The sequence below is a fragment of the Flavobacterium piscisymbiosum genome (assembly GCF_020905295.1).
In the GTDB taxonomy this organism is placed as follows: domain Bacteria; phylum Bacteroidota; class Bacteroidia; order Flavobacteriales; family Flavobacteriaceae; genus Flavobacterium; species Flavobacterium piscisymbiosum.
Genome location: NZ_JAJJMM010000001.1, coordinates 2,536,941 through 2,594,611, shown reverse-complemented (window position 1 = coordinate 2,594,611; position 57,671 = coordinate 2,536,941). Strand labels below are relative to the sequence as shown.

Here is a 57,671-nt window from a genome sequence, read left to right as displayed (position 1 = left end):
TTAAACTTTGAAAACAGTTCTTCGGAAGAACGAACATGTTCATAATCGTAACGATCCCCACCTCGTAATATCTTACCTGTATAAATGTCAGTGTAAAGTGCTAATCCATCTCCACCTCTGATTAAGGCTTCCTTTTGCATTGCTGCTTTGGTTTTAGTAAAAATTAAATCGATCGCTAAACGGCTATAAGGTCGGTTAGGGTCTATTATGGATTCTATCATTTAGGTTATTATCTTATGGACAGGTTTTGATTTGCTAAAATATAATAATTATTTCTTTATATTAAAGGAGGTAATTAACATAATTAAAAGATTTATTCGTAATAAGAACTAGGGCATCATCAATTATTTAAACTCTAAATAATGTTTGATCATTTATTATTACTATCAAGGTCAAATCTCTTAATTAAATACGATTTTGAATTGTCCTTTGAATAAACTAGTCCACGAATCGGCACTATAATTCAAAAAAAGCAGCCATTCTCATAGTGAGATCTTCATTTTTAAATAATTTAGGAAAGATGTCGCTCTGAGGTTTAATTATAAAATTACCGTACTAGTATACAATCTCAAACTGCCGATTTCTCAAAGACAATATCGTACTAAGTTTTGGATGCACTCCCTGAATTGCTGATTTAATTGTTCTGCTGGCAGCTTCCTGTCTGAGTTCTGCTGCAGCAAATTTAAGGCTATAAAGTTTTTTAAGTAAGGAGAAAGCATTCTCAAACCTGTTTCACAGTGCAGACTCTCAACGCACCGCTAATAAGTTTTATTAGGCACCTATTCATTATCAACAACTTTAACAGTTACTGCTCCTACCAAATCTCCATCAGCAGTAATAAGCTGGGAAAATAATCAATTTCATTTATCCTTAAAAGGCCCTCAAGTATAATCCATTCTGGAAGAAGACCTTCAAAGAAAGGCGGAAAACAAGAAAAAGAATATCTTCTATGCCCGAAAAGCATAGTAAGCAAAACAGACTCCCGCCTATAAGTATTATCATATGTAAAACCCATATCTCCCATTTGCTCCTTCAGAAAGAATTTTTGCTCTTATGTCATGTACATATACCACTGCTTTTCTCATAACTTACTCATTTAATGACTAATAATTTTAATTTCGAAATTTAAACTTTTAGCATAGCTGGTTTTTCATAAGATGCATTCAAAATATTAAAATAAAGAGTATAGAATAAAGTCACAAACTATATTACGCAAAAACAACTTTACTATCTTTTAAACTATTAAAACTTTATCTGCTTTAAACCAGTGATGTTCATCTCGTTGAATATATCCCAGCTGATTAGTTACCAAATGTGTACTTCCAATTACAAAATTCTTAGTATTATAATGACTGTGTCCATAAATCCAGTATGATAATTTTGACCGTTCAATAAGTTCTGAAAGCTCAACAGCAAAGGCTTCATTCAAGGGACTATTTTCATACATTTTTGGATATTCTTTAAAAGATGGAACGTGATGAGTCGTGACAACAATTTTCTTAGAATCTCCGCCTTCTAAAGCTTTAGTAATGAAATCTACACTCTCAAAATAAAGTTTGTTATACTCATCGGCTGAAAACCTTTCCCCATCATATTTAATAATATGAAAATCATTAAGTCCGCTTTCAATATTCGATCGGGAAACCGGCCTAATATGGGACCCGAGAGTGGAGAAAACCAGTTTTAGATTATCATATTCTACAACATAATTATTTAGAAGGATCACATTATTTCTAATCTTTTCATAAAAAGTTCTTGTTTTAAGAAGAGCATCAAAATAGTAATATTCATGATTTTCAGGAATCCAATATGTCATTTGGAAATTATCGGATAAGAAATCAAAAAAATCCTGATGTTTATCCATGAGCGTAAAAGGTACAATATCCCCAGCCAGAATTAAGATATCTCCGTTTGGAATTAAGGGATTTTCTCTCATAAATTCTTTGTTTTTAATAAACTCCAGATGCAGATCTGAAGCATATTGAATTCTGTTTATCTCCATATTTTTATTTCTTAAAGAACCAAGACTCCCAAAAAGAAAGCCAGTTACTCTATATATTGTTATTAAAAAAATGATTCATTCAGATACTATTCTCACGAAGAGTTTCCTCAATCTTTACACTGTCGTACAAAAATATATCTCCCAATTTAGTATATGGAAGCACTCCCGTCTGCCGGTATTTTATAATAGTATTATTAGACAGTCCAAATATCTTTTTTAAATCCTCATTTCTGTAATAAGCAGGTCTCAAGGTTTTCCCTTTACTGATTTTTGAATCGATCACTTCCAGTTTTAACATTAAAGGATCTATAATATTTTTAATCTCCATTATAAAAGCCTGTCTCTTTTCTTTCTTTGTCATAATTGAATTGTTTGTTAATGTTATAATTTTTTTCATCCCAGCTTACCAGTTCTCAAGTTTTCTTTTCCGCTCCATCAATATCCCAATCAAGTCATCTAAAAATTTCATCTGTTTCTCTTTATAAGTATAACCTTTACACTCAGAAAACTGTCTGCTTATTCTAGTTATTTTTTTCTGAACTCCTTCATTATCTCTATATGTAAAATTTTCACTTAAAAATTCCTGAATACTGATTCGATTTTTTTTCACATCAGATGGATCAAAAAATAACAGACCTTCATCCATCAGGATATAAAAAAGAATTGCAAGCTCACTTTTACTAAAGAAGAAAAAATTGCCTTACGAAAACAACTCATCTGTTTTAAAAACACAGCATTGATAGTCGAAAAAGGTTTTTTAACCCCGGAAGCTATCGACAATTGTACCGTTCCTGTAATGGTAGATATGGAAATGGCAGAAGTTGTAAAAGAGAAAAACTGTTATTGTAATAAAGATCTAACGGAAGAAGAATTACGATCTATGGTAAAAACCATAAACGGCAGAGAGACTATTTGGGGTGGTGAAGGTTGCAATATAGATGACAAAAGCTATAAATCACTAACTCTTCAACTTAATGCAATGTTTCGTAAATACAACATTAACGAATGTATCCAAAAAAATGCATTTTTAGCAATGAAAAGCGTAGAAACAGGATTTTTTCAAACAGGTTCTAGCATATTCAAAGTATTAAATATCATTAAACTAAATATTACTTCTAATCAGAAAAACAAACTAAGGTTTCATTTATAATACTTAAAAACTCGTTTAAGTTGATTGTTTATTTAACAGATAACAAAAAAGACAAAAAGCTAACCAAAAGCATTTTACAACAAAACAAATCCTGCCTATTCTTTCAATAGCTTTATTTATCTCTTTAAAGTAAATTATACTAAAAATAAAAATGAGCAACATTTCTAATTTTTCTATTAATTACAGGCAATAAACCTCTTTTTAAAAATGTTAACAAAACCATAAAATGATTATTTTTTCAATAATCCAAGACGTTTTACACCATCTTGACTGCTACATTTAAAAACGTTTTATTTACACTTAAAAAAACATCATTTATTATCTATAGATACCTGAGCAAAGGATTATGGAAATAAAAACAAACAAACAATATTTTACTTATTTCGATTTTAAAGTAACAAACTTTAATCATTTATATATCATTAACTTAATATTTAACATAATTTTATTGCTAAACATTAAAATTTTACAACCAAAAAAGACAAACATTTACACTTTTAACTAAAACTGTTACATCAGCTATTTTTTCTTGTTAAATTTATCTTATATTTGACCGATTTTTAATCTTTAGGTTAAACTCATTTATATGTTCTAATAGTAAATTTAACAGTTCAAAATTTGAAAAAAACTACCCCAAATTTTTCTTCTTATTTATCGTTTTTCCTTTTATTTTTTATTAGCAGTGTTAGTTTTGCCAATAACAATGATACTATTATTGGCTTAAAGAAAGACACTTCACTACTAAAGGTTCTTTCACAAAAAGAATCAGATAATATAACCCGTTTTTCACCTCACAAAAATGCCGAAAGCGAGTTTACCAATTTTTTTCTTACCCAAAATTATCCGGTAAGTCAGGAAACCAGTGATGACTTAAATACCGCAATTGCTACTTTTGAGGAAATAAAAAAAAATAATAATCTTACTGATTTATTAGAGCCTAAAAAACTTTCGATGCTGCCTTTAGGCGTATCCAAAACAATTGGAGGAATTCAATATATTCTGGGTATAAGTAGTGCAAGGTTTACACCACAATACACAGAATTAACTGCATTTGTAAAAATCATTCTTCCGCAATTTGATTCTACAGGAAAAGCCAAAGAGTTGTTTTTTGGTGCTAAAAATATTAAGCTTTCGCATAAAGGTGGTCTCGTTGGCGATACTAATCTTGTACTACTGGGCGATGTTCCGATAAAGATAAATGGCGAGAATTTATTGTTGGTCCTGAAAGGCGGATTGAATATGCAAACTGGCTTAATTACAAACAAAACATACGTTACTATAGACTGCAAAGGATTTAAGGAATTGGGGATTCAGGCCGATGTAGTATTTTCAAGAAATCTTTTAGAACCTGTTGATGAGAACTATGAAGTAATTAAATCTCCAAAAAGAGTCGAGGCTTCTTTTAAAGCAATTGTAACCAACTGGAACGACATTTTAGCAGAAATTACCTTGCCTGCTTTTCAATTGACCGATTATGATGGAACGTGTTTTGAGTTAAATAAAGCCGTTATCGATTTTAGCGACCTTCACAATTCGACCGATATTATTTGGCCAAAAGATTATCAAAAAGACTATTTAGTTCCCGGTAATGAAAATTTATGGAGAGGATTATATGTAAATTCTTTAAAAATAGTTTTACCTCCCCAATTTAAAGAAAAGGGAACCAGTAACCGAATAAAATTCCAGGCGACTAATTTGCTGATAGACCGAATGGGTGTTTCAGGTAATTTCTCGGCAGAAAACATTCTGGATTTAGGAAAAGGGAGCGCTTCAGGCTGGCAATTTTCTGTAAGCCATATCGAAATGGGATTCAGAGCCAATTCATTAGTCTACGCAAGATTTGATGGAGACATTGTGTTACCAGTTTCCGACCCATCCAAACAATGTAAGCCCAATACAAGAAGCGAACTTGGTTACAAAGCCATAATTAATCCATTAGATAATGAATACCTCTTAAAAGCAGAGATAAAAAGTGACATCTGTTTTCAGGTATTTAAGGCCAATGCGAAAATCGAGAAAAACTCTTATGTAGAGCTAAAAGTAAAAGAAGGCGTTTTTCTGCCTAAAGCCGTACTTTATGGCAGCCTTGCTATAAACGGAAGCAATAAGCCAACTGCAGATGCATCTGAAACTAATGCCTCTGAAGATACAGATAAAAAAGAGGCTGTCGCTTTTAAAGGAATAACTTTTCAAAATCTTCAATTACAAACTGTAGTACCTTACTTTAAAGCGGATTATTTTGGATATAAAAATACTGACGAAACTGATCCGGAATCTTCAAAGGTTTCTAATTTTCCTATAACGATACACGAAATTGCTATTATTGCAGATGATGTATCGGCTTCCTTAAAGATAGATATTTCTGTTAATTTGATGAAAGATCAATTTAACGGAAGGACTAAATTTAATATTGTTGGAAAGTTTGCAAGAGATCAGGGGATTCAGAAATGGAAATTTGATCATCTTAAATTTGAAGAAGTCAAAATTGCCGCCGATTTAGGAGGAATGAAATTGAAAGGGAGCATCACCTTAATGGATAATGATCCTGTTTATGGCAACGGATTTAAAGGAATGCTGGGAGCTGATTTTACAGGAGGAATATCTGTAGAAGCAAATGCTATTTTTGGCTCTACCACTTTTAGGTACTGGTATGTTGATGCCATGGTTGATAATCTGAATATTCCGGCGGGAGCAATAACTTTTAAAGGTTTTGGGGGCGGTGCTTATTACAGAATGAAAAAAGAAGGCTACAGTAATAGGTTTGTCGCTTCAGGTTCTAACTATGTTCCGGATGCAGATTCAGGTCTTGGGGTTAAGGCCATAATAAAATTTGCAGGAACCGCTACTGCTGATGCTTTTTGGGGAGGCGCCGGTTTTGAAATCGCTTTTAATAATAACTCAGGAATCAACAGAATTAGTATTTATGGTGAAGGTCATGTTATGCAGCCTTTTGAAATTCCCGGAGCAGCAGAATTAACAGGAGCTTTAAAAGCAGTTGCTGAAAATGAATCTCTACTTTCTAAAGTCGCTCTTGAAGCATTAAAAACTTCTGATTTATCAAAAGCGGCTGAACAGCTCTATCCAAACGATGTGAAAAATTCTATGGGAATCAATGCATTTGCTGCTATAGAATTTGATTTTAGAGCAAAAACTTTACACGGTTCTTTTGACTTATATATTGATACTCCGGGAGGTTTTATAAAAGGCCGTGCATCAGGCAACAGAGCGGGATGGGCAGTTCTTCATTTTGGGCCGGACAAATGGTACATTCGTATGGGAACGCCAACAGATCGTTTAGGCATAAAACTGGCAATAGGATCTATAGAAGTAGAAGCCGGCGGATATTTTATGTTAGGTGATGATATCCCGGCAAGCCCTCCTCCACCTTCAATTGTAGCCCAATTATTGGGGGTAGATGCTTCGAAATTAGATTATATGCGAAATGAAAATACTATTTCAGCAGGAAAAGGATTTGCTTTTGGTTCTGATTTCAGCATTAAAACCGGAAATTTAAACTTTTTGATATTCTATGCTAATTTTCAAGCCGGTTTTGGATTTGATATAATGGTGAAAGATTATGGTGAGGCCGAATGTAAAGGCTCCGGGCAAATTGGTATAAATGGATGGTACGCTAATGGCCAATCCTACGCGTACTTGCAGGGAGAGTTGGGTATTAACATAAAGCTACTGTTCGTAAGAAAAAAAATATCGATTATAAAAGGCGGAGGAGCTGTTTTATTACAGGCCAAATTGCCAAATCCCGTATGGATTCGGGGTTATATGGCCGGAAATTTTAGTCTTCTCGGAGGCGCAGTAAAAGGTAGTTTTAGGTTTAAATTACAGTTTGGAAAAGAATGTGAATTTATAAATGCAGATCCTTTGGCAGGATTGAAATCTATTGCAGATATAACGCCTTCAAACGGAACGAAAGATGTAGATGTTTTTGCCATTCCTCAAGTTGGATTTAACATGCCTGTAGATAAAAATTTCACACTTGAAGATGATAGCGGAACAAAAACGTATCGACTTAAACTGGAAGAATATACAATAAAAAAGGGAGACATCTCTGTTATTGGTACAACAAGCTGGAATAAAACGGCTGATTTATTAAGTTTTAATTCTTCCGAAGTCCTTCCTCAAAACTCAGATTTGACACTAACAGTAAAGGTAAGTTTTCAGGAATTAGTAAATGGTACATGGAAAACAATTTATGATCAGGGGCAAATTGCTATGGAGACCGAAGTGAGAAATTTTAGTACCGGACCAGCTCCAAACAACATTCCTGTAAACAATATTGCGTATTGTTATCCGGTTTTTGATCAAAAATATGTGTATCAAAATGAAAGCAAAGAAGCATACGTTGTTCTAAAACAAGGGCAAGCCTACTTATTTGAATTAAAACCTGAACAATCTCAGAAAGCTTTTTATAAAACCGGAAACAAAACGGTTAACAGTTCTATTCGATATAATACAGATTTGAAAAAGGTAATTATTGATTTGCCGGTTTTAGAAACCACTAAACCCTATAATTTATCATTAATGACTTTAGAAACCAAAAAAGACGCTAATGGTAATTTAACCGAAAGTTATCAGACGCAAAATTTAGCCAATGATAATAATATTGAATTAAAAAATAATGAACTGAAAGGGATAGTAACCGGTGGTGAATCAGTTGAATTATTACAATACAATTTCAATACAAGCCAATACAAATCATTTCAGGAAAAGATGATTGCAAAAAAGCCAAGAAACACTTATGTTGAAATCATTTATTCCGATGTTCATGCGCTTCATGCTGAAAACAGTTCATCAGAACCATTTGATGAATTAGAAATCGTAGGCAGTTTAATGACACAAAACAAACCTTTGATAAGTGTAGAAGCTGTTTTGGATGATGCTTATTATAAAAATAAAATCTATCCATTAGTTTATCAGGGATATCCACTGGAATCCGATTTTAAATTGAGCCGCGATGTATCAATAACAGGTCTTCCTCCCGTGAGAGGCGTTGAATTATTGACGTGGTATGAGGATTTTTTAATAAACAATCCAAGCAGTTCCTATTTAAAAGACAGACTGCCTTATAGATATAATCTGCCGTATTATTATAGAACTGATTTTGTTGATATTCAATATAAAATCGTAAGCAAATATGTCGATTCCGGCAATCAGTCAATGATTCAGAAATACAATTATATCATCAACTCAAAGTTCCCTATGATTCCCGACGGAACTTATAATATTAAATTAAACTATACTCTTCCGGGCGGACAGCAAGGAGCGAGTTCAGGTTCAATTTTTACATTCAACAAATCAAATTAGCATGAAGCTTCAATATATAATAGCATTTCTTTTTTTTGGATTTAACATTACGCATTCACAAGAAAACAACGTAAGCAAAAAAGAAGAAATAAAAAACGAACCCGCAATACAAGTTATAGTACGAGTACAAAAAGATAAAATTTTACTGCGTTGGGGACCAAGTGATGCCCTTACCTGGAAAAAACTGAACAAATATGGATATCTGTTGGAACGTTATACAGTAACCCGCGATAATAAAACATTAGCAACTCCTGAAAAAAAGGTTTTAGCACAAACTTTAAAACCGGAACCAATTGAAAACTGGGAAAAAACTATCGAAGAAAACGATAATGCAGCTATTATTGCCCAGGCTCTGTATGGTGAAAGCTTTAATGTATCTGGTGTAAACCAATTAGAATCGATCGTTAATATATCCGAGGAAAACGAACAGCGTTTCACATTTGCCCTCTTTGCAGCCGACAAAGATTTTGAAATGGCTAAAAAAGCAGCTCTAGGTTTTGAAGACAAAACGGTACAAAAAAACGAAAAATACATGTATAGAGTTTCTGCGAATGTACCTAAAGAAGAATCAGTTATAAAATATGGAGGTGTGTTTACGGGACTAAACGATTATCAGGATTTACCAAAACCAATGGATTTTACAGCTCATTTTACCGATAAAAGCACGATGTTAAGCTGGAACTTTAAAATATTGGCGCACGCTTACGGAAGTTATTATATAGAACGTTCTCAGGATAAACTACATTTTGAAAGAATCAATAAAGAGCCTTATACAAGTATGAATCAGCAAAACGAGAATAACAGTCGTATTTTTTATGTTGATTCTATTGTCAATAATAAATCCTATAGTTATCGCATTCAGGGAATATCTGCTTTTGGAGAATTAGGTCCCTATTCTGAAATAATTTCAGGTACAGGAAAGTCGATATTAAAATTTGTACCTCATCTTACCGTAAAAAACTTTAAAGATGACAAAACCGTAACATTAAGCTGGGAATTTGATGAAGCAGGCAATTCTGAAATCACCGGTTTTGAACTTAATCGTTCTGATACAGATGATGGAAAATACCTGCCTGTAGTAAAAAATATTGCTCCAAAAAGCAGAAGCGTAATGTACAACAAATTAGCCTCTACCAATTATTTTACCATCACGGCAATAGGCAAGCAAGGTAGTAATAGAACCTCGTTTCCAATGCTGGTGCAACCTGTAGATTCTATACCTCCGGTAAAACCAATAAATTTAAAAGGAGCAATTGATTCTCTTGGAATAGTAAAAATAACCTGGGATGCTAATAAAGAAAAAGATTTATTAGGGTATCGAATTTATAAAGGAAACAATCCTAACGAAGAGTTTAGCCAAATAACAGTAAGTCCTCTGGAAAACAATATGTATCAGGATACTGTAATTATTAAAAGTTTAAACAGTAAAGTATATTATAAAATTATTGCAGTAGACTCTCATTATAATATGTCTCCGTTTTCTGAGGTATTAATTCTAAAAAAACCGGATGTCATCCCTCCTTCTTCACCCATATTTACTAATTATGAAATAAAAGACGGTGCAGTTTATCTCGAATGGATTAATAGCCAAAGTGAGGATGTGGCCTCCCACCAGCTTTATCGCAAAGAAAATGAACAAAGCGATTGGCAGCTAATTGCTGACATTAAAGACAAAAAAGAATCCTATAAAGATGAAAACATAGTCGAAGGAAGCAAGTACCGTTATGCCATATATGCCAAGGACGAAAGTAATTTAGTTTCTAACCCTACTCCACAAGTTGCTTTTTTGGTTCCAAAAGCCTCTGTAATGCCAGCTGTAAAAGGATTTTATGCACAAGCGAATACCTCTGCAAATAGTATCGATTTATCATGGGAATACAAAGTTCCTGAAGTAGATAGTTTTGAAATTTATAAAGCTACAGCCGATGAACCACTTCAATTAATGCAAATGGTTTCCGGGCAAACCCGAAAATTATCTGATCCCACAATTACTATCAACACAAATTATAAATACGCTATAAGAGCTTTGTTTATCGATGGAAGAATGTCTAAAATGGTATTTTTTACGGTAAAATTCTAATCATAACTTTTTTTTATACCCCAAACAATATGAAAAAAATTACTCTATTATTCTTGCTCTTTTACAGCATTGCTTCTTTTGCACAAGAACCACTTATGCTGGATATTGATAGAATTTTTCCTGATACTGGTAATGCATACGTGCTTATTACAACTAATTCAAATGCAACTTTGTATCAACAATTTGGTGCAATTAGTAATTATGGACAGATTTTTTCGGTAACTGCAGCGAGTTTCCCTTTAAAGATAGTCTGGCAACCGGGTTATGCAAGGTCAGGATGCCAACCAATAACCAGGACTTATACTTATGAACAATATACTAATGGAGAAACTTTTACAGGAGGTTGTGCTCCGGAATATTTTTACTTAAGATCACCACATGTCAGAAAAACTCCAATCGAGATAGGAGTATGTGAAACTATCAATTTTCAACCTGGTACTCAGCCTGTTTACAGTTTAGATGGTGTTTCAAATTGGCAGCCAGTTGTTGGGGACAATTTTAATCTGACAGCTAAACTAGGGAAAGATTTTAGAGGATATGTAAGATTTAGATATAATCTCGATTCCAGATATGCAAATCCTAAAGTAACAATGGTATCAAAACCAATTACGTATAATGTTTTTGGATGTGCTCCTAAGATAGATACAAGTGTACCACCTGTTGCAAAGGGAGAATCGTGTAATGGTATGGATGACGGAGAAGTTACCTTTACTTTTGACAGAGCATTAGAAGCCGCATTTAATGAAAGATTTCTTTTTACCTACAGTCCTGTAGGAGTTAACATACCTGTATCTATCTCTTCTGACAAGCCCGGAGTAGAGATGGTATCCCCCCTAAAATATAAAATAAAAGGGATTAAGGTAGGAACATATACTTTTAGATATCAAACTGTAAAAGAAACAGCCCCGTCTGATAACCCTGACCCTACAAAATATGTTGATGGTCCAGATTTCGCAATAGCTGTAGCGACAAAATTAACATCTAATGCTACGCCGATACATCCAAAATGTAATGGCAAAAAAGGAGGAATTCAAATCACTGCTGATGGAGGTACTGGCGCTCATTTTTACAACCTGAATGGTGAAACAGAAGTAGTAAACGGAGCTACTGTTCTTAAAAAATACCCACTATCAAGTTTAACAGGCAAAGAATTTAATAGTGGAAACTACAGAGTAATAGTCTTGGACGCAAACAATTGTCAGTCAGCTCCTCAGGATATAGAAATATTTCAGCCTCCCACTGCAATTACCATTAGCGGATCTGTAAATAATGTAACAGCTCCCGGTGCAAAAAACGGAAAAATAATACTCGATGTACCATTAGCAGGAACTCCAGCTTATACTCTTGTTTGCACAAATGGCAGCGAGACCATACCTATTGATCAATTAGGAGCTCTTGCACCTGGAACTTATGTTGTAACAAGTCAGAATGCTTTAACTTGTGACAATGTCTCTAAAACCTTTTTGGTAAGAGAAGAAATAAACTACGATGTGACTTCAGCCAATTTAAGCTGCTTTGGCGCAAATGACGGGAGTATCACATTGAATATAAAAGGCGGGTCAGGAAACTATACTGTCACATGGCAAGATCCTTCAAATAATCCATATAGTCCAAGTGCGTCAACTTCGAGTAATAATGGTATTGTTAAGTATACGGCAACTGGTTTTTCGCCAGGCAATTTTAAATTTAATATAAAAGATAACGAAGTACCTTCTTCAGGTACTATTAGTGCTCCATTAACTGTACAAAGTAATAATAGAACAATTTCCGGGCCTCAAAGTGCTCTATTAGTGGCAGAGCCTACAATAAATCAACCTGCGCCGGGCAACACCAATGGTAGTATTTCAATAAATCCTACTAAAGGATATGGAAATTACAACTATATCTGGACTAAAGACGGAACAGTTTTCAGTGTTCCTCTGCCACAAAGTCCAAATAACCCAAGAGGTTTAGGAGACGGTACTTATTATGTAAAAATTACAGATAAGAGTACAATCGACCCAAATGAAACTGACTGTTCCATCACAAAAGGACCTTATGTACTAAAAGCATTAAATGTAAGCATCTCTACTCCAACTGCTATAAGCTGTCAGGGGGGCACAACTAATCTTACAGCACAAGCCTCAGGAGGTAATGGCGTAATAAAGTTTAAATGGATTGAACTAATAGGTAGTTTGCCTTTCGTTGAAAAAGAATTTCAAGGTCAGGAAAGTTCTTCTTTAACAGGCATCAAAGCAGGTAATTATAAAGTTATAGTAACTGATGGAGACAATAATACAACTTCGTTTACTATCTATGTTCCTGATTCTACCAATCCTAATATTACTGCAGCAACGTCCCAAACACCGGTGAAGTGTTTTAATGGAAGTGATGGAAAAGCCAACATCAAAATTACAAATGCACCGGCAAATTCTACTTATACCTTTAGATGGTATAAAGGAACGAGTCCGGAAACACTTATCGAATTAACAGACAATATTATTTCGGCACAAACCGAATCAACAAAATCAGGTTTAACAGCAGGAAACTATACCGTAACTGCTTCAAATAGTTTTTGTCAGGAATCATTTTCTGTTACAGTAGCCCCGGCAACACCTATCATCATTCAGGAAGTAGCTGGCGGGTTTAAAGACTTAAAATGCTTTGGAGACAAAAATGGTTCGATCGCCATAAATGTAACCGGTGGAAAAACTCCGTACACTTATATTTGGAAAAAAGGCACTTCTGCTATAGCAGTAAACAACAACCTTAATCCTACGTTACTGGAAGCCGGAATCTATTCAGTAGAAATTCGTGATGATAATTATGATTCTAGTAACCCTAATCAATGTATTTCTATCTTAGAAAACATTGTCATCAGTTCTCCCAATAAACTAGAATTCTCCTATACTACAACAGATGTAACCTGCAAAAGTTCTGGCGATGGATCAATACAATTAAATATTACAGGCGGAACCTTTAAAAAAGATACAAACAACAAACCTATCTATAAAATTTCATGCGGCCCTCCAATTTTAGGTACTATAATAGATATCCCAAATCAAAACATTAAAGGCCTTAAGGCAGGCAAATGCACTGTTACTGTTTCTGATGATAATAATTGTGTTATCGCGACACAAGAAATTGAAATTAAAGAACCAGCACTCCCTTTGGCATTTGGTACTGAAACAATTGTAAACGCTACAGGAAACTCCCTTCTAAACGGAAACATAAAACTAACGAATACCGGAGGATGGGGAAACTATTCGTACAAATGGTATATAGGAGAAATAGTTGATGAAAGCAAATTAATCGCAAACGAAAATTCTAATTTACTTAAAGACAGACCAGCCGGAAAATACATTGCAGTAGTTATCGACAAAAATAAAGATAATCTTGGCTGTGCAATCACATCGGCTATATTCGAAATAAAAGAACCAGCAGTCCTAACGCTTGATGTTACTGCTACAAATACAAAATGTAATGGAGGGCAAGGTAGTATTATTGCTGTTGCAAAAGGAGGTGCAGAAATAGCACAGCAACAATCAGACAGGCAGTACACATATGAACTATTTCTAAACAATGTCTTTAAAGAAAAACAGATTGGAAACTCTGCCAATTTCACCGGATTACCAATAGGTCAATACAAAATAACCGCAACAGATTCAAAAGCAAATGTCTCAACTATTGCTACAACCAGTTATAAAAATGGCACAATAATCACGACAGGCTACGTTGAACTCAAACAGCCAGATCCTATTTTAATTACAGAAACATCTGCTGTTAAAAAAGTACTAACTTGTTTTGGTGATCAGGACGGAAAATTATCCGTGTCTGTTTCAGGAGGAACTCCTTTTACTGTAGGTGCTCCCTATCATTATGTCTGGAAAAAATTAAATCTCTTAAATCTTATTTACGAACCAATAGGAACTGATAATCCAACTCAAATTAATCTTTTCTACGGAAAATATTCAGTAGAAGTTCGTGATGCTAATTATGATGCGACAAATCCTTCAAGCTGTATCGGAATTTTAGAAAATATAATAATTGCCCAACCGGATCAATTACAATTTACTTTTACAAAAGCAGATGTATCATGCTATGGAGGAAATAATGGTACTGCAAAACTAACTATTACCGGAGGAACTAAACCTTACACCATTATTTGTAATGGAGGAACAATTGAAAATCAAAATAGTACTGTTTCAGGATTGAGCGAAGGAACTTATATTGTAAGAGTCGTGGATGGAAATAGTTGCCAGACTACTGAACAAACTGTGATTATTAAGCAGCCTTCAGCTTCATTACATATTTCAAATCAGGTCGTTACGCCAACCACTGGTTTTGGATTGGCTACAGGAAAAATAACAATAACTGCCACGGGCGGAACCGGGACATACTCTTATGAATGGAAAAATAGCTCAGGAGCTACTGTAGGCACCAACAGTTCGACCCTTTCTAATGTTATTGCAGGTACGTATACCGTTTTAGTAACCGATTTAAATGGTTGTCATGATTCAAAAAGTTATGATGTTTATCAGCCTACAAAACCTATACTTTCAGAAACGCATTTGCAATCAAAATGTAACGGTTTATTGGGTTCACTAAATGCGATTGCGACAGGAGGAGCTACTTACAATCAAAATCAGTCTGATAGAACCTACAGCTACAAATTAAAAAATAAAGCAAACGGAGTTACCATTACAAAAAATGGTAATGTGGCTAATTTCAACGATATTGCAGACGGAGACTATAGTCTTACTGCTACTGATATAAGCGGAATTGAATCTAATACTATCGACGTAAAATTTACCCAACCTACTCCAATTGTGGTTAAATTAACTTCAAGATCCAACGTAAATTGTTTTGGAGATCAGGACGGAACAATTGCTATCTCGGTTTCGGGAGGAACACCTCTTTTAGTCAACGGAAATCCAGAATATACCTATCAATGGAAAAGAAAAAATACTGCAACTAATACTTATGAAAACTTTATACCCACATCATTAAATGCATTATTTGCAGGCACATATGCGGTTGAAGTTCGTGATGCAAATTACAATTCCGGAAATGCCGCTTATTGTATTGGTGTTTTAGAAAACATCGAAATTACGCAACCTGCAGATTTTGGTTTTGACATCGATAAAATTACCTATACTAATCCTTCTGCCAATAACGGAAATGATGGTAAATTACATTTTGAAATTACCGGAGGGAAATCAAACTACGAATATAAGTTTTACACAAAAGATGCATCAGGCAATGAAACGATTCTAAATACTGTTGCAAACAGTGCTGTAAAAACCGTAGACTTTACCGGACTAATTAAGGATCATTATTATATCTCTGCTAAAGATGATACAGGATGTATAAAATATGCTGATTTTGATTTTACAGACAATCCATTAACTCTCAGCATCAATCAGACTCAATTAGTTACTTGCTATGAAGCTAATAATGGGGTCCTAAATATAAATGCAAATGGTGGTTTTGGTATTAAAACAATTTCATGGTACCTGGACAATACTTTATTATCTACTGCCATATTAACCACTGAAAATTTAAATCTTGTAAATGCAAAACCAGGCCGTTATTATGCTATTATAAAAGATTCTAAAAAAGTTGAGGTAACCAGTAACACTATCAATATTACCCAACCAGATCTGGTAACTTTCTCTATGTCACAAGAACCTGTAAAATGTATTGGTGACAGTAACGGAAAAATTACTCTAACTGCTGCCGGAGGAAATGGCAATTTCAGTTATCGCTATTTTTATAAGGGAGTATTGATTAAAGACTGGCAGAATTTTTCAAGCGGAGTCAAAACTACTATTAGCGATTTGGCTGAAGGTGAATATACCATTTATGTACAAGATTCTCAACAATGTAAAAGTACGGGCGCTGCTATTCAGGTTACGTCACCAACTGCATTGAGTATTAGTAATACGATATCTCTTCCTGCTACCGGAAAAGGATTAAGTAATGGTTCGATTGCCATTACAGTACAAGGAGCAAATGGCAATTATACTTATCAATGGTTTAAGAATGATAATACCAACATTAACCAAATTACAAATACCGCAGAAAATTTATCTGCCGGAAAATATTATGTAATTATTACAGATGCTAAAGGTTGTAATCTGACATCTCCTTTGTTAGAAGTAACAGAACCACCTCTTTTAGAAACTAGTATTGCGGTTCAAAATGTTATTTTATGTCGTGATGATAAAAACGGAAGCTTAAAACCAACCACTATAGGAGGATTTTTAAAACCCGGAGAAAATTATACTTATAAATGGTATGCAAATGGTGCTGTCAATGTATTAGCAACAAGCACTATTTTAAATAATATTGGCAAAGGTTCCTATTATGTGACAGCTACAGATTCTAATGGTAATGAAGCAAAAAGCACCACTTTGATTGTTACAGAACCTGCAATTCTCGACAACATATTAACTTCTGATTATACGCTATGTGGAGATTCAAATGACTGGACTATCAACGCAACGCCATCAGGAGGAACAGCACCTTATTATTATATGTGGAATACGGGAGCAAAAACAGGTAGTATACAAAACGTCCCGCCATCAGATTATTCGGTTTTAGTAACAGATAGTCATGGTTGTACCATTACAAAAAGTGTTACTATAACGGCTCCAATTCATTTGGCTGCAGCCGAAAAAATTGTAATTCCAACCTGCTACGAAGGTTCTGATGCCACAATTGAAGTGACTTCTTCCGGAGGAAAAGCCCCTTATACTTACCTCTGGAATACTGGTGAAAAATCGAATATATTAAGCGGAGCTGCTGCCGGAGATTATTCTGTGACAATAACAGATAGCAAAGGATGTGTCATTAATCATAATTACAAAATCGAAAACCCTCCAAAAGATGTTATTAATCTTGGAGAAGATGTAACATTATGTTTTGACCAAACCTTAACCATTAATGCTACTATAGACGATGATAAAGCAACTTATTTCTGGAAATCTGACAAAGGATTTACTAGTAATAAAGCCATGATTACCGTTTCTGAACCTGCAAATTATACGGTTATTGTAACCAATAAATTAGGATGCCAAGCGACGGACACTATCAAAATATCAAGTCAGAACACGGCAATAAGTGCTGAGTTTGCCGTGTCAAGTCAGGTATTTAAAAATGAAAAAATAGTGATTGTGGATATTAGTAACCCGATTGCTGATGAGATAGAATGGGTTTTGCCACCTAATGCCACTGTTATTTCTAAAAACAAAGATTTTGCCGAGATAAGTTTTAGTAAAACCGGACAATACGACATTACCCTGAATACAAAAAAAGGAAATTGTACCGCTTTTCAAACCAAACAAATAATTGTCACTGAAGGAGAATATGAAGAGAACGATCCTGATGACACTACTGTTCAGAAAAAGTTTGATGTAAAAATTTATCCTAATCCTTCAAATGGAGTTTTCACGGTAGATGTTTTACTCAATAAAGTTATGCCTGCCCATGTTAAAGTATACAATTTAAATAACAACCTGCTTATAGATTCTAAAACACAAGATGGGAAAGATAATTACCTGTTCAACTTTAGCTTAAGCGGACTTCCTTCAGGAATTTATTTCGTATTGTTTGAATCACAGCAAGGAAACAAATTAAGAAAAATAATCATTCAATAAAGAAGATAATCAGTTCAATAAAATTTCAATTAATAGTGAGAACCGGTAGAGAACAAATTTCAGAAACTGATTTCCATAGAATATAAAGAATGATTGTAAAAAAAATACTTTTTAATACTACACTCCTGTTCATAAGTGCTTTTGGTTTTTCCCAAAACTTTAACGTACAGGAGTTAGGCAAAGCCAAATTAATAAATGTAAGTGGTGGTGCATCAGCCAATAGTATTTTCTATTCCGGTAATGCCCAGAGAGATCCGTTTAGTTATTTCCTGAACGGAAACATCAACATCAACATCGCAGGATTGTACAATTTACCGTTTTCGTTTTCCTATACCAATCAAAAATTTGGTTATGGTAAGCCTGTATTGATGAATCGTTTGAGTATTCATCCTTCCTACAAATGGATTACAGCCCATATTGGTGATGTAAGCATGACTTTCTCACCTTATACGCTAAGCGTACATCAATTTACAGGATTAGGAGTTGATTTAACTCCACAGGGAAATTTTAAAGTCAGTGCCATGTTTGGTAGATTATTAAAAAGTAGTGAATTCGACTTAAATTATCCGGACGTTGTGCCCACATACAAAAGATATGGCTATGGTTTTAAAACTACCTATGATTTTGAAAAAATAAAACTAGGCATTACCCTATTCAAGGCCAAAGACGAAATTAGTTCACTACATAATCCTATTCCTTTTGAGTTAAGCATCACCCCAAAAGAGAATGTTGCAGTAAGTTTTGAAACGAGTTTTACCCTGGCTAAAAAACTACAGTTTTTTACAGAATATGCCAACAGTAGTATTACAGAAGATACCCGAAATACAAATCGTGGAAAAGCAAACGGAATTGCCTCTTTTCTATTAAATCAAAATAGTACCTCGACAAGTTATAATGCCTTTAAAGGTCAGCTTGTTTATCCCGCAGGAAAAGGAACTTTAGGACTGGGTTACGAACGAATCGATCCCAATTACAGGACTTTAGGAGGGTATTATTTTAATAATGATTTAGAAAATTTCACAGTTAATGCAACACAAAATATATTCAAAGACAAAGTGTCATTAGCCTTAAATTTAGGGCTCCAAAAAGACAATCTTGACAAACAAAAACAAAGTCAGATGAAACGTCTTGTATCATCCCTGAATGCTGATTTCAGACCCAATGATAAATTAAACCTGAGTATAAATTATTCTAATTTTCAATCTTATACCAATAGCCGTAACCAGTTTGATTATATCAACCAGGTTTCCAATTACGATTATCTGGATACTTTAAACTTCAGGCAGGTCAATCAAAATGCCGCTTTAAACATCAATTATTTATTAAAAAATGACAAGCGTTTAAAAAAAGCTATAAGTGCCAATTTTTCTGTACAGGATGCCGTAAACCAACAACAAGGTAAAACCGTTGTGGGAGGTGCTTCTACTTATTACAATTCTGCGATCGCCTACAGTATTGGCTATCCGGAAAGAGATCTGAGCTTTAACGGATCCTTAAATAATACCTACGGGAAAACCGATTCAGGAAAAAATCTAATCTTTGGGCCAACCATTGGAGTATCAAAACTATTTTTTGATAAAAAACTGACAACTAATGCCTCAACAAGTTATAATACTAGTTATAATGATGGCCAAAAACAAAATGACATTGTTAATATAAGGCTTAACGGATCTTATATTTATCTGCAAAAACACAATTTCAATCTAGGTGTAATCTCCTTATTCAGTAATTCAACGGGAAGAAAAAACAATGATCTCACTGCCACTCTAACCTATGCTTATTCGTTTGATAAAATTAAAATGCGTCCGAAAAGAGAACCTTTAACAGAAGAAAAAGTAGTCTCTGATCCCGTTTTAAAAATAAATTTCAACGATAAAATTTTTGAAGGAACTCGAGACGAAATTTTAGCACAGCTAAAAGAATTACAACTTTCTATACATCCTTTACCGACGGAAGAAAAGAATAATTTAGAGCATCTGCTTACATTGGCTTCACTTACACCTGATAATAAAGAATTAAAAGAAAAAATTCTGGATTATCTTGATGCGTATGCCTCAGCAACAGCGACTATAGAAAAGTACAATGATTATTTTGTTAAAGCTTTACAAAAGCTGGAAAAGGAAATGAACCACAAAGATGAAAATCTCGAAAACACCTATTCTGTTGCTATAGGCAGGGTAAACAGCCATAAATTACATGGTATAAATGAAACTGAAATTACGAATAAAGCAAATTATAATTCCTATTTAAAACTGGTTGAAAGAAGCGATAACAGCCGAAATCAATTAAGGAATCACAGATGGATGCTTAAAGAAATAGCTGCAGCTGCAAAAACTCCTGTAAAAGAAATTCAGCAAAATGAAAATGCTGCCCAATTTAGTACACAAGAAATTGAAGAAGCTTTTAAGCTGATAAAAAACAAGAAAAGCGAAACTGAAATAGTAGATACTATCGAAGTAAAAATAATTCCTTTTTATCATGATTTGGCCGTTAAAAACAGTACCAACGACGAAATTGATTTAAAATATATTCAAAAATAAAGTATACCCTAAAGATACCAAACTAACAAATTAATGGATAAATATCAGTTACCCAAAATGCTAAAAAAATTACACTTATACTTGTTGATATTGTGCGCTCTTATTGGTTTTGAGGGCTATGCGCAAACATATCCTATTTCGATAACGACACAGCTTACACAGCCCTCGCCTATTTATCTAAATAATTATGCCAATGCTACTACAATAAACAGTCCGATAAAAATACAGCTGGTCCTAAACGATTTGACTATTTCTAATCGTCAGGTAAAGCTTAAAATTTATTTTCAGGGCAACGGAATTACTTTTAATACAAACGATTTTGTTGTAGGCGCGCGTCCGTTGTATCTTGAAGGTGGTTTTCCATTGCAACTAACAAACGTCGATCTTGCTCCTTACTTTGAATATCAAAATCTGTTGGGAGTTAATCCAAATCAGTACGCACAACCTTTACCAGAAGGAATTTATAACATTTATGTAGAAGTATATGATTTTGCTACAGGAAAAAAGCTGTCCAGTAAAACAAGAACCAATACCATAATTTTTCAAAACGAACCTCCTTTTTTAAATCTTCCGCTGAATAATGCTTCTATCATGCATCAGAATATTCAAAATATTATTTTCAGCTGGACTCCGCGAAGCATCAATGTAAGCAATGTAGAATATGAATTTTCATTGGTTGAAATCTGGGATAAGTATACACCAATTCAAAACGCATTTGCTTACTCTCCTCCGTTATATACAAAGACAACCAGAGCAACAACACTGCAATACAGCATCAACGAACCTCAACTTATTCCCGGTAAAAAATATGCCTGGCGAATTAAGGCAAAAGCTATTTTGGGTGCCGAAGAAATAGGTGTTTTTAAAAACAACGGTTACAGCGAAATTTTTTCTTTTGATTATGAAATATCCTGTACTCCGCCACTTGCTATAACCACTTCGGGCGTTAGCGAAAATCAGGCAAAAATAGCCTGGAGCGGTAATATCGACAATTATGATTATCAGGTAAATTATCGCGAAAAAAATGCCAATTCAGAATGGTATAAGCAGGTTACTCCCAGAGAAAACATAACCATAAGCAACCTAAAACCAAATACTGTTTATGAATACACTGTAGGTTCTTCCTGCGACCCCGGTAAATATACCCATAGTACAATCAAAGAATTTACAACTGTTGCAAGAGACGAAATTGCTTTTGAAGGTTGTGGTATCAAACCAGACCCTAACGATTTAGGCAACACAACGCCGCTTCCAAATCTTTATCAAAATGATGTTGTAACGGCGGGTGATTTTCCAATTGTGGTTATTAAAGCGACCGGAAGCAATGGCAATTTTAGTGGAGAAGGTTATGTAACATTACCTTTTATAGAAAAATTCAGAAAACTGATTGATGCCGCTGATAATTTGAAGGATATTGCCAACAAAGGAGCTGAAATTACAGGAAAAGTTGGTGCAGCAGCCAATGCATCAGCAAATTTAGCTTCTAATACTGCAACTAAGGTTTCTAATCGTCTGGACAATCCTACAGGAGATTCAATAGAAAATTCTGCCGGAAAAATAAAAGATAAAGTTGCTGATGTTGGAACAAAAGTAAATGAGAAAGCCGGCGAAATTGCAGGAGATATTAGCAAGTATTCTACCAATATTGGTGAACATACGCGTATTCGAATAACGTTTAATAATATTGGAATTAATACTGATTTCAAATTAATTTCAGGAGAAATCATAGCGAGTTACGATCCTACCTGGAAAAACATTGCCAATCTCGATGGTGCATTTGATGAAGTATTTGGCAGTAACGGAAAACCTATAGAAGGTAAGTTCGATTACGAAGTAGTTTCGGTAGTATTAAATGCAGACGGAAGTACGACAGTAACAGGTAAAGACGGTCAAATATCAACCATTGCGAAATCGCCATACGAAAGAGTTTACACAGACAGTACAGGAAAAGTAGTAACAATTCCGGCAAATGGCGTGGGTGCACCGGTTATTGCCAATGCTGCTGCAGGGGGTAAAGCAACTGCGGCAAATACAAACGGTATGTCTGCCAGCGGCGATGTGGTGAAAATTACTTCTCCGGATGTGAAAATAACGTTTAAAAATGGAGAAAAAAGTCAATATGCTTTTGATGTTCTCCCAGATTCAGGTTCACAAAAACTAAAAGACACTTATGAAACCATTCCGATGGAAAGTGGAGGTATTTATAATGTAAATTATAAGGCAGTATCTGACTTAAATGGCCCGGAAACCTTTATTGCTGAAGCCGAATTTAAAAACGGAAAAACAATAAAAGACGTTGTTTTCAAAACAAATGCAGGTGCAGATGTAAACTTTAAATGGAATGACAGCAATACTGAAGCAATAATAACTGTCACGAAAACATTAAACTTCTCAAAAGAAAGCATTATTGCTATTGTAAAAGGTGCGACGCAAAAAGATCCTCAGGATCTTGCCAAAACTATTGAAGGCAAATCAGATATTGCCGGTAAAGTAAATCTATGGCAACTTGCTCAAAAACCCGTTATTAACGTCACGATTTTAAGTGTCAACGGAGCAAATGCACCAAGTGCCGATAACGCAAAAGATTTTCTTAATGAAGTATATAACAAAGTCGGGATAAAATTTGATGTAACTGCTCAGGATTTAACCATAGGTTCACTACCGGCTGCAATACAATGCGGAGACAGCGGTCTTATCAATTTTTACAGCAATGGCCAAATCGATATTAAAAATCAAATCGAAGCCAATCCTAATTTTACTTACAATAGCGAAACCTACTACGTCATCTACACCGGAAAACCAGGACAAGATGGATATAAAGGTTTTATGCCTCTGGGAGGTCAATATGCTTTTGTATTTAGTGACGGTGACTTAAAAACAGCGGCCCACGAATTAGGCCATGGTATTTTTGGACTTAAACATCCATTCGCCACTAAGGGAGAGTCCGGTAAAACAGATCTTTTAATGGATTACGGAACCGGAACTGTACTATCTCATAACGACTGGGATATTATTCATAGCGGAGGCTGGAAGTTTTATGGATTTCAAAGTAGTTCTTCTGGGGCATTGGCAGGCGGTTTTGGGCTTTCACCTAAATGGGAATTTATTAGTAATGGAGATGAAAAAACAGTAGCAAATATTAATTTAGCTGGTAAAGGATTTCTAGGTGGTTTTGTAACCAATAAAGGCGAAACCAAAGTAACTTACGCATGGGCTGCTGATAAATATATTGGTGATGATAATACTTCGATTATTACTCAAACAACAAAGCCTGTAGTTGATAAAAGCAAAATTTATTTATTTTATGATAACGATAAATCCTGCCCAAATAGTAAATATTTAAGGACGATTTATAACAAAGAATTAGAAAGCATAATTAAGGCAAAAGATGAAAAGTTACTAAGTAAATATATTGATAGATATAACAAAAGTGAGTATTATGTAAAAGATAAAGAAACCAGAAGTATTTATTGGGGCTACTTAGGTTGTAGTACCTCTAATACTGGTAATGGTACTGGAGCAAGCAGTGATGAAGAAAGGCTAAAAGATCTTATAAGCAAATTAGATATAAAAATTGGCGATGATTCTGTTGCTGCTGAATTTATCATTTTAGATAAAAATGATCCTAAGTATAAAGAAAAACTAGCCGAAGCTTTAAAAAAGGTTTCTTATATATTAGCGACTTATGATAGCACCGGAAAAGAAACTTTAAAATTAGAATACAAATTACAAATTCCTAAAGCTATTCAGGATTTATTCCCTAATTTCAAGACTTCAGATAATTGTATGGTAGATTACATAAATAGTAGTCTAGCAACACTTCATGGAAACTTTATATACAAGAACATGCGACCTTCTGATCAAGCTTTGGTAGAAATCGCTACAGTATTCTATCAAGGATTTTTTGGAATGTGGTATTGCGCAACAAATGAAGAAAGTATTGCAAACTCAAATGGCTTTGATCAATATTTAGCAGGTGCAACTCATGAGGCTATAGCAATGATAGATGTAGTTTTATTAGTTGATGGTTTAGCAACTTTAGCAAAAGAAGGTTTAAAAGTTAAAGTTCAAAGTTATGTTAAATACTATGAAAATCTAAAATCGATAAATACTACAATTAATAAAGGAGGAGAAATACAACCTGAACAAATTCTGGGTGTTGTACTAATTCCGCCATATAATACTCTTTCTGATAATATAAAGAAAGTAGTAAAAATTGGCAATGAATTTAAGAAAACTTACTTTACAGAATGTAATGAAACAAAATTAAAAAATGGAAAAACTGCTGATATCTGTTATTATAGATACGGACAATTGACTGTAATGATTTTTCCAATTTTATATACAGCTGGTGAATATGCTGTGGCAAAAATTAGCCAGATTGCAAAACTATCAAAAGTTAGTGTATCACTTGCCGAAAATGCTATAAAACTAAACGAAAAACTTATTGCAAAGGGTGTTTATCTATTAGAAGCTGATGGTAAAACAATTATAAAAAATGCTACAACTGGAGAAATTATAGCTGTTGAAGGTACTGCTATTACAGATATAGAAAAGGCTTTAGATAATTTAAGCGATTTTAGTGGTGGCGGCAAAGTAATTAGTTTATTGGATGATATCCCTGTAAAAGGTACTCCAAATTCAGCAGGAATTTACATTGAAGATGTTAGTACTCCAATAATACAGATGAATTATGAAGGGAATGTCATTTCTAATTCCGGTTTTCAAAATTATTCCTTTGAAGGAAATGCTGCACGTCAACTTGAAAATGTCACAAACTTAACCATCGTAAAGGAAGGAAAAGTAATCAAGATGCCACAAACAGATATCTTAACTAAGCACATCCCTGAAGTTAAAAACGTTCCTGTCATACAATTAGTTCCCTATAATCTTACTTACTATAAAGGAGCCCAAGGAAGTGTTGAATTAATTGTAGCAGAAACAGAATCTGTAAAAGGTGTAGTACAGGTTGTATATGCTTCTGCAGTAGTAGCTAAAAAAATAAAAGAAGAGGAAGAGAAAAAACAAAAATGTACAATTTGTAAAGAAAGAATTGAAAACACCACCAATTCTCAATTATGTTTAAATTTAAGACGTTTACAAACAAATACCAATAATCTCTCTGCAATTTCTAAACTTTGTGGGATTACTGACTTGAACAATTTTGTAATTAAATTATTAGAGTTTGATATTCCTAATCAAAAAGAGTTTTTAAAAGATATTGACGAAAGCAACGGAAGTGATTATATTTGTGGAAACATATCTAAATTTGATCTTGACATTTTAAAAGCATGGAAACTAGTTCAGGATGCCAGACCAAATCTTCAGTATCGAAAAGATTGGGCTGTATTACAAGAAATTAAAACAATTCTTAATAATTCAAACTCACTTTCAACAATAGGAGAAATCGATGGTCTTAAAACAATTATACAAAAAAATGTAAGTGCTCCTTGTAAAGTTTGTAGTTCAGGTAACTCAGACTATATTATGCTAAATAATTATCTAAATTATGTCAATTATTTTGCAATCAATTACAAAGGCGCACCAGGTTTTGATGATGTAATTGGTAAGAAAGGAATATTAAGTGGTGGTATTCACCAGGTAAACGCAACAGCATTTGTACTAAGAGTATTAAAGGAAAACCCTTCTTATATAGGAACTATAACTGGTTTTGAGCTAAAAATTGAGGTTGTTAATGATGCAAATGAGAAAAATACAGCCTTCGCTGATGTTATAGAAAATGGAAATAAAATTGTTGAGTGTAAAAGTTGGAAAATAGACGGTTTAGCTTTTCTAAATTTTGTAAAAGACCAAACAACAATAACCGGATCTTCAAAACAGTTTATTACTTATTTAAGTGACGCCAGTAAAGTAACATCTTTAGACAAATTGGAATATTGGTTTGATTCCATGAAATTTAATAAAAATAAAGACCCACAACCAATAAAGGAGAAATTTAAACAAATGTTATTAAACGCTAATAATCTTTCAAACAAAGGAGAGGCTACCTTTAATGCTATTTGGAGCAATATTCCTTTAAGAGGAAGTCTATTTCCACAAAATAAAAATGAAGATGATAGAGATGATGCAAAAGATGATTTTAAAGAATTAATCAAAGACACAAAAAGTAGATTTTATAATTTCATTACAGTTAAATAATGTTTACAAAACAATATTTTTTAGAAGACATAAATACATTTACGGTAAAAGAAAACTCAATATTATTCAAAAATAATAATGATGATCTGTTTTTTAACAATTTAAAAATTGATAAAGACGTCCGTTCATTTTTTAATTGTAATGAAAATATAATTTTCTTTAAAAATAAATTCACGAATGTATACTCATTACAAGAGAAAAAAATAATTGATAGCATAAATGGCAGTTTATTTTTTGACACTTACAATAATAAAGATCTAATAGTAGTACAAAAAATTGATGGGAAAAGATTAATTTCTAAAATCAATTTTAATTGTTCTTCTTTCGGCTTGATTGATGAAATTGGTTGTTTTAATATTGAGCATTATTTCAGAGATACCAATAACAATTTATTTTTCAGTAATAATGCAAACTTACAATCTCTATCATTACAATCTTATAACTTGAATTGGGAAATTAGCCTAGATCACTATGGTGAAATAAGAAAAATTTTAGGTATAAAAGAAAATAAGTTATGGATATCAATGTATCGAGGAGGAAATGATAAGATCAAAAATAGTCTCATCGCTTTAAATATCGATTCTGGTCATATAGTTTATGAAAAAAATAATGATTATGACACATCAGATTGGTTTATAGAACTAATTTCTGAGCATGATAGTATTTTAAGTATTTATGGAAAAATTAGTACAACTCCTGCTGATAGTCCACTTGTTGAAATAAATGCAATTACTGGCGAAATAATCCGTAATCAAAAAATTGAAAGCTTGTACAATGAAAACCTAAAAATAGGTTTTTGGAAGGTTCTAAAAGATAAAATTTATTTTACAGCAAATAAAGATATACTGAATGGTACTCACATTGGAGTTTTAGATTATAATACTTTAGAAATTCTTTGGGTAACTAAAATTGATGAAATGAAGGGGACATTTAAAGACTTACAAATATCTGAAAATAAAATTTATGCCCTAGATACAACAAATCAATTACACATTTATGAGCTAGATTAAATAATATTATTTATTTTACAAAGTGTTATAATCTACTAAAAAAGCTTCAGATTTCTCTGAAGCTTTTTTGTTTTTAAATCATATTAATTTAAAAAATCAAAAGAAATTCCGCAGCGAAAGATTAATTAACTGAAAAGTTAAAAAAAAAAATTTGACAATAAATTGTAAGATTATCAATAGCATTTAAAAATCAATAACTCCAAAATTTACTATCCTCTCAAATCTTAAAAGTAGTTTTCTGAAGTTCTTCCAAAGATTTTCCTTTGGTTTCCGGCATCATAAAAATTACGAAGAGCAATTGAAATACCATCATTACAGCAAATATCAAAAATACCGTTCCCGCTCCTATTGTCGAGAATAAAAAAGGAATCATGGATGGAATAATCGCTGCCAGAATCCAATGCACCGAAGATCCAAATGCCTGGCCACTGGCGCGCAAATGATTGGGAAAAATCTCTGAGATAAAAACCCAAATCACGGCTCCTTGTCCTATGGCATGCGAGGCAATAAATAAAAACAGAAAAATAGGTACCTGCATTCCCTCCCACTTTAGAAAAAAAGCAATTGATACCAATCCTAATGAAATAATGTAACCAACAGATCCAATATACATTAGAACTTTTCGGCCGAGGACATCAATTAAGAAAACACCAATAAGTGTAAAGATTAAATTAGTTAAACCAATGCCTACGCTGCTTATTAAGGCTGCACTTTGTTCTAAACCAGCTTCTGCAAAAATCCTTGGCGCATAATATAAAAATGCATTAATTCCTGAAAACTGATTAAATGCTGCAATCAAAAAAGCCAGCATCAACGGATATCTGTATTTTTTTAAAAATATAGTTTCATGTTTTAAGTTCTTATCATCATCATTACCAATATGAAGTTCCTGCATTAAATCTTCAATATTTGCTGTCGGATCAATTTTTTGCAAAATCGTTTTGGCCTCATCGATTCTTGATTTAGAAAGTAGCCATCGTGGACTTTCCGGAATGGTAAAAACAATAACTGTATAAAAAAAGGCAGGAAAAGCCATTATTCCAATCATCCATCGCCAGGCATTTTCTCCTGTATCACGCAATAAATAATTAGATAAAAAAGCCATTAAAATTCCCAAAACAATATTAAACTGATATAACGAAACCAATCTTCCTCTATCTTTTGCAGGCGCAATTTCAGAAACATAAGCCGGTGCGGCAATAGTAGATGCGCCAATTCCTAATCCGCCTAAAAATCGGAAAAAAGCAAAAGTCCAGGGATCGTTTGCCAAAGAGGAACCAATTGCCGAAACCAAAAACAAAACTCCAATCCAGATAAGGGTCTTTTTTCGTCCTAATACATTGGTCGGAATACCACCAAAAATAGCTCCTGCCACAGTTCCCCATAAAGCCATAGCCATTACAACAGATCCATGAAAAACATCCGAAGTATGCCATAATTCCTGTAATCTGGTGTCGGCACCAGAAATTACAACGGTATCAAAACCAAATAAAAATCCAGCCAAAGCAGCTGTAACAGACCATAATAATATTTTGTTCATAGTGGTATTTATTACTTTAATTATATAAACTTTATTCGAAGATTATTCGTCGTAAAAATGAATTACAGAACTGGCTATTATATAGAAAGAGCCAGACTAATTTTAAAATTCAAATAGTTACTAAAACGTTTTACTAAATTACAAATATATACCTTTTCAGTATTCAAAAAGGAATAAAATAATAATTTACAAAAACAATACCCGCAACATAATAGACAAATAAAATTAAAATATGCATTATTACTGATAAAAATTAGAGATTAATCAAAATATTTAAGACATATCTTTAATAAACTGGTAGGCAAAAGTCAAAAACACTAAAACGATTTAGTATATTTGTATTAATTTAATAATTTTCTAAACAAAAACTATTACTAATTATCAAAAACCACTTGTATGTTTCACCCATTATTTAAAAACCAAAGTGCTAAAATTCTACTTTTTTTAATACTAATTTTTAGTTCGAATTCAGGTTTTGCTTTTCAAAAATTAGAACAAAATTTATCTGCACAGGATACTGCAAAAGTCCCTAAAGAGATTGAAGATCCCGAAAATATTGACATTAATAAAGAACCTGCTCATGCTACTTTAATGCCTTATGCTTCGCTAAAAGAAGCGTTGACAGCAAACAGATATGCTTCTACTTTTAGTAAAAGTTTAAACGGAATGTGGAAATTTAATTGGGTCGACTGGCCACAAAAACGTCCCGTAAACTTTTACAAAACAGATTATGATGTATCGCAATGGAAGGAAATAAAAGTGCCATCAAATTGGCAGATTGAAGGTTATGGTACGCCGTATTATAGTAATTACAATTATATTTTTCAGAAAGACTTTCCTAAAGTTATGAGTACGCCTCCTGAAAAATTTACAGCTTTTCACGAAAGAAATCCCGTAGGAAGTTATCGCCGTGATTTTACGGTTCCGGAAAACTGGAAAGGAAGACGCATTTTAATCACTTTTGATGGCGTTGATGCGGGATTCTTTATTTGGGTGAATGGGAAAAAAGTGGGTTACGGAGTAAACAGCAGAAATGCAGCCGAATTTGATTTGACTAAATATCTTATTCCCGGCAAAAATACACTGGCGGTCGAAGTTTATCGTTTTACAACGGGAAGTTACTTAGAAGATCAGGACATGTGGCGTTTAAGCGGTATTTTTAGAAACGTAACGCTATGGAGTACACCTCAACAACATATCAGGGATTATTTTATAAAAACGAATCTGGACAAAAATTACAAAGACGCACAAGTTATCGTAACGGCCAAAGTAAAAAATTATGGCAAAACGGCAACAAAAGCCCGCACTATAGAAGCAACTCTTTACGACGGAAATGATTTTGTGGGCGCAATAGGAAAAAAAATAGTTCCTGCTTTAAAACCGGGTCAGGAAATTACTGTTGATGTAACCTTTAATGTTTTTAACCCTAAAAAATGGACTGCAGAAACGCCTCATCTTTATACGACTGTAATTGATTTGAAAGAAGGCAAGAATAGTATTGAAAAATTGTCTTCGAAAACTGGTTTTAGAAAAATTGAAATCAAAGGAAGACTGTTCATCGTAAATGGTGTTGCAATAAAACTAAAAGGAGTTAATCGTCATGAAAACTGGCCTGATGATGGTCATGCCGTTACAGAAGAACAAATGATAAAAGACATACTTTTAATCAAGCAGGCAAATTGCAACCATGTGAGAACAAGTCATTATTCTAATGATCCCCGATGGTATGAGCTATGCGATGAGTACGGTCTTTATTTAGTTGCCGAGGCCAATGTTGAATGCCATGGCGCTATGAATGAATTTAATGATGAACCCCGCATGAAAGCGGCTATTGTAGACCGAAATGTTGCGAATACGGAAAACTTTAAAAATCATCCTTCGGTTTTAATCTGGTCTTTAGGAAATGAAAACGGAACCGGTGGTGTGAATTTTAGAACTGCATTAGAAACAATTAAAAAAATAGATCCAACCCGCCCAACGCATTACGAAGGTTTTGGTATTGCAGTAAATAATCCTGCAGATATTGACAGCCAGATGTATACAGATATCTATAATTTAGAAAAACATGCTAACGATCAAAGCCTGACAAAACCATTTTATCTATGTGAATATGCTCATGCCATGTTCAACTCGATGGGATCTGTAGATATCTATAATGACTTATTTGATAAATATCCTGCGCTGCTTGGTGGTGCAATATGGGAATGGCAGGATCAGGGAATTTATAACAATCGTGATACTAAACATCCTATAACTGCTTTTGGCGGCGGTTTTGGCGAATATCCTAACGATCAATATTTTATTCATAAAGGTGTTGTTTTCTCTGACCGATCTTTAAAACCACATTATCCGGAATTAAAACACGCCTATCAATGGATTACAATTTCAGATAAAGACAGTAAAAACGGTATTTTTACCATTAAAAACCGTTATGAAACCAAGAATTTAAACAGCCTTGATGTAAAATGGGAATTAACACAAGATGGCGATTTAAGAGCTTCGGGCGATCTAAAAACTAGTTCTGTAAATCCTGGTGAAGAAAAAGATATTAAGATACCTTTTGATATTTTGTATAAACCGGGCTCTGAATATTTCTTACGAATTTCGTTTGCTCTTGCAGAGGATGAATTATGGGCAAAGAAAGGATACGAAGTAGCTTCGCAGCAATTCGAACTTCCGGTAAGTATTCCTCCAATTTCGCAACATATTGCCGAAGGAAACTTATCTGTAAAAAACAATAGAAACACTATTCAGCTTATTGGTAACAATTTTAAAATTGAATTTGATAAGAATAAAGGAACGTTTTCTAAAATGGAAAAAAATGGCAAAAACCTTTTGCAGGAAAACGGAGGCCCGCTTTTGCATTTATGGCGTGCACCGCACAGGAAAGATGATATGTGGGCTTATGAAAATTGGGAAAAATACGGCCTGAAATCAATCAAATGGGTAACAAGTGACATCAAAACTCAAAAAATATCCGGTGGCAGTTATGAGATTAAAGCAACATTAACCGGAATAGGAAAAGAAAACTTTAAGGTTGTGCATCGTGTTTTTTACACCATTAACGAAAATGGTACTATTAAAGTAACAAATGATATCAGTTTTAATGATCCAAAATTAATTTTAGCCCGAATTGGTGTTCGAATGTTTTTAAATAAAGAGTTAGACCAATTTGATTACTTAGGACGCGGGCCAATGGAAAACTATCCGGACCGAAAAAGCGGTTTTGATGTTGGTCATTATTACAGCACTGTAAAAGAACAAATGACGCCTTACGAAAAACCTATGGAATCCGGAAATCATGAAGATGTACGATGGGCTAATATACAATCTGAAAGCGGTTTAGGACTTACTGTTAAACAAGGAGATGATTTACTGCAAGTTGGCGCATTGCCTTACAGCGACGAAGAAATGGAAAATGTAGAATACAAAATAGATTTGCCACAAAGCAAAGGAACTGTATTATGCATTTCGCATAAAACCTTAGGAGTTGGTTCCTGGGGATGTGGCCCAAAACCATTAGAACAATATATGGTGTATGCAAAAGCGACTTCATTTAATTATGAAATCGATTTGAATTCAATGTAAGGATCCAATCTTTCACAATCGAAAAAACAAAAAGCATTAGTAAATTATTGGTTTACTAATGCTTTTTTATTTTAATAGAATTAAATCTTTATTACGATCAATACTAAATGTTGTGGAGCAACATAGAAAATTTCATGCTCACTAATTCTTTTACCGCAGAGTTCACTAAAGTTTATGTTATGTTTACAACATCTAAGCACACAAAGGTTTGTGTTCCGAGGCTTCGGGATGTATTTTTACTACACTTTGTATATTCAAAAAACTTTGCGATCTCTGTGGTAAAATCTCAAAGTAATCTCAAAGCCTTGCGAACTTTGCCTTTTTACAAAACTTATCATATCAAAAAAACTTTGCGCTCTTTGCGGTAAAAATTACTTTTGATTCCATTTTTCGCTCCGAAGGCTTTTGTATTGATCCATTTATTATTCCGTAATTTTAAAAGAATAAGATCCTGATTTAAGCTGAATCACTTTATATAATCCTTTGGTACTAAAACTAATATCTTTTGAATTACAAGTAAAATTACTGTTCTTTTCTAAATAAAAACTCGCAGTAGAATTTGGCGGAACCACCACTTCATAAAGTACTTTTTTGTTTTCTCTTTTCCAGTTCGATACTATTTTCCCGTAAGGAGATGTATGTTCTGATTCGAAATAAGTAAGGTCTTTTACAAAATTTGGTTTTAAAATAATATGCTTAAAACCAGGTAAATTTTCGTCAGGAAAAACACCTCCCAATCCTTTGTACATCCATGCTCCTATTTCTCCAAACATAATATGATTCATCGAAGCGTCATTTTTTTCAACATTCAAAGGCCAGTTTTCAAATAAAGTTGTAGCTCCGTTTTTGATCCAATATCCCCAGGACGGAAAATCTTCCTGAGAAGCAATTTTATAAGCAGCATCGGCATAGCCATTTTCGCTTAATGCATTCAATAAAGACTTCGTTCCTAATAAACCAACATCAAGATGAAAATTAGTTTCCTGCACTTTTTTGTACAAATTATCGGCTACTTTTTGTTTGTATTCATCAGGAACTAATCCCCAATATAGTGGGCCAGACAGTTCTGTTTGGGTACCGCTGCAATACAAATAGGTACTTTTATTTAAAAACTGTTCATTGAATATACTTTTGATTTTTTCTGCCAATTTAAAATAGTGCTCAGCATCGTTGGTGTTTCCTAACAGTTTTGCGGTCTTGGCTAAAATTAAAACATCTGTATAATAATACATTGTAGAAGTAAGCGGTTTCGAACTGGTGCTTTTTACAGGAACCCAATCACCTAATCCCCAATCTGTAATACCGGTTGGATATTTCTTATCAATTAAATCTACATAATTTTTCATATTGGGATACATTTTAGTCAGCAAACTGGCATCGCCATAAAACTCATATATTTTCCACGGAATAATCGCTATAGAACTCGTCCAGTCAGGGCCGGTAGCAAATTCATATCCAAATGCTCCGGGGTTTGGAACAATATTAGAAATTCCTCCATCGGGTTGTTGCTCGTCCTGATGATCTGTAAGCCATTTTTCGTAAATTGTAATTCCGTCAAAATTATATAGTCCTGTTTCTATATTCGTGTGTGCGTCGCCTGTCCAACCGTTCTTTTCGCGTTGCGGACAATCTGTTGGGTAACCAAATAAATTAGCGAGATAACTACTGTTTGTTGCTTCCCATATTTTATTAAAAACCTCATTCGAAGTTTTAATTTTCCCCACGGCAGGAACATCGCTGTGCATTTCGAGAGCAACAAGACTATTATGATCTAATGCAAAAGGATGACTTGAAGTTACTTCTACATATTGAAATCCTTTGTAATTAAATTTTGGAGAAAAACTTTCTTTATCATTTCCTTTTGCAATAAAAATATCGGTCTGAAAAGGATCGGTATTGTCAGTTGGTCTGTAATGCAAATCGATATTAGAAAGATCAACCATTCCGTTTTTATACAAACGTTCTGCGTGTTTTATTCTAAAGATAGTTCCGGGAACTGCATTTTTGATCGAAAGGCTCACTGTTCCGGCAATATTTCTTGGGAAGGTAAAAACCGATAATGTATCATTTATCCTGTTTACTTTCGTTGGCTTTAAGTGTGCTGTAACCCGAATTGGATGTAATTGTTGTGACATCAATTTTGATGATGGCGATTTTACAAGTATTGCTTTATTCCAGTTATTATCGTTAAAATCAGGTTTGTTCCAATTGCTAATTTCTTTGCGGGCATCATAATGTTCACCAGTGTAAATGCTATTAAAGATTACAGGACTATCAGCCGTTTTCCAGGTTTCATCTGTAACTATTGTTTCGGTAGTATTATCAGAATAGGTAATTCTGATATTTACCAGACAACGAGGACGATTTCTCCAAATTGTTTTATCAAAATGCCAAACTGCAGCCGATTGGTGGTTGTACCAGCCGTTTCCCAGCAAAATACCAAAAGCATTTTTTCCGTTTTGCAGCTGTTTTGTAATATCGAGTGTTGCGTACAAATTTCGACTGTCGAATTTTGTAAACATAGGATCCAGCATTCGATCTCCTGCTTTTTTTCCATTTACATAAAATTCATATAATCCGCCTGCTGTAATATAAGCACGAGCCGTTTTTATCGTCTTTGATGTTGTAATTTCTTTCCTGAAATAAGGAGCCGGTTTGTAATTCATATCATGAGAATCAGATATCCAACTGCCTTTCCAATCGCTAAATTGTAACATTGCCGTTTCAAAACGCTGAATTTTTGAAACTTGCATTTTATTTTTTCCGTCCCAAATTTTTACTCTCCAGAAATAAGTGGTAAAAGATTTTAGAGTTGCTCCATTATAAGGAATTAAAATAGCTTCAGACGCTACTTTTCCAGTATTCCAGACAGATGCTTCGCCTTTTATTAAAGCAATCGAATCTGTTGCGATTTCTATTTGATAAGCTGCTTGTATTACATTATGTCCGCTGCCACTTAATTGCCAGGAAAGTCTTGGCTGAGGTACATCAATTCCTAACGGATTAACCAAATGCTCGCACTGGAGATTTACAGGAGCCTGAGAATATCCCGCGAAACTCATTAACAGAAAAAGGAAAAACAGGTAAATTGTTTTACTATTTTTTTTATGCTGTATAATCATTATATTTTATTTTTTAATATTTTGAATTGGCTGATAAAAGCAAATCATTTTTTTTAGGAGCTAATCCCGCTATCCGTTCCAATCTTTTGTGCCCGCCGCGGCGGACACAAAAGGATTTCCTCTTCTATCGGGGCTAGCGCACTCGTTTTCATAAGAACTTTTTTTGTCATCCCGAACGAGGGATCTTCATGAGAAACTCCACAATCAAGATCACAAATCTTGGTAGAGCTACTGGCGGAGATCCCTCGTTCGGAATGACAAACTTTGTCGTTACTTTTTACATAAACTCCAGCTAAAGCTGGAGCCTATTCAAAAAAACTATACGGGATAAAACACAAAACGATTATATTTTAAAGAATTACGTCAAACCCTAAATTTCCTCCAAAACTGCTGCCCATCCTCCATTTTTGACCATTTTTACTTCGATGTTAGCAGCATTGGTAACAGTGAAATTCTTTTTTCTATAATCCATTGCCTGATATCCTGCGTTGATGCCGTCTTCGAATGAAGTCACTTTATATAATTTTCCTGCTTTTAAAAAGTCTAAATTCAGTTTGAAATTCCTTTGTTTTTCGGCATTATTAGTAATTCCGCCAATAAACCATTTCGTACCTTTTCTTTTTGCAACAATGGCATATTGTCCTGCTTTTGCTTCTAATGCTTTGGTTTCATCCCAGGTTGTAGGTACCGAAGTTATAAAATCAGTAGATTCTTTCTCGCGATAGTAATTGGTTGGATTATCAGCAAGCATTTGTAAACCGCTTTCAAAAACCACAAACAAAGCAAGCTGATAAGCTCTTGTACCTATACTTGCAGAATTTGGTCTTTCGGATCTGTAAACTTCAGGCTGCATGCTAATCATGGCGCCAGGCGTATAATCCATTGGGCCAACTGCATTACGCATAAATGGAAGATACAAACTGTTATCCGGTTTACAACCGTCCATTTGTTCCATTCCTTTTACCCCTTCGTACGATATTAAATTAGGATATTTATACTCTAATCCCGCAGGTTTAAACGCGCCGTGAAAATCTACCAATATTTGATGTTTTGCTGCTTCTTTGGCTACATTTTCATAATAATTTACCATTACCTGATCACTGCGATCCATGAAATCAATTTTTACCCCTGCAATTCCCCATTCTTTAAAGGTCTTGAAAACGCTCATATTTTTATCAACGGTAAGCCATGTAAGCCATAATACGATACCCACATTTTTTTCTTTACCATATTTGATCAGCTCATGAACATTGACATTTGGGTTTGGCGAATAAGGATCTTCTGTACTATTGGCCCAGCCTTCATCCATAATGATATATTTTATGCCAAATTTTGAAGCAAAGTCGATATAATATTTATAGGTATCCAAATTATAACCTGATAAAAAATTAACATCCGGACCATAAGGCGTAGCGCCGTTCCACCATTCCCAGCTGGCTTGTCCGGGTTTTATCCATGCGGTTTCTTTTAGTTCACTTTTTGCAGCCAGTTTCAGTGTCATGGTGTTTTCTATAAGCTGTTTGTCCTCTTTTGTAATGACAAAATAACGCCACGGAAAACTTCTTGTTCCTTTAGTTTTTGCTATATAATTGGCTTCTTTAAGGATCTTAAGGCTTCTATCTCCGTCAGGGCCAAACTCTAAAGGCGTTTTAGGAAACGTAGCTGTAATTCCGTTTCCTGTTCCTTTCAAAAACAAACAAGGATAATCAGAAAGATCAGACTCGCTTATTAGTATTTTGTACTGTTTTTTTGAATCGACTAAAACAGGTAGCACAGACATTTTATCAGAAGGTTTCCAATCTTTGACTGCTGTTTGCGAATAGGCTTCTTCGTAAGCGGTTTTAAAACCTCCGGGCTGTTGCAAATGCAATAGATAATCCTCTGGAAAATTAACCGAGAAATCTTCATTTATTACTTCAATTTCTCCTTTTTTAGCCGTTATGAATCGGTATGCAATTCCGTCATCAAAAGCACGAAATTCTACTGAATAATCTCCTTTAAAATTTAATACTAAATAATTATAACTATTGGATACTGAGGAAAATTTTAGCGGAACAACTGGTTTGATTTCTTCCTTTACTTTTCCTGTTTTGCTTCCTGTTACTTTAGGATTTAGTCCTAAGGTTTCATTTTTCAGAATTAATGCCAAATGATTATTTGATGCTAATTCTTCGTTATTAATGTTTACTGAATAATAGATTTTATCTTCTAAAGCAATCGAAGCTTTTATTGCTCCATTGGGCGAAAGGAGTTCAAACTTTTTTTGCTGAGAATAACCGTGGGAAAATCCAAGTACAAAAAACAGGCAAATCAATACTTTAATTGTTTTCATTTTAAATCGGTTTTATATAAACAACGTCCCCAAAAAAGGGACGTTATTTTAATTTATACTATACAATGCATTCTTGTTATTTGGTTATTACTTGTATCTCACCGCCATTCGTAAACAAATCGTGCGAAACAAAATACCCGTCGATCTTGGCGCCGTTTACTTTTATTGTTTCCAGATTTCTTTTACCATTTGGGTTTTTGATCGTTACTTTTTTGCCTGCAGGAGTAGTCCATGCCACTTCTTTAAAAATAGGAACCGTTACAATATATTCGGGATCGGCAGGAGATAACGGGTAAAGTCCCAGTGCACCAAACACGTACCAGGACGACATTTCGCCCGCATCATCCATACCGGACATGGCCAGTTTTTCGGACCCAATTCCGTACATTGTTTCTAATATTTCGTCTATTCTTTTTTGTGATTTTTCAGGTTTATTTACAAAATAATACGAAAACGGCGCTTCATGATCCGGCTGATTTCCGTGGCAATATTGTCCTATAAAACCAGAAATATTCCAGGCTATATAATTAGGATTCCATGGTTTTGTAAAAAACTCATCCAGTTTGGCTTCAAAAGGTTTCGCGCCTCCGTAAAGTTGTACTAATCCCGGCATATCTTGTGGTGCAAAAAACGATAACTGCCACGCATTTGCTTCACGATACATGTATTCATAGTACGGAAACTCAGGATTAAATGGCGTTACCCATTTACCATCTGCCAATTTACCTCTCATAAAACTGGTCGATTTATCAAATACATTTGCATAATTTTTAGAACGTTTTACCAGATCATTATAATGTTCTGTATCCTTTAGTTCTTTGGCCAATAATGCCAATGCATGATCATCATAAGCATATTCTAAAGTTTTAGTAACTCCTGCATTTCCTTTCGTTTCTACCACAGGATTTTTTATATCCTGTTCCGGAACATATCCTTTTGCAATATATTCTGCAATATGAGGTCTTGTACCGCCTTCTTTATACGCATTATTTAATAATAACTCGTATGCTTTTTTAACATCATACTTTCTGATGCCTCTCATATAAGAACCTGCAATAAAAGATGCTGCGTGATCTCCATGAAAAAATGTTGGCATAAAACCTTTAATTTCTCCTTCGTTGATCATCGAACTAATGATATCGCTGGTTTCATCGGGTGAAAAAATGCTTAGCAAAACCAATTTATTTCTGTAATCATCCCATAATGAAGGAAGTGTGTAATAGTGATAGTTTTCTTTTCGAACTTTTCCCGCTTCATCTGTAAATTGTCCGTTTACGTCACTTCGTAAAGCCGGCCATAAAAAAGATCTGTACAACATACTGTAAAACATAACATTTTGTTGTTCGTTTCCTCCTTTTACCTGAATTTTAGAAAGCAGGTTTTCCCACTTTGTGCTTCCTTCTTCAAAAACTTTGTTGAGGTTTTTATCTCCTACTTCTGCTTTCAGATTTTCGATTGCATTCTCTACACTCACAAAAGACAATGCTATTTTTACCGTTACCGGTTTTGTATCTCCGTCTTTAATATTTACCAAAGTATATCCGCCACTTTTTGCGATATCTTTGGTATCTAATTTTTCAATCGGACTGCTTAATGTGGCATAAAAATATATTTTTTCGCCTCCGGTTCTCTGAAAACCGCTTACTGCATTGGTGCCTTCCTGTTTGATTTGCCAATCGTCGACATGGTTATTGGCTTTGCCCAAATCAAAAAGTACTTTTCGGCCTTTGTTATTTTTAAAAGTATATTCGTGAACACCACAACGCAAAGTTGAAGTCAGTTTTACCTCAACATTATAATCTTTTAAATATACTTCGTAATACGCCGGACTTGCTTTTTCCTGATCATGACTAAAAGATGATTTATACGGAAATGACGCTCCGTCAGGAACAGGTAAAAGCGGAATATGACAAAGATTCCAATGTCCTTTATTGGTATGGGTAAATCCTAAAATCTCAGTATTCTCATACTCATATCCTGCACCGGATCTGTATTTTGTCATGGGGCTTAATTGTACCATTGCATTAGGTACAGATGAGCCCGGAAAAACCAATCCTGCCCAAACGCGCATATCTGCAGGTGGTGTATAGCCTATTATTTTGGTATCTAATAAGGGCGCAGTACCAATAAACGGATTTACCAAAGCTGTATATTTTCCTTTTGCAAGTCCGCCACCGGATTTCTGTGCCGCCGCATTAAAGCCAAAAATAGACATAGAAAGGGCCGCAAGAACGATATTCTTGTTCAATTTTATCATTTTATAAAGAATTAAAACGTGTTACAAATAGCTATAGTTCCAGTAATTTTGGATGTTTTTGATACGTATCCCACAATAATTCGCCAAATAATGTATTGGTCCAGGCAAACCATGATCTTGTGAAATTTTTAGCGTCGTCTTTATGAAAAGATTCGTGCATAAAACCGGTGGCGCCATGCGATGCTTTCAACATTTTGATACATTGTTTTATTTCATTTTGATCTGATGTTGTGTAAGCTCTCATTACTAACGACATTGGCCAGATCATATCCATACCCACGTGCGGTCCTCCAACTCCTTCGGCTACTTTTCCTTTAAAGAAAAAAGGATTATCTTCTGATAACACAAATTTTCTGGTGTTTTGATACGTCGGATCATTCACATCAATAGCCTCTAAATAAGGTAAGCTCAGCAAACTTGGCACATTGGAATCATCCATAAGTAAATGACCGCCATAACCATCTACTTCAAAAGCAAAAATGTTTCCGTATTTAGGATGTTTCACCACGGCATGTTGTTGTATTGCCTGCTCTACTTCGTTACCCAAAGCTCTTAATTCTTTTGCTGTAGCGCTGTCTTTTTTAATGGTTTCCAACATTTCTGCAGCTTGTTTCATACTCGCTACAATAAAAAAGTTGGAAGGAATTAAGAAAGAAAAAACCGTTGCATCATCACTTGGCCTAAAAGCCGAACACACTAAACCAACTGGTTTAACCGGATATCCGTATCCTTTTAATGGTCTTGTATCTGTAGCAAATTGCGTGGTTCTTTGAAATGTATAAGGATTGTAACCGTCTTTTTGCTGCTGGTCTTTGAATACTTTTAATGTGGCTTTTATTGCTTTTACCCAATTTTCATCAAACGGAGAAGTATCTCCGGTATTTTTCCAATAGTTATAGGCCAGTCTTATTGGGTAGCACAAGGAATCTATTTCGTATTTTCTTTCGTGAACTCCGGGTTTCATATCGGTATGATCTGTTGTCCACTCTCCTTTTTTATTCGGATCGTTGTAAAATGCATTCGCATACGGATCTTTCAATATATATTCTGTTTGCCTGTTGATAACACCTGCAATCAGGTTTTTTAATTTTGTGTCTTTACCGGCAAAAGCCATATACGGCCATACCTGAGCAGAACTGTCTCTGAGCCACATGGCATCAATATCTCCCGTGATTACATAAGTATCCGGTCTTCCGTTTTTTTGTGAATAGGTTACGGTAGTATCAAGCGTATTAGGAAAACAGTTGTTGAACAGCCATCCTAATTCTTTATCTTTTACATTCTTTTGAAATTCGGTTATCGTTTTTTCTATGAAATCACTTTCAAAATTTCTTTTTCCTTTTGCAACCCTTACAATAGGGAAATCTTTTACCATTTTAGTTCCTGCAATTATTTCCATAGGATCGATAAGTGCTAAACTGCCAAATAAAGCAGCATTCTGGATAAATTTTCTTCTTTGCATTTGTAGTATATTTTAAAATTGTAAAGGCAAATTCCCTTTAATATTTGTTTATTATTTCTTAATTAAATTAACCCGCTGGGTGCAATTCTTTTAACACATAGGAACATAGAATTATTGAACTTAAAAAAGGCGTTTCACTTGCATTAACTAATCCCGATAGCTATCGGGACTATGTGTGAAGAAAAGAGTTTCTTTTTGATTTACTTTTTCTAAATATAAAATCTATGTTTCTATGTGTTTAATTAAAATTATTCGTTTGTTAATGAGTACGGAACATCTTCTTTTCCGGTTCCTCTTTTAAGATCTGGTGTTGTCGACATATCAAAATCTAATGTTGCACCGTTCATCAATTCAGCATGGCTGATCCAGTTTTTTGAATACGTTTTTCCATTCCATTTCATCTCTTTGATATATCTGTTTTGATCACTGTTGTCCGGAGCATTAATTTCTACTTTATTTCCGTTCTGCAATTCAATTGTTACTTTTTTAAACAATGGTGCTCCCACAACATATTGGTCTGAGGCCGGAGTAACGGGATAAAAACCTAAGGCAGAAAATACATACCAGGCCGAAGTTTGTCCGTTATCTTCATCGCCACAATATCCATCTGGTGTTGCATGATACATTCTGTTCATCGTTTCTCTTACCCAATATTGCGCTTTCCAGGGTTCTGCGGCATAATTATACAGATAAATCATGTGCTGAATTGGCTGATTTCCGTGTGCATATTGCCCCATATTGGCAATTTGCATTTCCCGCATTTCGTGAATCACTCCTCCTGTGAAATTTGAAGTGGCAAAAATTGGAGGCGACGAAAATACTTTATCCAATTGGGAAACAAATGACTGATTTCCTCCCATCAAATCAATTAAACCTTGTATATCGTGAAAAACAGACCATGAATAATGCCAGCTGTTTCCTTCGGTAAATCCGTTAAACCATTGAAAAGGATCAAAAGGTTCCATGAATTTTCCGTCACTGTTTTTTGGGTGCATCAAATTGTATTTCGGATCAAAAAGGTTTTTATAATTGAGACTTCGCTTTTTATATAAATCAATTTCTGACTGCGGTTTGTTTAAGGCTTTCGCCAATTGATAAATCGCAAAATCATCATAGGCATATTCTAATGTTCTGGCGGCACTTTCGTTTACAACATCATGCGGCACATAACCTAATGTATTGTATGAATCTGCTGCTGCGCGACCTACGGCTTTTAATGGCCCTGCATTATTAGCGCCATGAATTACGGCTTTGTATAAATTTTCGATGTCGTATTTATTTCCTTTTCCGCTTTTTAAATACGCTTCGGATACAATTGATGCCGAATTATTTCCCACCATAATATCACGTAATCCCGGGCTCGACCATTCCGGCAACCATCCGCTTTCATTGAATGCATTAGAAAGTCCTTCCTGCATTTGCGCATTTAATTCCGGATACATTAAATTTAAAAATGGATACAAAGCTCTAAAAGTATCCCAGAAACCAGTATCTACGAACATATAACCCGGCAAAACTTTTCCGTTGTAAGGACTGTAATGAACTGGTTTTTTATTCTTGTCGAACTCAAAAAACTTTCTCGGAAAAAGAAGTGATCTGTACAAACAGGAATAAAAAGTTCCCATTTGGTCGTTTGTTCCGCCTTCTACTTTTATTCGGCTTAATTCTTTGTTCCAGGTTTCTTTTCCTTTTTCTTTAAGTTCATCAAAGTTGTCTTTTCCTATTTCTTTGAGATTTCTTTCTGCTTGTTCATAGCTTATAAATGACGAAGCTACCTGAGCGTTTACTTGTTCGCCTGCTTTTGTTTTAAAGCCAATTACCGCGCCGGCGTGATCTGCCTGCATTTCAAGTGCATTTCCTAAAACATCTCCGTTGAAGGTCGAATTTAACTTCAATTCTTTATCGAAAATGATCACAAAATAATTTTTGAAATTAAGCGGAACACCTCCACTGTTTTTTGTAGTATACCCGATAATTTTTCTTTCAGAAGGAATTATTTTTACGTAAGATCCTTTATCAAAAGCATCAATAACAATGTACGCTTTATCTGTTTCGGGAAATGTAAATCTAAATCTCGCTGCTCTTTCTGTTGGCGTAATTTCGGTTGTAACATTATGATCTGCCAGATAAACGCTGTAATAATAAGGCGTAACGATTTCTGCTTTATGAGAAAACCAGCTTTGTCTCTCTTCTTCCTTAAATTTTAATTCACCTGTAACCGGCATTATCGAAAACTGACCGTAATCGTTCATCCACGGCGAAGGCTGATGTGTTTGTTTGAAACCTTTTATTCTGTTTGATTTATAGGTATACGCCCATCCATCGCCCATTTTACCGGTTTGAGGCGTCCAGAAATTCATTCCCCAAGGCATTGCAATCGCAGGATAAGTATTTCCGTTGGAGATGCCGTAATCAGAATCTGTGCCTATCAAAGGATTTACCCATTCTACAGGAAGTTTGGTTTCGCAAACCGCTACACTTTGTGCATTAATAGGCACAAATGCAAGTAATGCGAAAAAGCTAAAAACTATTTTATTATTTTTTTTCAAAACTTAATTATTAATAGCGTTAATTACTTCTTTGTTTATTTTGCTAACCTCAGAAAAATTCATTTTATCGACTTTACGATCGTAGGTCATAAAACCATTTACTTCGCCTTCGACATCAGTAGTCTGGGTATAAACAGCTGCAGAAAAACCTACTTTAGATAATGTTTTTAACTGTTCTGCGTATTCTTTGTATTTTGCTGTGGTTTCATCATTATTCTTGAACTGAGTGTATCCCCAGTTTTTATCTGTTTGCCATAAATGTCCTGTAACCGGAAGACCAATTCCGCCGTATTCTCCTAAAACTGTAATCCTGCGTGCATCATACAATTTTAAGTTAGGTTCAGGATAATGGTGAATGTCTAACATATCTCCGGTTTGAAAATGGTTTCCTCCACTTGATGAGTTCACCAATCTGCTTGGATCGTGATTCTTGGTCCATTCGGTAATTTCAACTGTTTTAAATTGTCCCCACGCTTCATTAAACGGAACCCATACTACGATACTTGGATACGAATATAAGTGATCCATAATCTCTCTCCATTCTTTTTTGTATGTCGCCTCAGATTGCGCTGTTCTTTTTAGTTCTGTACCTTCAAAATATTTGTGCATTTGCCAGATTGGGCCATCATCTCCGTTTGGCATATCCTGCCATACTAAAAATCCCATTCTGTCGCAATGTGTGTACCATCTTGCCGGTTCAACCTTTACATGTTTACGGATCATATTAAAACCTAATTCTTTAGTTCTTACAAGATCGTATTTTAAAGCTTCGTCTGTTGGCGCGGTATACAATCCGTCAGGCCACCATCCCTGATCCAAAGGGCCAAACTGAAAACAATCTTTGTTGTTCAGCTGGATTCTCACAATGCCTTTATCATCTCTTTTTGAAGAAATTTTACGCATTGCAAAATAGCTTTTTACTTCATCGGTCACTTTACCGCCGCTAATTAATTTTACTTTAATATCATATAAAAATGGTGAATCAGGCGACCATAATTTTGGATTATTCAGTACAATATCCAAAGACTGACCCGCTACTCCTTTTTCTGATGCAATAGTTTTGATACCGTCGAATACTGTAATTTCAACAATATCTCCCGGTGTACTTCCTTCAACTTCCGGAACGATAGTAATCGTGTTGCGATCAATATCCGGTGTGGTTCTTAAATTGGTAATGTATTTTTTGCTTACCGGCTCTAACCAAACGGTTTGCCAGATTCCTGTTACCGGTGTGTACCAGATACTTTCAGGATTTTTAACTTGTTTTCCTCTTGGCTGTGTTCCGTCACTTGTTGGGTCCCATACTTTTACCACTAATTTTTGCGATTTTCCGTTTAAGAATGGTGTTATATTAAAGGTAAAAGGCGTAAATCCTCCGGTATGTGTTCCTACTTTCACATTGTTTATCCATACTTCTGTTTTCCAGTCTACTGCACCAAAATGCAATAAAATATCTTTGCTTTTCCAGTTGCTGGCGATTGTAAAATTGGTTTCATACCATAATTCGTTTTCTGAACCTACTTTTTTCATTACTCCGGAAAGGCTTGATTCAACAGCAAAAGGAACGAGAATTTTTCCGTCGTAGCCTTTTGGCGCTGTTTGTCCTGCCGGTTGTATTGCATAGTTCCATAAACCATTAAGATTTTTCCATTGACCTCTTTCCATTATCGGACGTGGATATTCAGGAAGCGTATTGTTGGGATCTACCTGTTCTGCCCATTTTGTTTTTATTTTATCACCTTGTGGTTTCCATTGTGCAAAGGATACAAGACTTACAAAAAGAAAAAGTATAATTGTGATTTTATTCTTCATTATAATATTTTATTTTTTTAGAAATTTCGGGAAAGTACTTTATTGAATGATTATTTTAAATCTTATTTCGTGCTTTACATACTATTTCTGTTAAACTGATAAACAGTATAAAACCTGAAGGCTGTTTATTTCCTTCAGGCATTACAAAAATTACTACTTAAACTACCACTAAATAATTAATCAAAATAACCATTTTTGTCCAGCTTGGCTGCTGCTTCTATTAACATAACTCCGCTCAATTGAGTGGTTAAATCTACGTTTCCTCCAGCTGCAGGAGCTACTTTCCAGTTATTTCCTGAAAGCATTGCAGGTCTCAGGATTCCTTTTTTATAAAATGACTGCGCATTAAATTTTATGAATGCTGCAAAAGTTTCTTTATCAGTAGAATTGATCGTTGGCTGCTCTATTAGTTCTGTAAAATAACGTACCAAAATACCTTTAAATAATCCTCCGTCACCCTGACCTTCATCTTTAAGAAGTCCTTCTGAAACTAATTTTGGATTGGTTAAAACGTTTCTTCCTGATTTTACCGCATCATCAAGATACGTCTGGTCATTTGTAGCTTTGTACAATCTTAAACCGGCACCAATCCAGGTTCCCATATTATAAGTAAATACCCAGTCTTTATTGGTAGTCACTACCCCGTTTACTTCTGCTATATTATCCCAAACCGCTCCTGAAACCGGATCTACCAAATTGTTTTTTTGCCATGCATAAATTTTCTTAGCCCAAACAAGATCATCAGCATCATTATCTATTTCGTACAATCTCATGGCAAGAACTATTGCCGGACCGTTTGATACCGCATTTTTCTCTTTTGGTGTATTTTGTTTCCAGGTGATTCCTCCTCCAAAAACATCACTCCAGCTTAGTTTTATTCTCTCCCATAAAAAATCGGCAACATCTTTATATTCCTGATCATTTGTAGCTTTATAGGCACGAAGGCAGGAATTCGCCAGCCAAAGCATATCATCATTAAAAACATTGTTGTATGTATTTCCGTTTTTTACTTTAATTCCCTGAACCAATGCTTTCATTTTGGTTTTGTAGTTTTCATTTCCAGTTCTTAAATAACCATCTGTAAGAACATCAAGAACGTGAGCATTTGGCCAGTAATGAAATGTACTGTTCCCGGTATTGTTCTCTACAAAAGTTCCGTTAGATCCCAGATAATTATTATAGGTCGAAAGTTGTAAAGAATCAGCTGTTTGTGCCCATGTATATTTAAATTGCGGGCCAGTTGTAGTATTAGGATCACGCAACGGAACTGCATCATCATCACATGAAGTAGCCAATAACCCTAAACCTATTACACAAAGTAACATGATGTTATAACGTGTTGAAAATAATTTTTTCATAATATATTTCATTTAATAAAACGTCTCTTAGAAACAATCTCTAAGAGACGTCGAGGGTTATTTATAGAATTGTAAAACTGTGTGTATATGCCGGTACAGCTGCACTAAAATTAATTTCGGCATTTACATTAGCACCGTCTATTGCAGATGCAAATTTGAAACTGTTATTCCATACATCATTGCTTACAGGAACCATATACCAGTATGATGCTGCAATGTTACCGTCTGGTCTGTTGTTATCATTATTGACACTACCATACCACTCTTCGCTTGAAGTCGCGCCATTTACAACTGTAAATTTGAATTTGTAACGTTCATCTTTACCCCATGATTCTGTTTTGAAAGTGATTTTTTTATTGTCCGCTTTCCAGATTCCTTTTCCTGAATATGTATATTCAAATAAATATTGGCTAAGTGGAGGAAACCATAATTCGATTTTTTTAATTTCTGTCATAGTGGTTGAACCATCACTAAAATCAACTTTAATTTTATACACTTTTGCATCTCCTGTATACGTTGTTGTTCCGTCTTGTTTTAATTTCGCTTCGCTGATGTAGAAAACTTCAGGAGTTCCATTTTTTCTTGATATAAATTTATAGCTTCCTGCTTGTAACTTCGTATAAATTTCAAAAGTCGTAGCGCCTGTTTTCTTGAACGCTTGCGCATCTGCAACTGTTTCTCCTGTTTCTGAACCTGTTCCTGTAATAAACAATTGGTCAGGAGTTGGGAAACCGCCTGGTCTTTGTACTTCGATAATACCTGAAACACTTGATTTTTGAACATTTACACCTTTAGAAGAATAAACGGTCCATTTTAATTTTCCGATAGTTTCAGATGCAATACCTGCCAATCCGGCAATTTTATTTAACTCTGTAAAAGAAAGGTTTAATGTTTTTTGAAATCCGTTTCCGTCAGAAGGTCTTACATAAATTGGTTTAGAGAAATCTCCATCTGCACGATCAAAAACCACATCATACAATACCACCCCATTGTCTTCTGCTTTAGCTCCTTCCCATTCAAATACAGCAGAACTTTGTGCTCCAAGGTCATAAAATTTATTATTCGCCGGAGAATAAAGCGCATTAACAGCACTTACATTAGTATGGCTCATGGTATCGTCGTTGTCGCAACTTGCAGCAAAGATTGCGCATACTATTAATAATAATTTTGAATATATATTTTTCATGTTATTTATTTTTAGGTTGTTAGTTAGTTTTACCAGTTTGGATTTTGAGATAAATTAGTATTAATCAAACGCTCATCTCTTGGTATTGGCCATAAATAATGTTTATCAGGATCAAAAGTTCTTAAGTTCACTCTTAAATAACCATTGTCTACAGATGATACACCAAATTTTGCTCCGTGTGCATAACCATTCAAAACATCTTCGGCAGTTTTCCATCTTCTAATATCAAAGATTCTTAAACCTTCCATAGCAAATTCTGTACGACGCTCATTTCTTATTACTTCTCTAAGTCCTGTTTGTCCTAAAGCACTATTAAAAGATAAAGCTGCTGCATCTGTAAAACCTGCACGGGTTCTTAATGGTTTAATGGTTTGATCCCATACGGCACTTGTCATTTGGTTCAACTCATTTTTAGCTTCTGCGTACATCAACAATATATCGGCATAGCGAAACAACATTAGATTTAAACCTGACTGCAAAGAAGTTAAATGTTGTGTATCATAATACTTACGAGTGTAATATCCTGTAGGAGTTGATGATGATCCTTGTACAAATTCATCTGTTGGGTTTCCTACTGAAGTACCTGGTTTAATGTAAATAATATGAGAACTTCCGTCTCCTTCTTTCCAATTGTATTTATCGTAAACTATAGTATTTGTAAGTCTTGGATCTCTATTGATATAAGGATCGTTTTCGTTGTATCCTGATCCAGCTTCGTTGATTTTTTTTCCGTTCATCATTAGATAACTGTCTACTAATTCCTGAGTTGGAGCCAAAGCATTTAACCTTGCACCTGCAGACAGTGGAGCCATATCAAAAAATTCTCCCCACATTCTAAATTGTGGTACATATTGTAAACTTAAAATATCCTCGCTGTTATACTCATTTTGCTGTTGAAACAAACCTTCGTAAGAAGGAAACAAACTGTATGTTCCGTAACTCATTGCAATAAATGGTTCTACTGTTTTTACAACATCATCCCATTTTCCTTCATACAAAAGAACTCTGGCTTTTAGCGCTACAGCAGCACCTACAGTAATTTTTCCTCTGTCGGCAGCGGCATATTGTGTGTTCTTTGGTAATGCCGGAATTATAGCATCCAATTCGCTTAAAATAAAGGCAATAACTTCTGCATGCGATGTTCTGCTTACCGTTGTTGCTTCTGTAAGAGAAGGATCTTTCTTTATTAAAGGAATATCTCCAAACCAAGTTGTTAACTGAAAATGTTGAAAAGCTCTCAGGAAACGGGCTTCTGCTTTCATTCTCGCAATTACAGTTGCATCGGCATTAGGAACACGGTCGATATTTTCTAATAAAAGATTACAGGTTTTAATACCCGCATATCGGTTATTCCATTCGTCTTTTATTCTTCCTAAAGAAGGATCATAAATTCCGGCCCCGATTGATGCAGCTCCTGCATTATCTCCTCTTCCGTTAAAAGCATTATCAGATAACGCTTCATTATAAAAGAAATATTGACTGGTTTGCATTTGCGAATAAGCCGTATTTAGAAAAGTCTGGGCTTTATCTACACTTGTCCAATAATTAGAATCTGTAAATTGATTTTCAGGCGCAAGGTCCAAATCTTCACAGCTTACCAATAGTAAGAGTACAACTGGTATGAATTTTATGTGTTTAAGTATATTTTTCATTTTCATTTTTTTTAAAAGGTAATATCTATACCCATTCCGTAATAAACCTGCGTTGGATAAGCTCTTCCGCTGTTAGCTCCTGAAGGTGTCATGCTATTGTTGAATTCAGAAAGTTCCGGATCAACAAATTTCACTTTAGATAATGTAAGTAGATTTTGTCCTGAAACATAAACATGAAATCTGCTCATTCCTAACCTTTGCGCCACATCATCTGATAATGAATACCCTATTTGCACATTTTTTAGTCTTGCATATGCACCATCATACAAATACATGTCTGAACCTCTTCTGAAGTTGTTTGTATTTGATTGTGTACCATTGTTTGCCAATCTTGGATATTTTGCATCCGGATTTTGAGGCGTCCAGTAATCTAATTGGTTCGTGTACATTGTCATACCATAATTGTAGTGAAACGGCTCTACAAGCTCCCCTCTAATCATCATGGTTCTTTTTCCAACACCCTGAATAAAAATGCTTAAATCAAAATTTTTGTAATCTAAATTATAAGTAGCTCCGTAAGTATATCTAGGGAAAGGATTTCCAAAAACAAATTTGTCATTGTCATCAATTTTACCGTCTTTATTTACGTCTACATAACGGTTATCGCCTGGCTGTACACTTAATCCTTCAGGAACTGCTGCTCCTTTGATTTCATCCCAGTTCTGAAAAATTCCATCTCTTTTTAAACCAACGTATGAATTGAAAGGCAATCCTTCACGAAGAATAACCTGTAACTCTTCTACTCCGGTTAATCTTTCTTTTCCGCCATAGTCTAATACTTTGTTTTTCGAATCACCAAAATTCACCATCAAAGTATGATTTAACACTTTTCCTTTATGTTTGTAAGTCGCGCTAATTTCCCATCCTCTGTTTCCTACTTTACCAGCATTAAACATTGGTAGTCCTGTACCAAAAACTCCCGGTACTTGTGGCGGAACAAGAATGTCTGATGTTACTTTATCAAAATAATCGAATGAAAATGATAACGCTCCTTTAAAGAAATCAGCATCGATTCCCGCATTAAAAGTGGCTGCTTTTTCCCATTGAATATCAGGATTTGCAAAATTATATCCTGTACCGCTTACACCGCTATTGTTGAAACCATAAGCATTTTGAAAAGTAAAATAAGTCGTTTGATATTGATAGTTACCAACGTTTTGGTTTCCTAAAATACCGTAAGAAGCTCTTAGTTTAATGTTACCTACTTTATCATTATAGCTTTCCATGAAATTTTCTTTGGTTAATGCGTAACCAAGCGTTCCTGAAGGAAAGAATCCCCATCTTAATTCATCTCTGAATTTTGATGAACCATCATATCTAAAACTGAATTCTGCAAAATATTTATCTTTAAAATCATATGATGCACGACCAAAAAGAGAATTAAGACTATTTTTTGATGAACTTCCATTAGAGTTATAAGAGTTCTCACCAATTACTGTTTCACTGGTTGGAGTTCCCAAATCCGGATCTGTGTATTTTTTGTAAATTCCGATTCCTCTGTCTGAATGGTTTTCGTTAGAAACTCCAATCAATCCGCCCACGTTATGACTTCCAAAACTTTTACTGTATTCTAACATAAACTGTGTGTTCAGGTCAAGACTTTTTCTGGTTTCATCATTTGTATCTCTGTCAGCACCATAAACTCCCTGAGGCGAAAAATTCACTTCTTTTACTCTGCTGTACATACTTCCAGACCATAAACGTCCTCCAAAAACACCTTTTACTTTTAGGGAATTTGATAATTTAAATTCTGCATTCAAAGCTCCAAAAATATCATCATTATCATATTTTCTAAAACCTCCCTGCTCTAGAATACCCAATGAATTAAACTGTTGTAATACATCATTGGTCAGGTAATTACCCTCTTTATCTTTTTGAGTATAATATAACGGAACCCTGAAAGCATCTGCCATTAAGGTACCTGTGCTTGATGAGTGATCTGTAATTTTTTGTTTTGAATAGGCTAATGTCGACGTTAATTTAAATTTACCGTACTCGTTCGTAAGGTTTATTCTAAAGTTGTAACGTTCCTGACCTTTTTTAGGCCCAACAAATGTACTTTCCTGATCCAGATATCCTAATGAAACTAAATAAGTAGAGTTGTCGCTTCCGCCCGAAAAAGAAAGGTTTTGGTTTAATTGAAGTGCCGGTTTTACAATTTCTTCTGCAAACCATTCTGTATCACCATTTGCTTTTAGCTCTGCAATTTTAGCCGCCGAAAATACCGCAGTTGTTTCACCAGAGTTATATGCCGCTTCATTTCTTAGCATAGCATTTTCGTATCCGTGTACCGGTTTTGTAAAATATTTTGGACTATTAAATCCTGTAAGACTGCTGTACTGAATAGACATTGGTTTACCTTTACTTCCTTTTTTGGTGGTAATAAGCACAACTCCATTACTGGCTCTCGATCCGTAAATCGCAGCACTACCCGCATCTTTTAACACAGATACACTTTCGATATCTGCAGGATTCAAAGCATTAATATCTCCTCCTACTATACCATCTATAACTATCAGCGGACTATTATTTCCTAATGTGCTTATCCCACGAATGTTAAGATTTAAGCCTGCACCTGGCTCAGAGTTTGTTTGCTGAATTGTTAAACTTGGCGCCTTACCCTGCAAAGCCAATGTTGCATTTACATTAGGTCTATCTTTAAATGCATCATTATTAACCTGATCGATGGCACCTACAACTTTTCTTTTCTTTTGTGTACCATAACCTACAACAACTACTTCATCTAATGCTGAGACATCTAAGTCCATAACCACATTAATAACGGTTCTGTTATTTACTTTTAGTTCTATTGGTTTGTAACCAATCATGGTAAAGCGTAAAGAACCTGTTCCGTTTTTTAATGTTATCGAATAATGCCCGTCAAAATCAGCATTTACTGCATTTCTCGGATCACTTACATCAACAATAGAAACTCCCGGAAGAGACAGTTTGTCTGAAAGTGAAGTGATAACCCCAGTAACCTGAGTTTTTTGATTCTGGGCAGTAACCTGGTTATACCCGCCACAAATGAGAATAATTGTGAGAAAAAAATGCATATACAGCATTCTTTTCTTTCTGCAATTTGATTGTTTCATCATGAAAATTTTTGGTTAGTTAGTTTTTATTGAATTAATACTGAAGTTTTAAAGAAGGTTCTTAAAAAGTTTAAAAACACCTCAAATATTTTTAAAAATTAACTTGTGAAGTTTTTGATCGGTTAAAAGGTTCCGGTAAATTTTAATCGTTAAAAACTCAACAAGCCGTATTAACTTATGAATCTGTAGCAAACATACTAAAACGTTTTAGTAAAAAAAAATTTATTTTAGCAAATATAATTTTAATGTTAATTTTATAAGATATACACTTATTTCGATTATTTTATTGAATAAATCTCAGCGAAATTCAACGAAAACGTTGTAATCGATGTTAAAATTCGTGATGTTAAAAAACATGTTAAATGCATTAGAGATGCAAGAGAGTGTATTTTTATAGTAAAAATTATATAAAAAAAAACCTGAGAATCAATACACCTATTGAAGCTCAGATTTTTGAAATATTTTTGAAAAAATAAGGTTTGAATTTTACCTTATAAAGAAGTAAAAAAAGGCTACTTAACCAGTGATGATTCCCGTATTATTAATTCTGTTTTTAACACGATTTGATGACTGGTTTCACTCACATCTTTTTTCTTTAAAAGAGGCAGCATCAACTCCATCAATTTAGTACTTATTTCTATCAAAGGCTGAGAAACCGAGGTAATAGCAGGATCGTAAATTTTGAACATATCATTGTCGTCAAAAGCTATAATTCCCAGCTCTTTTATTAGTTTTGGATTATTCTCCTTCAAAACTTCAAGTCCGCTTTGTGCAAGGTAGTTGGTGGCAAAAAAAACAGCATCCAAATCCGGATGTTTTTTAAAGAAATCATGAACATACTCCTTGCCTTTTCCTTTTATAATTTCATTAAAAGGAATTTGAAGCGTATGCGGTTTTAAACCATTTTCTATTACTGCACTTTCATATCCGGACAAACGCCCTTTCATCTGAGTCTGATCTGAAGCTGTGGTAATAAAGCCAATATTTTTAAACTTATTGTGTATCAGGTGTTCTGTAGCATCAAACGAAGCCTGCGCATTGTCGATAACCACACTGCTGCAATCTAATCCTTCAAAAAATCTATCGAGTAAAACTACCGGAATATTGTCTTTTATTAAACCTTCGACAGTATCTTTTATCCCCGGGGACGGTACTAAAATAAACCCGTCTACCTGACGAAAATTAAACAAACTGATTAATTCATTCGATTTTTCGTCATCATTTTCGTTACTGCAAAAAATAACTTTATATCCTTTTTCGTAGGCTATATCTTCAAAAATTCGGGCCAGTTTAGAGAAGAAATTATTAGAAATGTCCTCAACCATAAAAACCAGGATTTTTGATTTTCCGGTTCTAAGACTTTGCGCAATTTGGTTGGGTCTGTAATTTATTAATTTTGCATAATCTAAAACCTTTTTTGTAAGCTCTTTAGAAATATGCTTTTCTTTTGCCTTACCATTTAATACAAAAGATACTGTTGTTACAGATATCTTTAACTCATCGGCAATATTTCTAATAGAAACAGGTTTTTTCTTCATTTCAAGGTCATTTTAATTTAAAATCACAAATTACGCCCAAATATAGTAAAGTTATTATTGTTGTGTTAAATTAGTACTATTTCACCTAAAATAAGTTGCAATGTTTTAAAGACAAAGACGCAAAGTCGCAAAGTTTTTTGTTTCACGCAGATTTAAATTGATCTAAGCAGATTTTTTTTATCATTTTTAATCGTTTAATCGGTGGGTAAATAAAACTTGGCGACTTGGCGTCTTGGCGGGATTATTTTTTATTAACGTCCAAAATCATCCTGAAGCCTCACAATATCTTCTTCATCCGAAGGATTGTCCTGATCTGTATGCTGCCAGATTTCTGCGATAATTCCCCATGAATCCAAGCCTATTAAACGGTGACGCTCGCCTTTATCCATCTTAATAAAATCGCCATTTTGCAATGTTTTCAAATCGCCTTCGACATCTGTATCACTAATTTTAACTCCCACAGGGCCTTCAACTACTTTCCAGATTTCTGCTCTTCTAAAATGATATTGCCATGATAATCTTTTCTCTGGTGCAACTACCAAAATTTTCGGACTTAATTTATTGGTAATCTGAACCTCATCGATTTTTAAATGCGAAAAAAATGTGGCAATAAAATCACTTGCCTGACTTTCATCAATTACAAAAAAACCTCCCCAAGGTCTGGTCTGATCTTCATTTACTATTTTAAAATTATGATTTTCAATTTCATTTCTAATTTTGTCAAACACAACTGCTTTACTGTCTTTATCTTCTATTGTGGTATTCATGGTTTATTTTTTTTTAAAAGATTTTTATTTTTCTATTAAAAATAAGGCAGTTCTGCTTTAATTCTTTCCCAAAAAACTTCATTGTACAAATAACTTGAACCTAAGATACTTGTCTGCTCTGTATTTTCAATAATAGAAATGGATATGTTTATATTTTTGCTTTTTAAATTTTCCTGAAATTTTGATAAAAACAATCGGTTTGATTTGGCAATATTTCCTCCAAGAATCAAAACATCTGCATCAAAATCAAGAATAAAAGGCGCTAAAAATTCGCTTAAGTTATTCGCAAAATCATCAAATATTTTAGCGGTCGAATAATCTTCAATAGCGGCAATTTCCTTAACTCCGTCTGTTAATTTATTTCCTGTAACACTTTCGTATTGATTTAAAAACCATCTGGTCGAAAAATAGTTATCGGCAATACTATCCTGAAAAGGCTTGTCCCATAAACAACCGTTATGCGGAACATTACTTCCTTGTGTAATAGGCAGTTTATTGTCTAAAAAAGCAGCTCCAAAACCAGTTCCCAACGTAATAGCAATTACTTTACTATTCAATTCAGATTCTTGTTTAAGCGACCCTCCTACTCCAAAACAGCTGGCATCGTTAAGAAACCTAAAGCTTACATTTTGTGTGCTCAGGTATTTTAAAAGTTCTTCTGCAACCGATACGTTATACAAGGATTCATATTTATCATTTCCTTCAAACATGGCAATTCCGGTTTCGTACTGGAACGGGCCAGGCATAGAAAAAGCGATTCCGATAGCATCACTTGAAGAATAGTCGTATGTTTCCTGAATTATCTGAATCGTTCGATTGATTATCTCTGCCCATTTTTTAATAATTACTTCTTTAGAAGCTTTACTATCTACGGCTCCGCTAAAATATGTTCCCGGAATTATTACAAAATCATTACCATTTACAGCAGCACTGCTTATATGGCTTCCACCAATATCTACACCTATTGTTATTGACATTTCTTATCCATTTTAATTTTTTTACTTATAATCAATTCAATTAATTATCTATTTTTTATTCTATTTCTTTGAAAATAAGACTCTTTAGAGATTTAAAAAATAAAATTCAAACCTAAAAATAAAGACTCTTAACAAACGATACTATATTGTCAAAAAACAATACTATTCTACTGAATGGCTATCGTTGCGCTTTTTTTACTTTAAAAAACATCAAAATCTTTCAAAATACACTCCTATTCTATTTACATCTTCAAATAAAATAGGATCGTGATAAATTTGAAAAGGTTTTTTATTTACTTTTTGAGCGCTTTTGCAATTACTTTTTCTAAAATTGGCTCCATAATAGCATAACCGGTTTCATTAGGATGTACGCCATCTGTCCCTAATTCATCTTTTAGTCCTAATTGCTCGTTTACCATTGCTGAAAAATAATCGGCATAAAAAAGTTTATTTTTATCTGCGTATGCCTTAAGCACATTGTTTAGTTCGACCACTTTTTTAGCAGGTTCTAAACCAGGCTTCCACTTAAAATC

The 57,671-nt window shown here is 34.4% G+C and carries 28 protein-coding genes (2 of these 28 cut by a window edge); 8 read left to right on the top strand and 20 right to left on the bottom strand.

The window, feature by feature from the left end; genetic code table 11:
• From LNP81_RS11285 to LNP81_RS11270, 5 genes are all read right to left on the bottom strand, one after another.
• Window positions 1-221: the start of a hypothetical protein gene (locus tag LNP81_RS11285; protein ID WP_230035856.1), read on the bottom strand. 226 nt of this gene lie to the left of the window's left edge; only the first 221 of its 447 coding nucleotides appear in the window; its start codon is at window positions 219-221; the stop codon falls past the left edge of the window.
• 593 nt (window positions 222-814) lie between these two features.
• Window positions 815-1,024: a HipA N-terminal domain-containing protein gene (locus tag LNP81_RS27515; RefSeq protein ID WP_428979517.1), complete on the bottom strand. Its 210-nt coding sequence runs from the start codon at window positions 1,022-1,024 to the stop codon at window positions 815-817.
• Window positions 1,025-1,234: 210 nt separating this feature from the next.
• Complete coding sequence (locus LNP81_RS11280; protein ID WP_230035854.1) at window positions 1,235-2,002, bottom strand: metallophosphoesterase; 768 nt, start codon at window positions 2,000-2,002, stop codon at window positions 1,235-1,237.
• Window positions 2,003-2,081: 79 nt separating this feature from the next.
• Window positions 2,082-2,363: a helix-turn-helix domain-containing protein gene (locus LNP81_RS11275; protein ID WP_230035852.1), complete on the bottom strand. Its 282-nt coding sequence runs from the start codon at window positions 2,361-2,363 to the stop codon at window positions 2,082-2,084.
• 42 nt (window positions 2,364-2,405) lie between these two features.
• Window positions 2,406-2,648, bottom strand: a complete 243-nt coding sequence (locus LNP81_RS11270) for a hypothetical protein (RefSeq protein WP_230035850.1) — start codon at window positions 2,646-2,648, stop codon at window positions 2,406-2,408.
• A gap of 90 nt (window positions 2,649-2,738) precedes the next feature.
• On the opposite strand from LNP81_RS11270, the gene LNP81_RS11265 reads away from it, so the two are divergent.
• The 7 genes from LNP81_RS11265 to LNP81_RS11235 all read left to right on the top strand — a co-directional run bounded on the left by LNP81_RS11265 (window position 2,739) and on the right by LNP81_RS11235 (window position 27,903).
• Window positions 2,739-3,152, top strand: coding sequence for a hypothetical protein (locus LNP81_RS11265; RefSeq protein WP_230035848.1), 414 nt, complete (start codon window positions 2,739-2,741; stop codon window positions 3,150-3,152).
• Between the two features lie 618 nt (window positions 3,153-3,770).
• Window positions 3,771-8,474, top strand: coding sequence for a hypothetical protein (locus LNP81_RS11260; protein WP_230035847.1), 4,704 nt, complete (start codon window positions 3,771-3,773; stop codon window positions 8,472-8,474).
• Between the two features lies 1 nt (window position 8,475).
• A complete protein-coding gene (locus LNP81_RS11255; RefSeq protein WP_230035845.1) occupies window positions 8,476-10,554 on the top strand; it encodes a fibronectin type III domain-containing protein in 2,079 nt (692 codons plus the stop codon).
• 29 nt (window positions 10,555-10,583) lie between these two features.
• Window positions 10,584-18,194 (top strand): T9SS type A sorting domain-containing protein, encoded by a 7,611-nt coding sequence (locus tag LNP81_RS11250; RefSeq protein WP_230035843.1) that lies wholly within the window; start codon window positions 10,584-10,586, stop codon window positions 18,192-18,194.
• Window positions 18,195-18,283: 89 nt separating this feature from the next.
• Complete coding sequence (locus tag LNP81_RS11245; RefSeq protein ID WP_230035841.1) at window positions 18,284-20,734, top strand: TonB-dependent receptor; 2,451 nt, start codon at window positions 18,284-18,286, stop codon at window positions 20,732-20,734.
• Between the two features lie 33 nt (window positions 20,735-20,767).
• A complete protein-coding gene (locus LNP81_RS11240) occupies window positions 20,768-26,893 on the top strand; it encodes a fibronectin type III domain-containing protein (protein ID WP_230035839.1) in 6,126 nt (2,041 codons plus the stop codon).
• A complete protein-coding gene (locus LNP81_RS11235; protein WP_230035837.1) occupies window positions 26,893-27,903 on the top strand; it encodes a hypothetical protein in 1,011 nt (336 codons plus the stop codon). Before LNP81_RS11240 ends, LNP81_RS11235 begins: the two co-directional genes overlap by 1 nt.
• A 217-nt stretch (window positions 27,904-28,120) precedes the next feature.
• On the opposite strand, the gene LNP81_RS11230 is transcribed toward LNP81_RS11235, so the two are convergent.
• On the bottom strand, window positions 28,121-29,443 hold the full coding sequence (locus tag LNP81_RS11230) for a sugar porter family MFS transporter (protein WP_230035835.1): 1,323 nt from the start codon (window positions 29,441-29,443) through the stop codon (window positions 28,121-28,123).
• A 396-nt stretch (window positions 29,444-29,839) separates the two neighbouring features.
• On the opposite strand from LNP81_RS11230, the gene LNP81_RS11225 reads away from it, so the two are divergent.
• On the top strand, window positions 29,840-33,031 hold the full coding sequence (locus tag LNP81_RS11225) for a glycoside hydrolase family 2 TIM barrel-domain containing protein (RefSeq protein ID WP_230035833.1): 3,192 nt from the start codon (window positions 29,840-29,842) through the stop codon (window positions 33,029-33,031).
• 422 nt (window positions 33,032-33,453) lie between these two features.
• Here LNP81_RS11225 and LNP81_RS11220 read toward each other — a convergent pair whose 3' ends face one another.
• From LNP81_RS11220 to LNP81_RS11155, 14 genes are all read right to left on the bottom strand, one after another.
• Window positions 33,454-36,153: a glycoside hydrolase family 78 protein gene (locus tag LNP81_RS11220; protein ID WP_230035829.1), complete on the bottom strand. Its 2,700-nt coding sequence runs from the start codon at window positions 36,151-36,153 to the stop codon at window positions 33,454-33,456.
• A 370-nt stretch (window positions 36,154-36,523) separates the two neighbouring features.
• Complete coding sequence (locus LNP81_RS11215) at window positions 36,524-38,485, bottom strand: glycoside hydrolase family 97 protein (protein WP_230035827.1); 1,962 nt, start codon at window positions 38,483-38,485, stop codon at window positions 36,524-36,526.
• A 76-nt stretch (window positions 38,486-38,561) separates the two neighbouring features.
• A complete protein-coding gene (locus LNP81_RS11210) occupies window positions 38,562-40,742 on the bottom strand; it encodes a GH92 family glycosyl hydrolase (RefSeq protein WP_230035825.1) in 2,181 nt (726 codons plus the stop codon).
• A 31-nt stretch (window positions 40,743-40,773) separates the two neighbouring features.
• The gene (locus LNP81_RS11205; RefSeq protein ID WP_230035823.1) at window positions 40,774-42,204 is read right to left on the bottom strand and encodes a glycoside hydrolase family 125 protein; all 1,431 of its coding nucleotides are present in this window, start codon (window positions 42,202-42,204) and stop codon (window positions 40,774-40,776) included.
• 248 nt (window positions 42,205-42,452) lie between these two features.
• Entirely contained in the window at window positions 42,453-44,753 is a 2,301-nt protein-coding gene (locus LNP81_RS11200; protein ID WP_255700747.1) for a GH92 family glycosyl hydrolase, read from the bottom strand.
• A 3-nt stretch (window positions 44,754-44,756) separates the two neighbouring features.
• On the bottom strand, window positions 44,757-46,565 hold the full coding sequence (locus LNP81_RS11195; RefSeq protein ID WP_230035821.1) for a glycoside hydrolase family 2 protein: 1,809 nt from the start codon (window positions 46,563-46,565) through the stop codon (window positions 44,757-44,759).
• A gap of 176 nt (window positions 46,566-46,741) precedes the next feature.
• Window positions 46,742-47,923, bottom strand: coding sequence for a glycoside hydrolase family 76 protein (locus LNP81_RS11190; protein ID WP_230035819.1), 1,182 nt, complete (start codon window positions 47,921-47,923; stop codon window positions 46,742-46,744).
• A gap of 61 nt (window positions 47,924-47,984) precedes the next feature.
• A complete protein-coding gene (locus LNP81_RS11185; protein WP_230035817.1) occupies window positions 47,985-49,109 on the bottom strand; it encodes a SusE domain-containing protein in 1,125 nt (374 codons plus the stop codon).
• A gap of 29 nt (window positions 49,110-49,138) precedes the next feature.
• Window positions 49,139-50,761: a RagB/SusD family nutrient uptake outer membrane protein gene (locus LNP81_RS11180; protein WP_230035815.1), complete on the bottom strand. Its 1,623-nt coding sequence runs from the start codon at window positions 50,759-50,761 to the stop codon at window positions 49,139-49,141.
• Between the two features lie 11 nt (window positions 50,762-50,772).
• Window positions 50,773-53,856 carry a SusC/RagA family TonB-linked outer membrane protein gene (locus LNP81_RS11175; RefSeq protein WP_230035814.1) on the bottom strand — a complete coding sequence of 1,028 codons (3,084 nt, stop codon included), beginning with the start codon at window positions 53,854-53,856 and terminating at the stop codon, window positions 50,773-50,775.
• Window positions 53,857-54,368: 512 nt separating this feature from the next.
• Entirely contained in the window at window positions 54,369-55,394 is a 1,026-nt protein-coding gene (locus LNP81_RS11170; protein ID WP_230035812.1) for a LacI family DNA-binding transcriptional regulator, read from the bottom strand.
• A gap of 251 nt (window positions 55,395-55,645) precedes the next feature.
• Window positions 55,646-56,161, bottom strand: a complete 516-nt coding sequence (locus LNP81_RS11165) for a cupin domain-containing protein (RefSeq protein WP_230035810.1) — start codon at window positions 56,159-56,161, stop codon at window positions 55,646-55,648.
• Window positions 56,162-56,196: 35 nt separating this feature from the next.
• Window positions 56,197-57,138, bottom strand: coding sequence for an ROK family protein (locus LNP81_RS11160; protein WP_230035808.1), 942 nt, complete (start codon window positions 57,136-57,138; stop codon window positions 56,197-56,199).
• 293 nt (window positions 57,139-57,431) lie between these two features.
• A protein-coding gene (locus LNP81_RS11155; protein WP_230035806.1) for an SGNH/GDSL hydrolase family protein crosses the window boundary here: on the bottom strand, window positions 57,432-57,671 show its 3' portion. It continues 450 nt past the right edge of the window; the window shows 240 of its 690 coding nt (coding positions 451-690); its start codon lies off the right edge, out of view; it ends in the stop codon at window positions 57,432-57,434.

Bases quoted from the DNA above. Each gene is read 5' to 3' on its own strand.
- LNP81_RS11250 (WP_230035843.1), top strand. From the start codon at position 10,584: ATGAAAAAAATTACTCTATTATTCTTGCTCTTTTACAGCATTGCTTCT.
- LNP81_RS27515 (WP_428979517.1), bottom strand. From the start codon at position 1,024: ATGGGAGATATGGGTTTTACATATGATAATACTTATAGGCGGGAGTCT.
- LNP81_RS11205 (WP_230035823.1), bottom strand. From the start codon at position 42,204: ATGCAAAGAAGAAAATTTATCCAGAATGCTGCTTTATTTGGCAGTTTA.
- LNP81_RS11180 (WP_230035815.1), bottom strand. From the start codon at position 50,761: ATGAAAAATATACTTAAACACATAAAATTCATACCAGTTGTACTCTTA.
- LNP81_RS11270 (WP_230035850.1), bottom strand. From the start codon at position 2,648: ATGGATGAAGGTCTGTTATTTTTTGATCCATCTGATGTGAAAAAAAAT.
- LNP81_RS11235 (WP_230035837.1), top strand. From the start codon at position 26,893: ATGTTTACAAAACAATATTTTTTAGAAGACATAAATACATTTACGGTA.
- LNP81_RS11280 (WP_230035854.1), bottom strand. From the start codon at position 2,002: ATGGAGATAAACAGAATTCAATATGCTTCAGATCTGCATCTGGAGTTT.
- LNP81_RS11255 (WP_230035845.1), top strand. From the start codon at position 8,476: ATGAAGCTTCAATATATAATAGCATTTCTTTTTTTTGGATTTAACATT.
- LNP81_RS11210 (WP_230035825.1), bottom strand. From the start codon at position 40,742: ATGATAAAATTGAACAAGAATATCGTTCTTGCGGCCCTTTCTATGTCT.
- LNP81_RS11275 (WP_230035852.1), bottom strand. From the start codon at position 2,363: ATGACAAAGAAAGAAAAGAGACAGGCTTTTATAATGGAGATTAAAAAT.
- LNP81_RS11240 (WP_230035839.1), top strand. From the start codon at position 20,768: ATGGATAAATATCAGTTACCCAAAATGCTAAAAAAATTACACTTATAC.
- LNP81_RS11220 (WP_230035829.1), bottom strand. From the start codon at position 36,153: ATGATTATACAGCATAAAAAAAATAGTAAAACAATTTACCTGTTTTTC.
- LNP81_RS11185 (WP_230035817.1), bottom strand. From the start codon at position 49,109: ATGAAAAATATATATTCAAAATTATTATTAATAGTATGCGCAATCTTT.
- LNP81_RS11165 (WP_230035810.1), bottom strand. From the start codon at position 56,161: ATGAATACCACAATAGAAGATAAAGACAGTAAAGCAGTTGTGTTTGAC.
- LNP81_RS11160 (WP_230035808.1), bottom strand. From the start codon at position 57,138: ATGTCAATAACAATAGGTGTAGATATTGGTGGAAGCCATATAAGCAGT.
- LNP81_RS11175 (WP_230035814.1), bottom strand. From the start codon at position 53,856: ATGAAACAATCAAATTGCAGAAAGAAAAGAATGCTGTATATGCATTTT.
- LNP81_RS11190 (WP_230035819.1), bottom strand. From the start codon at position 47,923: ATGAAAAAATTATTTTCAACACGTTATAACATCATGTTACTTTGTGTA.
- LNP81_RS11245 (WP_230035841.1), top strand. From the start codon at position 18,284: ATGATTGTAAAAAAAATACTTTTTAATACTACACTCCTGTTCATAAGT.
- LNP81_RS11230 (WP_230035835.1), bottom strand. From the start codon at position 29,443: ATGAACAAAATATTATTATGGTCTGTTACAGCTGCTTTGGCTGGATTT.
- LNP81_RS11215 (WP_230035827.1), bottom strand. From the start codon at position 38,485: ATGAAAACAATTAAAGTATTGATTTGCCTGTTTTTTGTACTTGGATTT.
- LNP81_RS11225 (WP_230035833.1), top strand. From the start codon at position 29,840: ATGTTTCACCCATTATTTAAAAACCAAAGTGCTAAAATTCTACTTTTT.
- LNP81_RS11195 (WP_230035821.1), bottom strand. From the start codon at position 46,565: ATGAAGAATAAAATCACAATTATACTTTTTCTTTTTGTAAGTCTTGTA.
- LNP81_RS11170 (WP_230035812.1), bottom strand. From the start codon at position 55,394: ATGAAGAAAAAACCTGTTTCTATTAGAAATATTGCCGATGAGTTAAAG.